Genomic DNA, 54,623 nt, shown 5'->3' with positions numbered 1-54,623 from the left:
GTGGAGATGTACAGACCCCATGCTTTGGCCACATCCAACGGCAGATCATAGGCCACGCGCAGGCCGGTGGCTTCAATCTTCTTGGCCATGTCAGCAGCGCGCTCTGCGCCATCGCTGCTGACTGCCACACAGGTTACGCCACGCTCGGTAAACGCGGCGACCAGCTTTTCCAGTTCTTTCAGGTAAGTGGCGCAGATCGGGCAGTGCAGGCCGCGATAGAAACACACCACAGTGCCGCGCTCAGAGCCTTCAGCGGAGAGATCAAAAGTGCCACCACCCACAAGTGGCAGAGTCAGGTTTGGCGTTCTTTGGCGGGGGATCAGCATAGGATTGTCCTCTTGAATTTGTGCTTGCTGGACTTATTGTCGGTTTCTGTGTCAATTAAATCCGATTGATCGTGCCAAAACTCCGAAAGCCTCAAATGGACCGCCTGACCACACTTGTTGAGAAATTTCACCTCACCGTGCATCCTGCCACGCTGCCTGAGGCCAATCTGATTGCCAAAGCCGGTGCCGATGGCACCCCGGCGCGGGTGGTGTTTTTCACGCGCGGTGCCTGCATGACCACTTGCGCAGGTGAAGTGCTCTTTGCCGCACAAGTGGATTGGATGGGGCTGTCCAACCCTTTGATGGCGGCTTTGCCGGATGAGGTACGTTACGATCTCAGCGGTGAAGAGGACAGTCGCGCCTTGGTACGCTTGATGGCAGAGGAAACCAGCGCCAACCGCTGCGGAGCCCAATCGGTGATCAATCGTTTGGGCGAGGCGTTGATGGTGCGCTTGCTGCGCGAGCAGATTTCCCAAGGCACCACTGAAGTGGGTTTGCTGGCTGGTCTGGCTGATCCCCGCCTCAGCCGGGCAATTGTTGCGATGCACGACTTTCCAGGCCGGGTCTGGAGCAATGCAGATCTTGCCCAAGAAGCTGGACTGTCCTTGTCGCGCTTCTCCGAACTCTTTGCGCAAATAGTAGGCGAAACCCCCATGGGGTATTTGCGCCGCTGGCGGCTGATATTGGCGCATCAGGACATCACCCGTGGCGACCGCGTCGACGCCGTAGCCCGCCGCTATGCCTACGCCAGTCCGGAGAGTTTCACGCGCGCCTTCCGCAAGGCCCACGGAGTTGCGCCCACGGCCCTGCGCGCGGCCTAGCTTTATTCTTCCCCAAATACCTCGGGGTGAATTGCGCATAGGCGCAAGAGGGGCTGGCCCCTCCCATGTGTGCCTTTAGGGCGTCCATTTCAGGAAGTTGCCAATCATGCGCAAGCCAATGTCCTGGCTCTTTTCCGGGTGGAACTGCATGCCGACCATGGTGTCGCGCCCGATGATGGCGGTCACGTCTCCACCATAGTCCACATGCGCCAAACGTTCTTCCGGCTTGGTCACATGGAACTGATAGGAGTGCACAAAATAGGTGTGGTCACCGCTTTTGATGCCATCGAGCAGCGCGTGCGGGTGGTCAATCACCAGATTGTTCCAGCCCATGTGTGGCACTTTTAGGCTGGCGTCACTTGGCTCAATCTTCTCAACGTCACCTTCGATCCAGCCCAACCCTTGGGTCAGCTCATATTCATGGCCTCGGCTGGCCATCAGCTGCATGCCCACACAAATACCCAGGAACGGCCGGCCTTTGCCTTCCACCGCCTCGACCATCGCATCATAGATGCCTTTGTGACCGCGCAGTTCTGCTGCACAGGCTGGAAAGGCGCCGTCACCGGGCAGCACCAGTCGGTCCGCCTTGGCAACCACATCGGCATCTGAGGTCACAACAACCTCACCGCCGTGCACCTCTGCGGCCATCCGTTGAAAGGCTTTTTCGGCAGAGTGCAAGTTGCCGCTTTCATAGTCGATGATCGCTGTGAGCATGATCTTGGTCCCATTTTTAGTGTCGCTTCCAAGTGAAACGAAACGCCGCGCGGGTCAAGAGGCTGCGGGGCAGGGGCGGCGTTTAGCCAGTGGCTTGTGTGCCAATCCGGTCAATCAATGCCATGACCGCTTCAAATGGGCTGTCTTCGATCGGCGCGTCGGTACAACCAAACTCGCCACCAAGATACAGCAATGTGAACCCGTGAATCAGCGACCACACCTGCGCCTCCACGATGTGCGGGTCCTCACCTTCCGGTACAAACGGAGCACAGACGCTGCGCAGGATCAGGTACGCTTCCGCTTCTTCGCGGTTGTCGCTACGCGGCGCATGCACGCCCAACCCGTGTTCGCCAAACATCACTTTGAGCAACCCACTGTGACCGAGACCAAACTGCAAATAACCGCGGCATATGCTGCGCAGACGGGCGCGGTCAGTCTGCTCTCCAGCATCAATTGCCTCCGTCATGTATTTGGAAAATATGTCAAAACCTTCTTCAGCAATGGCCGTGATCAACCCCGGCAGCCCGGCAAAGTGATGCGCAGGAGCCGCATGAGACACGCCAGCGCGCGCGGCACATTTGCGTAAACTCAGCGCTTCCAGCCCACCTTCTTCCAACAAATCAATGCCCGCCCGGATCAGGGCGCGTTTGAGGTCTCCGTGGTGGTGGCGGGTTTTTGCTGTGGTCATAGGCGCACATTACCCCGGGACTTGACAGTGTCAAGCTGTTCTGATTTTTACAGTGTCAAGATTAACTTTACAGTGTCAAATTGATCGGAGTGTCCCATGTACCCCATCCCCAAACGCCCGCTGCTGCCGCGCAGCCTGCCAGTTTTGTGGTTCCTTGCCATTGCCATCGCCTTGGCGTCGATGCGGTTCCTGATTGCCGACATTGCTTTGGTGATGCCGTTTATGTTGCACCACGCGCTGGAGCGTCCGATCCTGCTTTATGGCCACATTGCATTGGCTCCTATCGCACTGGCGCTGTTGCCATTGCAGTTCAGCACAAAACTGCGCCTCCGCCGCCCAAGACTGCACCGTTGGCTGGGACGTCTCTACGGTGTGATGATCCTGCTCTCTGGTTTGTCGGGCTTCTTCCTCGCCTTCCAAACCGAGATGGGGCCGATTGCGGCCTCTGGATTGGCATCGCTAGCGGTGGCCTGGCTCAGCACCACCGCCGTGGCCATCTACCTGGCCACTCAACGCAACATTCCGGCGCACCGCCGCTGGATGATCCGATCCGCCGCCCTGACGCTCTCCGCCGTCACCCTGCGGCTCTACCTGCCCATAGGTGAACTCACCGTGGGCATGGACAGCGCATACCCGATAATCTGTTGGGCCTGCTGGGTGCCAAACATGTTTGTTGCGGAATGGCTGATCCGAAGAGAGCTTTCGCCAAGCTCCGCACAACCTGCGTAAAACAAAAAAGCCCGCGCAGTGCGGGCTTTTTAAACATCTTGGTAAATAAGGCGACTTAAAGCGCGCCTTTGGTGGAGGGGATGGCGTCTGCCTTGCGGGGATCCACTGCCACCGCGTCACGCAATGCACGCGCCACGGCTTTGAAGGTCGCCTCAGCAATGTGATGGCTGTTGAACCCGTGGATCTGGTCCACATGCAGGGTGATGCCGCCGTGGGTGGCCAAGCCCTGGAAGAACTCGCGCACCAATTCGGTGTCAAAAGTGCCAATCTTCTGGGTTGGCATCTCCAGGTTCCAAATCAGGAACGGACGCGCGGACAGATCAAGACTGGCCCGCACTTGCGCATCATCCATCGGCAGGTGGCAGGTTGCATAACGGCGAATGCCTTTTTTGTCACCGAGTGCTTGGGTTAGCGCCTGACCCAGCGAGATGCCCACATCCTCTACCGTGTGGTGGTCATCGATGTGATAATCACCTTCGGCGCGGATGGTCATGTCAATCAGGCTGTGGCGCGACAGCTGATCCAGCATGTGGTCAAAGAAGCCCACGCCGGTCTGGTTGTCATAAGTGCCGGTCCCGTCGAGATTGATCTCCACGGTGATCTTGGTTTCCGCAGTGGTGCGGCTCACGCTTGCCTGACGCATCTGGTCATCCTTCGCTGATAGTCGGCCACCTTATAGGCAGCGCATCTGCGCGGGCCAAGGGGGCGCAGTTTGCGATTGTGGTCAGGGTGGCATTTGTGCCAGCTTACCCCCAAACCGACATGAGGGCTTTTATGACCACCTGCGTCTTTATCCAGATCCGCTGCAAACCCGGCACCACTTACCGCGTCGCCGAAGAAATTGCGCTCAAGGAAATCCACTCCGAGCTACACTCCACCAGTGGTGAGTATGACTTGCTGATGAAGCTTTACATCCCAGAGGGTGAAGATGTGGGCAAGTTCATCAACCACCATATGCTGGATATCGCGGACGTCGAACGCACGCTGACGACGCTGACCTTCAAGGCGTTTTAGACCTTCGTAAACAGGAGACTGCCATAGCCGATTTGGACACAAACAAAGCCAACGCCATGACGTTCTACGATCTGATGTTCAATCAGAACAAGCCGCGTGAGGCGGTAGAGACCTACGTTGGCGCCGAGTACATCCAGCACAATCCACATGTTGGCGACGGCAAAGAGGCCTTTATCACTTATTTTGAACGGATGGCGGTGGAGTACCCCGGCAAGAAAGTCCACTTCAAACGCGCCATTGCAGAAGGCAATTTGGTGGTGCTGCACTGCCATCAGGAATGGCCCGGCGATGAAGACTACGCCGGTATTGACATCTTCCGTTTTGATGACGAAGGGAAGGTGGTGGAGCACTGGGATGTGTTGCAAACCATCCCAGCGACCTCAGCCAATGATAACGGGTTGTTCTAAACCGATTTCCCATTGATCCAGGTGGCCGCGATGGCGCGGTCATCGCCCATCATAATGGTGGGGAACAGCGCTTCCCAGAGATCATTGGCCCGCACGGACCTCTGCTCAATTTCCGGCGTGCTCGCCAAATCCAGTACCACCAGATCTGCCTCCATGCCCACGGCCAGATTGCCAATTTTGTCTTCCATATGCAGCGCCCGCGCAGAGCCTTGCGTGGCCAGCCACATAAGTTCTGCCGCGTGTAGGGGGCGATGGCGCAGTTGTCCAACTTCATATGCGCTCGCCATGGTGCGCAGCATCGAAAAGCTGGACCCGCCGCCGGTGTCACTGGCCAGGCCAACTCGTTGACCCGCGGCCATCAGACCTCCCATGTCAAACAGGCCCGACCCGATGAAGGTGTTAGAGGTGGGACAGTGGATCAATCCAGCCCCAACCTCGCGCAGCCGGTCCTTTTCACGCTCTTCCAGATGGATCGCGTGGCCATAGAGGCCTTTCTCGCCCAAGAGGCCAAATTGCTCATAGGTGTCTAAGTAGTCCCGCGCCTCAGGGAACAACTCTGCCACCCAGGCAATTTCATCGGTCTGTTCACTCAGATGGGTCTGCATCAGGCAATCCGGATGCTCTGCCCAGAGACTGCCAAGCGCCTCTAACTGCTCCGGTGTGGAAGTTGGCGAAAATCTCGGCGTGATGGCATAGCTGATCCGGTCAACTCCGGCCCAGCGTTCTATCAAAGCCTTACTGTCATCATAGGCGCTCTGCGGAGTATCACGCAGCCCGTCCGGCGCATTACGGTCCATACAGGTCTTGCCCGCAATCACGCGCTGGCCTCGGGCCTGCGCTGCTTCAAAGAAAGCGTCGACTGACTCGGTGTGAATTGTGCAGTAGCTCGCCATGGTGGTCACACCGTGTTTTGCGGTGAGGTCGAGGTAAGTGTTGGAAATCTGATCCGCATACGCCCGATCGCCAAACCGCATCTCTTCGGGAAAGGTGTAGCTGTTGAGCCAATCAATCAGCCGCTTGCCCCAGCTCGCGATGATGCCGGTCTGCGGGTAGTGCACATGTGCATCCACAAAGCCTGCGGAGATCAGCTTGTCGCCATAGTCGACCACGTCTGCCGCAGGGTAGGCGGCCCGCATGGCGTCGGATGTGCCAAGCGCCACAATGCGGCCAGCCTCAAGGACAACCCCACCTCGGGTTTCATGTCGCGCCGCGTCCACGCCTGTCTCAAACGGATTGGCGGCAAAGCTCAGTGTCTGCCCAAGCAGGAGGGTCTGTGCGCACATAAGTATCTCCAATCAGTTGGGGGCGGTCTTTTTTCCACATCAACGGGTCGTGTCCCATTGAGTCCATGCTTTGATTTAAACTAAGGTCCGCATCAAGTCCAAGACCGCACTTGGCGGTAGAGTGTCAAATGGGGAGCGCGTCATGCCCAACACAGAGTTGCAGACCGCCCCCGAAGCAGAGACCGAAGACTACAGGCTTTCCAAAAAACTGATTGCCGGTGTGCTCTACGCGCTGGAGGCACAAGACCGCCACACGCTTGTCGAGTTAACCGAGCCGCTGCACCCGGCTGACATCGCTGACCTTCTGGAACAGATCAATCCGTTTGACCGCCGTCGCCTTGTGCAGCTCTATGGCGAGGAGTTTGATGGGGATATCCTGTCGGAACTGGACGATGGTCTGCGCGAAGACGTTATGGCGGTTCTCCAACCGGACGTTCTTGCTGACGCGGTGCGTGATCTGGAAAGCGATGACATTGTCGACATCGTTGAAGACCTGGATGAACCGGCGCAGGAAGCCATTCTTGAAACGCTGGAAGATGCGGACCGGGTCGCGGTTGAGCAGGCGCTTAGTTACCCGGAGAACACCGCCGGTCGTTTGATGCAGCGCGAGACTGTGTATGCGCCGGAACACTGGACAGTGGGAGAAGCGAGCGACTACCTGCGCAACGCTGAAGAGCTGCCGGAACAGTTTTATCACGTGATCCTTGTGGACCCGCGTATGAAACCGGTCGGTAACGTCACACTGGGCAAGCTGATGTCGTCTCATCGCGATCTGCCACTGGCCAAAGTGGTGGAAGAGTTGTTTCAGGTGATCCCGGTCACGCAGGATGAAGAAGACGTGGCTTACGCCTTCAACCAATACCACCTGATCTCTGCCCCTGTGGTGGATGAGGATGAGCGCCTTGTTGGTGTGATCACCATTGATGACGCCATGGCAGTGCTGGATGAAGAGCACGAAGAAGATATCCTGCGCATGGCGGGTGTGAGTGACGAAGCCAGCCTGTCCGATACCATCCTTGATGCCGCCAAGGGCCGCGCCACCTGGCTGTTTGTGAACCTGCTGACCGCCATTCTGGCCTCCGGCGTGATCAATCTCTTTGCGGATACCGTGGATCAAATGGTGGCGCTGGCGGTGCTGATGCCGATTGTCGCCTCTATGGGGGGCAACGCGGGCACACAGACCATGACTGTGACCGTGCGTGCGCTGGCGACCAAAGACCTCACCGCGCAAAATGCCTGGCGGGTGATCCGGCGGGAGGTTTCCGTGGGGGCACTCAATGGCGCGCTGTTTGGCCTGATCATGGCGGGTGTGGCCGGTGTCTGGTTTGGCGTGCCAATGCTGGCACTGGTGATTGCCGTGGCGATGTTCCTCACCCAGATCGCGGCCGCGCTGGGCGGCATCCTGATCCCGATGACGCTGGAGCGTATGAACATCGACCCAGCCTTGGCCTCTGGTCCCTTTGTCACCACCGTGACCGATGTGGTGGGGTTTTTCCTGTTTCTGGGCCTGTCTGCCCATATGCTGCTCTAACCAAAGGATTGGGCTATGGATCTCACAGAGCAAAAAGCAGCAGCACGAAAGCTGGCCTTTGCCCGTCGCAAAGACGCCTTTGCCAACGCAGCCCCCGGCCGATCGGCGCATCTTTCCGCAGTGCTGGCAGGGTATCGTGGAGTTCCCCTAGCAGGGTACATGCCGATCCGCACCGAAATCTCTCCGCTGGCGGCAATGGCCGAAGCCTCGGCCCATGGCCCCGTGGGGGTTCCAGTCATCCAAGGCGAGGCCATGCCCTTGGAGTTCTCCCGCTGGGAACCGGACGGCGCACTCCGCGATGGCCCTTTTGGCGCGAAGGTACCCATTGAGGACAACTTCTTTGACCCAGAGATTGTGATTGTGCCGCTGGTGGCCTTTGACATCAGGGGCGGACGGCTTGGCTATGGCGGTGGCTTTTATGATCGCACACTAGAGCGCCTGCGGGCCCGCCGCGCCACTTTGGCCATTGGCCTGGCGTTTGACGCACAAGAGGCTGACGCTCTGCCTTTAGAAGACACCGATCAGCCTCTTGATATGATGATCACGGATACCCGGATTATCGAGTTTTAGGAGTCAAACTCCGGATTGGCTCCGGTGGCATTCACCCGGAAATACTCCCAGGCATCCTGCTCACCGCCACCTTTGAATTTACAGACGCCATATTGATTGCCGTCTGCGTCTTTGCGGATTTCATAAGCGTGACCTTGATTGATACAGAAAGTCGCGGCAGGGTTGGCCGCATCAGCAGCCTGGTTTGGGGCGGAGTATTCATCACAGCCCGCCAGAGCGGCCAAAGCGCCCGTTGCTGCCAGTGTCAAAATAGGTTTCATCAATAACATCCTGTGTTGTCTGTTCCTGCCTAAGATATCGCCTGATTGGTGTGGAGCAAGGGCGGAGTACACGCTGACTTGCGCCGTTACGCCACATTCCGCTGGTGACACTCTTGCCAAGCGCGAAACTCCCCCCTAGGACGATCCCCATGAAAATGCTTTTCCTTGGTGATGTGATGGGCCGCGCGGGACGTGCGGCTGTGGTGGAACGCCTGCCGAAGCTGCGCGACGCGTGGCGGCTGGATTTTGTTGTGGTCAACGGCGAAAATGCCTCCAACGGCATGGGCCTGTCTGGCGACCATGCCAAGACGCTGCTGGACGCGGGCGCAGACTGTATCACGCTGGGCGATCACGCCTTTGACCAAAAAGACATGTTGCAGTTCATCCAAAACGAGCCTCGTGTCATTCGTCCGCTGAACATTGCGCGTGGCGATGTACCTGGCAAAGGCTTTCGCGTGTTCACCGCCCGTGCTGGGCGCAAGGTGCTGGTGACACAGGCACTGGGCCAGGTTTTCATGAAGCAGCCTTACAGTGATCCGTTCTCAGCCGTAGACCAAGTGCTGCGCGCCCATCCACGTGGCGGCATGGTGCAGGCGGCAATTGTCGACATGCATTGCGAAGCCACGTCCGAGAAAATGGGCATGGGGCACTACTGCGACGGGCGTGTGAGCCTTGTGGTCGGTACCCACACGCATATCCCAACCGCAGACACACAGATCCTGCCTGGTGGCACCGCATTTCAAGCAGATGCGGGCATGTGTGGGGATTACAACTCGGTGATTGGCATGGAAAAGACCGAACCCATGCGCCGCTTTGTGACCGGCATGCCCAAATCACGGTTTACGCCTGCGCTGGGCGAAGCCACGCTCTCTGGGGTCTATGTGGAAACCGACGACCGCACCGGCGCCGCAACTCGTATCGAAATGGTCCGTCAGGGTGGGCGGTTGAGCCAATGTGGCCCCAGTTGACGCCAAAATGTTGGTTTGATCTGAGGCGAGCACCTGCCCAACAGGCATCTACCTAAAATCTGTTGCCCAACAGGGCCTTCATGCTAAACGTTGGCCGCTGGTAACAACGGGATTGGTATGGATCTTTTTGCATTTTCGCAAACCACACAGGCGGTTTTGGCGCTTCTCACCGTGTTGGGCATGTTTGTGCTGTTTCTGCGCGAAGCCTATCCCACTGAGGTGGTTGCCATCGGCGGCGTTGCAGTTCTCCTGTTTTTAGGGGTCTTGCCATATCAAGCCGCGCTTGGTGTCCTGTCCAACCCAGCCCCTTGGACCATCGCGGCGATGTTCATTGTCATGGGTGCTTTGGTGCGCACCGGCGCATTGTCGGTCTTCACCTCTTTGGCAGATGGTCAGGCTCAAGAACGTCCACAAGTCGCGATCTCGGTCTTGCTGTGCTTTGTGGTGATCGCCTCTGCGTTTGTGTCCAACACGCCCGTGGTGGTGGTGATGATCCCGGTGTTCACGCAACTGGCGCGTACCTTGGGAACTTCGGCCTCTAAGCTTCTGATCCCATTGAGTTATGCGGCGATCATGGGGGGCACATTGACCCTCATCGGCACGTCCACCAACCTTTTGGTGGACGGTGTGGCCCGCGACCAAGGCTTGGAGCCTTTCAGCATTTTTGAGGTCACGCCTTTGGGCCTGATCATTGTCGTTTGGGGCATGGCGTATCTCTACTTTTTTGGCCGTCGCCTTCTGCCGGAACGCGCCAGTATGGCGGACCTGCTGTCCAACCGCAGCCAGATGAAGTTTTTCACCGAGGCGGTGATCCCACCGGAGAGCAATTTGATTGGCCGGGAGGTCACTGGTGTTCAGTTGTTCAAACGGGATGGCGTGCGTTTGGTGGATGTGATCCGTGGCGACACATCTCTGCGCCGCAACCTTGCTGGCGTGACTCTGCAAGTGGGGGACCGCGTGGTACTGCGCACCAAGATGACAGAGCTGCTGAGCCTACAGCGCAACAAATCCCTCAAGCGTTTGGATCAGGTTGGCGCGGTGGAGACCACCACCGTCGAAGCGTTGATCACGCCCGGCTGTAAAATGGTTGGGCGCCGCCTTGGATCACTTCGCTTGCGGCGTCGCTTTGGTGTCTATCCGCTGGCGGTGCACCGCCGGAACCAGAATATCGGCCAGCAGTTGGATCAGCTGGTGGTCCGCGTGGGTGACACTTTGCTGCTCGAGGGCGCGCCAGAAGACATTCAACGTCTTGCCAGTGAAATGGACATGGTGGACGTGTCCCAGCCGTCGGAGCGGGAATACCGCCGCGGCCATGCGCCAATTGCCTTGGGCGCGATGATGGGCATTGTGATCCTCGCAGGCATGGGCGTGGCCCCAATCCTGTATCTCGCTATTCTGGCTGTGGCTGTGGTTCTGCTCACCCGCTGTATCGACGCGGATGAGGCGTTTTCATTTGTCGATGGCCGTCTGCTGTCTCTGATTTTTGCCATGCTTGCCATCGGGGCCGCCCTGTCGCATTCCGGCGCGGTGTCGCTGATCGTGAACGGTCTTGCGCCGGCGCTGCAAGGCCTGCCGCCATTCCTGTTGATTTGGGCGATCTATCTGCTGACATCTGTCCTGACCGAGCTGGTCTCCAACAACGCGGTCGCCGTGGTTGTCACCCCCATCGCTGTGGGGTTGGCACAGGCCATTGGTGTGGATCCGCGCCCCCTGGTTGTCGCCGTGATGATTGCTGCCTCGGCCAGCTTTGCGACACCCATCGGCTATCAGACCAATATGCTGGTCTTTGGGCCCGGCGGTTACAAGTTCACCGACTTTATGCGCGTCGGCATTCCGCTGAACCTGTCGATTGGCATTTTGGCCTCCGCGTTGATTCCGTTCTTTTGGCCGCTGTAAGGCCATTAAAACAGCGCGCAACGTGTGTTGCGTTTACCGTTGCGCGCCTTAGGCAGCTGAAAAAACGCACCTCCGCAATACAGTCGCGATACAGACATAATACCGACGTCAAAACAGCGTCAAATTTGCTGGTTAATAGGCCAACAAAAAACGCGCCGCAGAGGCCTGCGGCGCGTTGTCTTTGAATCAGATGAAGATCACTTCTTTTTGCGCGGTGGCATCAGGTCGGTGATCGTGCCTTCAAACATCTCAGCAGCAAAATTGATAGTCTCACTGAGCGTCGGGTGGGGGTGAATCGTGTGTCCCAGATCCACCGCATCTGCGCCCATTTCGATGGCCAGAGCCACCTCTGCAATCAGGTCACCGGCGTTGGGGCCAACAATCCCCGCGCCGATCACGCGCTCGGATTCTTCGTCGAAAATCAACTTGGTAAGCCCTTCAGAGCGGCCCAAAGATAGCGAGCGCCCGGAGGCGGCCCAAGGGAAAACACCCTTGCCAATTTTTAGCCCTTCGGCCTTGGCCTGTGTCTCCGTGACACCCACCCAAGAAACCTCGGGATCGGTGTAGGCCACCGATGGGATCACCCGCGCATCAAAGTGACGTTTGTGACCCGCAGCCACTTCAGCGGCCACTTTGCCTTCATGCACAGCCTTATGCGCCAGCATTGGCTGTCCAACAACATCGCCAATGGCAAAAATGTGAGGTGCACCAGTGCGTTGCTGACTGTCGACCGCAATGAACCCACGCTCATCCACAGCCACACCAGCCGCCGCTGCGTTGACCTTCGCCCCATTTGGACGACGCCCTACTGCAACAAGCACTTTGTCAAACGTATCAACGACTTCGCCCTTAGGGCCTTCCATGGTGACTTCGAGACCAGCGTCCGTTGCTTTAACTGCAGTGACTTTGGTTTTGGTTAGGATGGCCTCATACCGTCCCTCGATCCGCTTATGCAGCGGCTTCACAACGTCTTTGTCCGCACCAGGAATGATCTGATCCATGAACTCAACGATGGTCACTTTTGAGCCCAACGCGTCATACACAGTCGCCATTTCCAGGCCGATGATGCCGCCGCCAAGCACCAGCAGACGCTCTGGCACATCTTCCAATTCCAGCGCGCCGGTGCTGTCGATCACGCGTGGATCATGTTGTGGGATGAAGGGCAGGGTGACCGGCTCAGAACCGGCCGCAATGACACATTGGTCAAAGCTGACAGTGGACTTCTCGCCGTTATTGTCGACCTCAATCATATTGGGGCCAGTGAAGGTGCCGTAGCCGTTCACAACCTGCACCTTGCGCGCTTTCGCCAATCCGCCTAGGCCGCCAGTTAGTTGATTTACAACGCTTTCTTTCCAGCCGCGCAGCTTATCCAGATCAACCTCAGGCTTGGCAAAGCTGATGCCATGCTCCGCCATTTCCTCAGCCTCGGTGATCACCTTGGCAGAGTGCAACAGCGCCTTGGACGGGATACAACCGACGTTCAGGCAAACACCACCCAGCGAGCTGTCTTTCTCGATCAGCACAACCTTTTTTCCAAGGTCCGCAGCGCGGAAAGCCGCCGTGTAGCCACCTGGGCCAGAGCCCAGTACAACCACTTCGGCGTGCACATCGCCGGTGCCCGTGGCAGAGCCAGTGGCGGCTACTGCCTGCGGAGCAGAAGGTGCTTCTGCAGTTGCAGCCTTAGGCGCCTCAGCAGCACCTTCAGCTTCCAACACAAGGATCAAGCTGCCTTCCGACACAGCGTCGCCTTCGGCCACTTTGATGTCTTTCACCACGCCTGCGGCGGGCGATGGCACTTCCATAGTGGCTTTGTCGCTTTCGACCTCAATGAGCGGGTCTTCTGCGGCAACGGTGTCCCCAACAGAAACCAGAACGGAGACCACGGGAACTTCTGAAAAGTCCCCAATATCAGGTACTTTGACGTCCATCTTAGTTCTCCTTACCACATCAACTTGCGCATATCGCCAAGCAGGGTTTTCAACGTCACGGTGAACCGTGCCGCCAAAGCCCCATCAATGGCGCGGTGGTCATAGCTGAGCGACAGTGGCTGCATCAGGCGTGGCACAAACTCTTCGCCATTCCACACAGGCGCCATTTTGGAGCGGGTCAGACCAAGAATGGCCACTTCCGGCGCATTCACGATTGGCGTGAAAGACGTACCGCCAATGCCGCCGAGGCTGGAGATTGTGAAGGTTGCGCCTTGCATATCGCCGCTCTTCAACTCGCCTGCACGGGCTTTGCCGGACAACTCCATGAGATCTTTGGAGATGTCCACGATACCTTTGCGGTCCGCATCTTTGATCACAGGAACAACCAACCCGTTGGGCGTGTCTGCTGCAAAGCCGATGTTGTAGTAGTCTTTCTTGATCAGCTTGTCGCCATCCGGGTGGATCGAGGAGTTCACTTCCCAATGCTGCTTCAGCGCAGAGACAGAGGCTTTGATCACAAATGACAGCAGGGTCACGCGATAGCCTTCTTCCTTGGCCATCGTGTCCATTTCTTTGCGGTACTTGTCCAGATCGGTGATGTCCGCTTCGTCGTTGTGGGTGACATGCGGAATGTTGAGCCAGCTGCGGTGCAACGCAGGACCGGACAGTTTCTTGATCCGTGGCATGTCCACATCTTCGACAGGGCCAAATTTGGAGAAATCCACGGTTGGAATTGGTGGAATGCCCATGCCGCCCTGTGCTGCGCCACCAGCCACAGGGGCCGCTGTGGTGCTCTTCAGGAAGGCGGTTACGTCTTCACGCAGGATACGACCTTTGCGACCCGAGCCATTCACCTTGGCCAGATCCACGTCCAACTGGCGTGCAAAGGCGCGCACAGATGGGGAGGCGTGAGTCTTGCCAAATCCGGCATCGGTAACCGCTGCGGGAGCTGGCGCGGCTACCGGGGCTGGTGCTGCGGCAGCAGGCGCGGCGGCCTCTGCTTTAGGGGCAGGGGCCTCCGCCGCTTCACCTTCTGCGTCCAGCGTCAGGATAAGGGAGCCTTCGGACACCGCGTCGCCTTCCGCAACTTTGATTTCCACGATTTTGCCAGCCACGGGGGAGGGCACTTCCATGGTGGCCTTGTCGCTTTCCACTTCGATCAGCGGATCTTCTGCGGCGACCACGTCACCGGCACTCACAAGAACGGAAACCACTGGAACTTCAGTGAAATCGCCGATGTCGGGAACTTTGACTTCGATTGTCATTTTCAAATCTCCTCTCTTCCCGATCACACCAGGCGCGGGTTCGGCTTGCCGCCGTCGATGTCATATTTGGCCAAGGCGGCCTCAAGGTCTTTCTTGGTTACAGCGCCCTCTTTGTAGAGGTCGACCATAGCCGCAGCTGCAATGTGGTTTGCGTCCACCTCAAAGAAGCGGCGCAGGTTCACCCGGCTGTCGGAGCGGCCAAAGCCATCTGTGCCCAACACGGTGTAAGTGCCCGGCACACAGGTCCGGATTTGCTCCGCGTAGTTCTTCATGTAGTCGGTTGCTGCAATCACAGGGCCTGTGGCTTTGGCAAGTTGCTCTGCCACAAAAGACGTCTTTGGCTCTGCCAATGGGTTCAAACGGTTGTGGCGTGCCACATCCTGACAATCCCGAGCCAATTCGTTGAAGCTGGTGGCGGACCAAATTTCGCTGGAAACACCAAAGTCAGCTTCGAGCATTTCGGCGGCCTTCATGGCCTGCACCAAAATTGTACCAGAACCCATCAGCGTGACGTGCTTCTTGGACGGTTGTTTGATCTCTTTGAAACGATAGAGACCTTTGATGATCTCATCTTCTACACCCATTGGCATATCCGGGTGGGCGTAGTTTTCGTTCATGAGCGTGAGGTAGAAGAACACATCTTCCTGATCTTCATACATCCGTTTCATGCCGTGCTGCACAATCACCGCCACTTCATGTTGGAAGGTCGGATCATAGGTGATGCAGTTCGGAATGGTGCTGGCAAGAATATGGCTGTGACCGTCTTCGTGTTGTAGGCCTTCACCGTTCAGAGTGGTCCGGCCAGCGGTCCCGCCCAGCATGAAGCCGCGTGCACGGCTGTCGCCTGCGGCCCAAGCCAGATCGCCGATCCGCTGGAAGCCAAACATGGAGTAGTAGATGAAGAACGGGATCATCGGCACGCCATGGTTGGAATATGCGGTGGCCGCCGCAATCCAATCTGACATTGCGCCCGCTTCGTTGATGCCTTCCTGAAGAACCTGACCGTCAGTTGTTTCTTTGTAATACATCATCTGATCGGCGTCTTGCGGCGTATACTTCTGTCCCTCTGGATTATAAATCCCGACGGAACGGAACAGGCCTTCCATACCAAAGGTGCGGCTTTCATCCGGCACGATAGGCACAATGTTCTGACCGATCTTCTTGTCTCGCAGAAGCGTGGTCAAAATACGCACAAAGGCCATGGTGGTGGAAATTTCGCGATCTCCGGTGCCTTTGAGTTGCGCTGCAAATTTGTCCAATGCCGGGATTTCCAGCTTGGGCGATTGGCTTTCGCGTTTGGGAAACTCCCCACCAAGTGATTTACGACGATCCGCCAGATAGGCTTTTTGCGCGTTATTCAGCTTCACAAACGGTGCGTCACCGACATCTTCGTCGCTGACCGGAATCTCGAAGCGGTCACGGAAGGCGCGCAGCTGATCCTCGTTCATTTTCTTTTGCTGGTGGGTGGTGTTCTGGCCTTCGCCAGCGGTGCCCATGCCGTGCCCCTTAACAGTCTTCACCAACAAGCAATTCGGCTGACCTTTGGTGTCGGACGCGCGTCTGAAGGCGGTGTAGACTTTCTGCGGATCATGACCCCCACGGCGTAGCGCCCAGATTTGCTCGTCGGTCCAGTCTTTCACCAGCTCGGATGTCTCGGGGTATTTGCCAAAGAAGTGCTCGCGGATGTAAGCGCCGTCTTTGGATTTGAAGGTTTGGTAGTCGCCGTCGACGGTTTCGTCCATCAGCTGACGCAGCTTTCCAGAGGTGTCTTTCTCCAAAAGCTCGTCCCAGCCTTTGCCCCAGAGCAGCTTGATCACATTCCAACCTGCGCCTCGGAAATCTCCTTCGAGCTCCTGCACAATCTTGTGGTTGCCACGCACTGGTCCGTCCAGGCGCTGCAGGTTGCAGTTCACCACAAAGATCAGGTTGTCGAGGCCTTCGCGTGCAGCGAGGTCAATGGCGCCACGGCTTTCCGGTTCGTCCATCTCGCCATCACCAAGGAAGCACCAGACTTTCCGGTCAGCCATGTTGATGAGGCCTCGGTTGTGCATGTATTTCATGAACCGTGCTTGATAGATCGCCATCAGAGGGCCGAGGCCCATGGAGACGGTTGGGAACTGCCAGTAATCCGGCATCAACCACGGATGTGGGTAAGAGGAGAGACCGCCGCCGTCCACTTCGGAACGGAAGTTTTCCAGTTGCTCTTCAGTCAGGCGGCCTTCCATGAAGGAGCGTGCATAAATGCCGGGGATGACGTGGCCTTGGAAGAAAACAAGGTCGCCGCCGTGGATCGCAGATTTGCTGCGCCAGAAGTGGTTCAAACCTATATCATACATGACGGCCGAGGAGGCAAAGGACGCGATGTGCCCGCCATACTCGCTACTCACCTTGTTGCGGCGCACAACGGTGGCCATGGCGTTCCAGCGGTTTATGGTGCGAATGCGCCATTCCATGTCCAGGTCACCAGGGAATTCTTCCTGATCGTCGGTTGGAATGGTGTTCTGGTATGGAGTGGTCGCCGAGAATGGCAGCGTGGCCCCTGCGGCTCGGGCTTGTTGGACCGCCTTGTCGAGCAAGTAATGGGCTCTGTCCGGTCCATCCCGTGCGATGACATCCTCAATGGCATCCTGCCATTCTTGGGATTCTACCGGGTCGATGTCTGGAAATTCATTTGCCATGCGGCGTCTCCTCCACTGCAATCCGCGTTTTTACTCTTATAGTTTAATATTAAACAATAGCGCTAGTGCGCCACGCGCATGGGTCCCATGCGTGTGGCGCAAAGCTACTCAAAAGGAATGTTTGGCCAGTGTAGCGCAGTTTGTGGGCAAAAAAACAGGGACCCGAGGATCCCTGTAAGTCATTTGAATTTCAGAACTGCTCAGTCTTCGTGAGGAAGAACCAAGTTCAGAACAATTGCACACAAGGCGGTTGGGGCAACTGCAGACGTCATCAGCGTTTTTACAACGCCTGGCAGATATTGCACAGCCGTTGGCACCAGGTTCAGGCCTAGACCCACAGCCAGAGACACCGCGATGATTACCATGTTGCGGCGGTTCATTGGAATTTCCGACAACATGTTCAAACCTGCGGAAGCTACCATGCCAAACATCACGATCACGCCGCCACCAAGAACTGGCAAAGGCATGGATGCAATAACGGCGCCAACTTTAGGCATCAGACCACAAAGGATCAGAATGATGCCGCCAATGGTAACAACGTGACGGCTCATCACGCCGGTCATGCCGACGATGCCGACGTTCTGCGAGAAAGAGGTGTTTGGCAGGCCGCCAAATACACCCGCAATTGCAGTGCCAAGTCCGTCCGCATAAGTGGCGCCTTGGATTTCCGCATCCGTCGCGTCACGTCCTGCACCAGCTTTGGCGGTTGCTGAGGCGTCACCAACAGTTTCAATGGCCGACACGATGGATACCAGAGTTACAGCAATAACCGCGCCGAGGCTGAATTCAAAGCCGTAAGGCAGCGGCGAAATACCTGTCACCCAGGAAGCTTTGGCCACGGCACCGAAGTTCACCATGCCGGACAAGTAAGCTACGATGTAACCTGCCACCATACCAACAAGAATGGCCGCACTAGAGAGCGTACCTTTGGTGAAAAACTTTAGGATCAGTGCGACAATGACAACAGTCAAAGCAACGGTCCAGTGTTTCAGGGAACCAAAGCTTTCCGCTTCCATTTGGAACGGCGCGGCACCACCTGCAGCGTATTTGATGGCCACTGGGATGAGATAGAGGCCGATTGCCAGGATCACCAAGCCGGTGACCAATGGTGGGAACAGCCAGCGCAATTTTCCAATCACGGACCCCAATGCAAAATGGATCACGCCACCAATGATACAGGCGGTCAAAGCGACGCTTAGGCCTTGGGTTGCAGCCACGCCGGCGAGAACGCCAACAAAGGCAAAGCTGGTGCCTTGCATAATGGGCAGCCGCGCACCAATGGGGCCAATGCCGACGGTTTGGAACAGTGTAGCGATGCCCGCAAACAGCATGGCCATCTGGATGAGATAAACTTGCTCAGCGCTGCCAAAAGCAAGGCCCGCCGCACCAGCCACAATGATGGATGGGGTGACGTTTGAGGCAAACATTGCCAGAACGTGTTGGAATCCCAGTGGGATTGCTTGCCCCAATGGGGGCGTTACATTTGGATCCGAGTACTGTCCGGTCCCTTGCGTTTCCTGAGCTGTCATAGTGTCAGCCATGTCCTTCTCCTGTTGGTCAGTAAGCCCCACCGCTTCATTTTTCGAGCGGCTTAAGGGCGGTTTGGTCAGGGGATGCCTGACCGTTGGTTTTGACTCGCCACCACCTGATGCGGCGTGTCGAACCAAAATTCTTCGAGATTTTTGTCGTCTCCGATACGGTCAACCACAGCAAATAGGCCGGGAGCCGCAAGCGGAGTCAAAACGCCGTGCCACGTGTTGCGATGAAAGTTGATCGCTTGTCCCGCCTGCGTTTGGAATGCGAGCGGGGTATCCGGCTTGCCGCCTAAATCTTTGGCAACAATCACAAGGAATGCGTGTTCTGTCATTGGAATGAAAGCTTGGCTTCCTTCTGGATGACGTTCCACCATCTCAAGTGTATAGGGCAGGCTTCTTGGTTGCGCGTTGAACAAGCTGATCCCAGCGCGCCCCTCTGAGAAATCCATAGCGGCCAGGTCGTGATGACGACCACACATACCCTGATTGATGATTTTGTCGGCTTCGGGCTTGAGTGCGATCACATCACCAAAAGGAGAAAAAGCCTCAGATGTGAGGGGCTGAATGGCTATCTTGGTCACGGCAGCAAATCCATCAAACGGAATTCGGCAATGCGTTCCACTTGTTTGCAGGCTTCGGAAAATTCGGTTGTGCTGTCATTGCTGATGCGTCGGTCAAAGGCCGCCATGATCGAGGTCTTGTTGTGGTCGCGCACGGCAATAATGAATGGGAACCCGTGTTTGGCAACGTAGTCAGTGTTGAGCTGCGTGAAGTGCGCTCGTTCCTCATCGGTGAGCAAATCGAGGCCAGCGCCAGCTTGTTCGGATGTGCTTTCTGCGGTTAAACGGCCGGCAGCTGCCAGTTTTCCCGCAAGATCCGGGTGGGCATTGAGAACACCAAGCCGCTCCTCGTCGCTGGCCGTTCGGAAGGCGCGACAAAGCACGTTGTGAACCCCTGCGGCACAATCATGTGCTGGACCAAGTTCCAACGCGTGTGCCCTCTCTGCAATCCAGGCAGAGTGTTCAAAAATGCCGCCGTATAGTTCCACAAAACGCGCTTGGTCCATTTGGCTTGGACGCTCGAACCGTTTGTGCGGGTGAGCGATGGCCCAATGCTCCGCAATCTCGACCCGGCGTGGGGTCCACACCCCTTCAAAGCTTTGAATGTAGTCCAAAAATTGGGCCAGACCTGCAAGTTTGCCAGGACGGCCGATCAGGCGGCAATGCAATCCAATTGACATCATTTTTGGAACGCCTTCGCTACCCTCGGCATAAAGCACGTCAAAGGCGTCTTTAAGGTAGGTGAAGAAATCCTGTCCTGTCACCCACCCTGGGGCCGTGGCAAAGCGCATGTCATTGGCTTCCAGGGTGTATGGAATGATCAGTTGATCACGGTCTCCATATTCGCGCCAGTAAGGGAGGTCATCGTCATAAGTGTCTGAGATGTAGTCAAACCCACCTTCTTCAGCGACAAGGCGCACGGTGTTCTCAGAGCAACGTCCTGTGTACCAACCGCGTGGCGGTGCCCCAACCACTTCGGTGTGTAGACGAACCGCTTCGGCTATTGAGGCGCGTTCTTCATCTTCCGGCATGTCTTTATGCTCGACCCACTTGAGGCCGTGGCTGGCGACTTCCCAATTCGCAGCTTTCATGGCGGCAACCTGTTCCGGGTTGCGTGCCAATGCGCTGGCGACGCCATAAATGGTTACGGGAATGTCTTTACCGGTAAAGAGGCGATGCAACCGCCAAAAGCCTGCGCGCGCGCCGTACTCGTAGATCGACTCCATATTCCAATGGCGTTTACCTTGCCATTGCGCAGCGCCAGGAATGTCCGAGAGAAACGCTTCTGAGGCGGCGTCTCCGTGCAGTACACAGTTTTCGCCACCTTCTTCGTAATTCAGTACAAACTGAACCGCAACTTTGGCGTCGTTGGGCCATTGTGCGTGTGGTGGATTAGGGCCATAGCCCCGCATGTCCCGTGCATACCGCATCACGCCAAATCTCCCCTGTTTCGCGATTGCTTTGTTTTAGCTTAAAAAACGCACCGTGACTTTCCAATTTTTTTTGAAAGAGTTGTTGCTACGAACGCCGCTTACAAAAAAACAACTGGCCAGATGCATTGGGAGCTAGGTATCTGCTACGGCTTCCTTTTTCTGAAGAGCAGCTTGCACACGTGGTGTCATAAACTCAATCAGGAGCCGTGTTTTGGGATCTTGGTGGCGTCGGTGGGTGTACAGAAGGGCCATTTGGATTGGCATTGGCGGCGTGTCTGATAGCACGGGAACCAATGCACCAGACATTAGGTGCTCCGCGATCTCAAATTCGGGTTTGAGTGTGATGCCGTGGCCTTCAAGAGCCCAATCAGTGAGCACGTCGCCATCATCTGACTCAAACGGTCCTTTGACAGCAAACCGTCGAGTGCCATCTGACGTCTCCAAGGGCCACTGGAACTCTGGTGCGCCCGGGTACCGTAAATTGAGGCAGTCATGTGTGCCATTGGTCAGTTCTTCGGGCGCGGTTGGCTCTCCCCGGTCTGACAGGTATTTGGGGGACGCACATAAGACACGTGGGCAGTCTGCAATTTTGCGAATGCGCAAGGTGCTGTCCTCAGGAACGCCTAAAAAGAAAGCCACATCAAGGCCTTCCGCCGTCAGATCTAATTTGCGATCAGACAATCGTAAGCGCAGATCGATAAGAGGGTATTCCTTTTTAAACTCGGGGATCAGTGGGGCAATCAGGCGACGACCGACGCCCAGGGGTGCCGCAATATGGATCAAGCCGCGCGGGCTTTGTGTGATCGAGTTTACAGCCGCCTCGGCTTCGTCAATGGTGGCCAGAATCTTACAGGCGCCTTCATAGAAGGTGTTGCCTTGCTCCGTGGGGTTGAGTTGCCGTGTGGTGCGGTGAAACAAGCGAACGCTAAGATAGTCTTCCAATTGCGAAATCCGGGAAGACGCCACGGCTGCGGAGATACGTTGGTCCCGTGCGGCGGCGGACATGCTGCCAAGCTCGTAGACACGTACAAAAGTGCGGATGTTGTCGATGTAGGACATGGTTATCTTCAGGCATTTCTTGAAGCTGGCGTTGTATTCCACGGTATCCCAGAAAGATGTCGCGCGCCAGAGGGACCTAAAGACAAACGATTTCGCGCTTTTCATTGTTGGCAGAGCATGGTTGAAACCCCGCAACAGCTTAGGCTTTGGAGGCGTGCGTGATGCAGACTGTGATCTTTGACTTGGACGGTACCCTAGTGGACAGTGCACCAGATATTCGCGCCTCGGTGAACATCATGCTGGCAGAGGAAGGCTTTGAGGAACTAGACCTACCAACAGTTATTTCCTTTGTTGGCAACGGACTACCGACGTTGGTCCGTCGTGTCATGGCGCATTTTGACATTGAGGACACACAGTTTTCGCGTCTCAATGCGCGGGTGTTGGCGATCTACAATGCCTCAACTTATGAGCACACGGTGCTGTACAATGGTTTGCGAGACGTGCTGGAGAGCCTCCAAGCCAAAGGTGTGCGGATGGGGGTGTGTACCAACAAGCCGGAAGAGCCCGCGCGGCATGTCTTGAAGGCTTTGAACCTGACGCAGTACTTTGACATTGTGGTTGGCGGTGACACGTATGAAAAACGGAAACCGGATCCGATGCCGCTTTTGAAAGCGATTGGTAAAACTGCTTTGGCGGACGTGATTTATGTTGGAGACAGCGAAGTAGACGCAGAAACTGCGCAGCGGGCTGGCGTGACTTTTGCTTTGTTTACAGAGGGCTACCGAAAAACACCCGTTGCGGACATTCACCATGACAAGTGTTTTTCAAGCTGGAGTGATTTTTTGGCAGTGGTTGAGGGAACGCAACCGGCATAGGCCAAAATACGCAGCTTCTCTCCGATCTGCATAACTGTGACTTGCTCATTGGGGGCAGTTGGTTTTAGGCTATCCCCAAACGCCATGACGCGAGGAGTTTGGTTGTGAAATCTTTTATTGTCAGTGCTTTGGCCGCTGTTTCCATTTTGATCGGGGGGGCTGTCTCTGCACAGGCGATTGACATAACCCCGGCCAATCCTCAGCCAACGGGCGTGAAGCGGGGGCTCAAGGTCAACTACTTTACTGGCGAACGGAATGTGCGGAACCTGTCGCAAGCGAAGTCGAAGATCAAGTGGTCCAAGCCCGGTAAGCCTTTGCCAGGGTTAAACTTTCCGGACAAAGGGCAGGGCGCGCCGGTGCTGACATCGGGCAAGGCGACTTTAGTGGTTGCGGACATTAACGGGTATATCAAGTTTGATAAGCCTGGGGTCTATGACCTTGAATTCTTTAGCAATGATGGCTCTCAGATCTGGATTGGCGGCAAGTCGGTTGCGAAGCTCAATAAGATCACAGCCTGTGCCAGTGTGGGGCGGCCGAAGGTCAATGTACCCTCGGCAGGATGGTATGATTTCAAGGTGTTATACTGGCAGAAAGAGGGAACGGCCTGTCTTGAAAGCGAATGGAAAGCGCCCGGTGGCAAGCGCCAGCTGATCCCAAACAGTGCGTTTGGCTATAAGTAAACTTCTGTTCAGAGTGATTAATTGGGGGGCTTCGGCCCCCTTTTTTGTAGCCGGAATCCACGTCGGTAAACTGTCTGTATCGCGACTGTTTCGCAACTGTGGCGATTTTTGCACCAATCAGCGGCAGATATTCTTAACCTGTGCGTCTTTCCACGGCAGCACCAACGCATCTGGACGCGGCAATTCATCCACCGGGAAGTGTGGTGAGAGCAGGGATTTGAGCCGAGCCGTACGCGGGGCCTCGGGATCGAGCAGGGAACAGCACAGGTATTCTTCGACCACGGCGGCCTGCTGCTCATAACCGTAATCCAGGAATGTCTCGGCTGAGGCGCTTTCAAACTGATAGGGGTCGGCGCCGTTGTTGTGTTCTCGCGCCGCCCGGAAAGGCGTGTAGCCGGTGATCTCGCGATTTTGCCATTGCCAGATGTGCACCATTTCATGGGCAAAGAACATTGCCGCAGTGAGATGAAGCTCGTCGGGGTAGCTGGGCACGTAGTTGGGCGCAGACCAGTCTTTGGACGTGTAAAGCTGCTCATACAGCACCACACCGGCGGCGGAAGCCGTGATGGTGTCGCCTTTGGGTTCTGGATGGATGCGTTCGCGGCAGGCCAGGCGGGGCCGTTTTTCATACTCAAAGGTCTGAATGCCCAGCGGCGCGTCTTTGGTGATGCGGATTGGTTTGGTGTTGATGGTTTCGCCCAGAACATCGTTGGTAAACGCCTGCTCACTTTCGGTCAGCGACCGGCCACAGGAGATCAAAGCGAGACAAAGAAAAACGGGCCAGGTGCGCATGAAGGGGAGACTAGCAAAGCGCCTTGTGGTGGCAAGGTGGGAAATCACAGAAGGCTGTCGATTGTGCGGCCCAAGCGGAAAGGTGCCGCAAAGGCGACAAGGCAGAGGGCGATGATTTGCAGGATCAACAAGGCGCGGCCGGATTGCAGGCGCTGCCACGCGTCGCGCAAGGCGGTGATGTCTTCGATCAGCGTGTCATAGGTGAGCGCGAGCACGCGGTAGTCGGCAGCGATTTCCGGGCGGGTGGGCGCGATGTTTTCCACCGCCATGATGGTGGGCACGTCGCGGGTCTCAAAGGCGAGGAACTCGACCATCTCCAGCTCGGCGGCGGCTTGGCTCATTTGTGCGTGGTCCCGTGGGCTGCCAAACAGCAAGGAGATGCCTTCAAGTGGGGCGGCGCGTTCCGTGATGGTCAGGAACAGGGGCAGGGCGGTGTTTTCGGCGCTTGAGGCAGAGAGGAATTCGACCTTTTCGCAGAGCGTGGTCAGGTCCGCGTCACTGGTTTGCGCGCAGTAACGCAGGCGGAAGCGGGCGGCGTCGGTGTCAAAGGCGCGCGACGCGGTGTAGGCGACGGTGATCTGGCGGTTCAGCGCGGTGCTGTCCTCTTGATAGATGCCCGCCGCGATGGCGACCACTGCGCCAACCCCGCCTAAGGCGACCCAGATCAAGTCGGCGATCTGCCAGGCGCGGGTGGTGTTGGCGCGTTTGAACAACAAGAGCGCGCCGATGCATCCCAGAAGAAAGCAAGCGAGGATGAGCGGCAGTTGGTAGGTTTGTAAAAACGCGGCCATGAGGGCAGCTTAGCGTGTTGCGGCTGAAATGGAGTTCACGTGTCGGTCAGGCGTGGTTTTGGTGCGCAGTGAATGCGCACCCTACCGGGGTGTTGTGACCAAGCGGCCGCCGTTCATGCATTCATGGAAGTGAAACTGATAGAATTGCTGGTCTTGTGCTTCGCCTGCTGCCGAGCCAATGGCACCGCCGATCATGCCAAAGGCTTCGGCTTGTTTGCGATCCCGCGTGCCGATATAGCCCGCGCCCTGACCAAGATTGGTGCCGGTGCGGCTGCCTTGTTCGGTACCGCGCATGCCGGTGGCAGCGCGGGCGTATTGGTCACAGAAGAGTTCGGTGCGCGGTTGCTTTTGCGGCCATTGGTGCAGGTCTGGCGTCTGACGTTTTTGCGGGCGGGCCTGTTGGCTTTGGGGGGACATGAAGTTGTTTTGATGCCGCGCGGAGTCCTTGCGGGCCTGGGCCGTAGCGTCGGGGACGGGCAGCAGGAGGGTGAGGATCAGGGCAAGGGCAGGGCGCATGGTGGGAGTTTGGCAGGGTGGCCGATGGCGGGCAAGATATAGGGTGTGCATTTATGCGCACCGTTTTGGGGTGCTGGGGATGGTGGATGGTGCGCAGTGAATGCGCACCCTACGGGGAATTGTCGCAGGTGGGCGGGTGTGTCTTGCGTGGACCATTGGTGGGCTGCTTAGAATGGGTCATTCTTAATTTAAGGAAGTTTAACGTGAAGACTTTGACCATCGTCGTCGCAGCGATCCTTGCGACAACTGCCCCAAGCTTTGCCTTGGCTCCAAATGCAATCACTTCCATCACAGCCGACGGGACTGTGCATCACGGCGGGGGATGCCGCAAAAGCTCACCTCCAGGCCAGTGTTGTCATGCGGGGTCCAAGCCGCTGCATTGCCATTAAACGAGAGGTTTTCAGCCTGAGAGCCTGTGCGGAATGCTTTGCATTCCGCCGCGCCTGACCCTCCCCCATGGGAGGGCGCGTTCCGCACCCCCCCTCGGGTCAGTCGCTGAATTACCAAGATAAGTGGGGTTTCGAAAGTTAACAGACTTAGGAAAACAGGCCGATGCAAGGCTCCAACTGTTCCTTTACCTCGAGCGGAACTTCGGTTGGCTCGCTGTCGTAAATCAGATTGTCGATTGCGAATCCTGTCGGCGTTCTGGCTGAAATCCAAACTCCGGCAATGTCTCTGATGCCGACGCACCTTTGAAAGGCAACATATTGGTTTGGCTCAATCGGCATCCGAAAGTCGCCCAGCAAGCTGCCGTCGCGACGAAATAGACGTATATAGTAGGTGCTTCCCACCTGTTTCTCTGTGTCCGTGGATTGAGCAGGAAGTGCAGTCTCAAACTCTGTTAGTTGAAACCCGACCAAGAACTGTTCCGCCTCAAACGTGAAGACGATATCACTGCCTCGTCCAATCCAGTCATAGGAACGGTCTTCTAACCCGGAAGATACAAGTTTCCTTTTGCCATCGATAACTTCAAAGTTTTCAACGTGAACTTTTCGAGCAGAGGTTTTTCGCGTCGTCAGCACCTGGCTTTGATTTTGTGAAACTCCGTAAAGTCCCTCTAGGGCTTTTACTTTACCGCCAGATTGTCGTGATTTACTTGCGACGATCTTTAGGTCCGGGGCCACCGTTAACGGGCCTTGGTATTTCTCCTGAGTATGCTCGAACGAAATACCAAATTGGACACCCCCAGCCCGATAACCGGATGTGGAGGTGCTTTGCAGAAGCGGCGAAAACACGGGTCCCTCGAAATCCACAATTGCTTGTAAGTGTTTTCTGGCTTCGGAGTACTTGAACGGGACGACGTCCTGTGCCGCCGCGCTGTTTGGCAACACCGAAACCGCCCCAAATAGACCTAAAGACACCATCGCAAGCAAGCGTTTCATTTGGAACAAAGACACCATGAAAATTACAGTTGAGCCAGCGTTTGCAACCTAAGTACAGCATCGATGTTTTTGTTGCCTAAACATCCAACTCCTCCACAAACCGCGCATTCTCTTGAATGTACTGGAACCGCTTCTCTGGCTTTTTGCCCATCAGGTCATTGACCAAGCCATCGGTCTCGCCGGGCTCGTCTTCGTCAATGGTGATCCGGATCAGCTTGCGGCTGTTGGGATCCATGGTGGTCTCTTTCAGGTCTTTGGCGTCCATTTCCCCAAGCCCCTTAAAGCGGGACACGTCGATGCGCCCCTTGCCGCCGATGCCTTTTTCAAGGTGGGCGTCTTTTTCCGCCTCATCGACACAGTAGACGCGCTTGGCCCCCTGCGTGATGCGGAACAGCGGCGGGCAGGCCATGTAGAGGTGGCCGGCGTCGATCATCGGGCGCATTTGGGTGTAGAAGAAGGTCATCAACAGCGCTGCGATGTGGGCGCCGTCGACGTCCGCGTCGGTCATGATGATGATCTTGTCATAGCGCAAATCGTCAACGTTGAATTTGGTCCCAAGGCCAACGCCAAGCGCCTGGGTCAGGTCGTTGATTTCCTGGTTGGTGCCAATCTTGGAGCCAGCAGCGCCAAGTACGTTGAGGATTTTACCACGTAGCGGCAAAAGGGCCTGGGTCTTGCGGTTGCGCGCCATTTTGGCAGAGCCACCCGCAGAGTCCCCCTCCACGATGAACAGCTCGGTGCCGTCGCGGTTGGTGGCGGAACAGTCCACCAGCTTGCCGGGCAGGCGGAGTTTCTTGGTGGCGGTTTTGCGTGCGGTCTCTTTTTCCTGACGACGACGCAGGCGTTCCTCTGCGCGCAGGATTAGGAAGTCGAGGATGGCGCCGGCGGATTTGTTGTTGGAGGCCAGCCAGTTGTCAAAGTGGTCGCGTACAGCGTTTTCCACCAGTCGCTGGGCCTCAACTGTCGCAAGGCGGTCTTTGGTCTGGCCAACAAACTCCGGCTCACGGATAAAACAGGACACAAGCGCACAGCCGCCGGTGATCAGGTCGTCCCGGGTGATTTGCGCGGCCTTTTTGTTGTTGACCAATTCACCGTAGGCTTTGATGCCTTTCAGAACCGCCGACCAGAAGCCAGCGACATGGGTGCCGCCTTCGGGGGTGGGGACGGTGTTACAATACGACTGGATAAAACCGTCGCGCGAGGGCGTCCAGTTGATCGCCCATTCGACCTTGCCAGGCACGCCAAACCGCTCTTGGAAGTCCACGGTGCCGCCAAACGGCTGCTCGGCGTAGGTGGTTGCCTTGTCCATGGTTTCTTTGAGGTAGTCGGACAGCCCGCCGGGGAAGTGGAATGTGGCCTCAGTCGGGGTTTCACCGTCGTCGATGGCGGTTTTCCAGCGGATTTCAACACCGGAGAAGAGATACGCCTTGGAGCGGATCGATTTGAACAGGCGGGCCGGTTTGAAGCGGTGGTGGCCAAAAATCTGTTCGTCGGCGTGGAAGGTCACCGTGGTGCCACGGCGGTTGGGGGCGGCGCCAATTTGGGCGATTGGACCCTGGGGGATGCCACGGGAGAAACTTTGTTCGTATAGCTTTTTGTCGCGCGCGACCTGGACAACCATCAGATCAGACAGAGCGTTAACAACCGAAGCCCCCACGCCGTGCAGACCGCCCGAGGTCTGATAGGCTTTGCCCGAGAACTTACCACCTGCGTGCAGGGTGCAGAGGATGACTTCCAGTGCGGATTTGTCAGGGAATTTGGGATGGGGATCCACCGGAATGCCGCGGCCATTGTCGCGGATGGTCATGGAATAATCCGCGTGCAACTCCACCTCGATGCGGTTGGCAAAGCCTGCGACCGCTTCGTCCATGGAGTTGTCGAGCACTTCGGCCACAAGATGGTGCAGGGCGCGTTCGTCCGTGCCACCAATATACATGCCCGGTCGTTTTCGGACAGGTTCCAGCCCCTCAAGGACTTCAATGGAGGAGGCATCATAGTCAGACGGCTGTGTATCGGCCAGAAGGTCGTTGGGCATTCGCGGGCTGCTCTTGTTGGTGTTGTTTGGCGGGCAGTATGGCAGGGAGGCGCGGCGGGGGGAAGAGGCAGGACGCAAGAACCATAAAGCCGCCTGCGATAAAACAGGCGGCGTCTTGGAGAGAGGGAATGTGCGGTGCCCGGATGGAGGGACAAATGAATCCCCGGACACCGCGTGATCACATGGGGATGTGATGTCGTAAGTTGGCGGTCACATGGACAGGTAGTTGTCCGCCAGTGAGTCTCGGTATTTGTCGATCCACTTTGTGTTGATCGCCGCAATGGCGCCGTCTGCTTCCAGTTCAGAGAAGCAGCGGTCAAAGTCCGCAGACATGTCCGGATTGCGGAAGTTCATGGCGTAGTTGGATGGTTCAAAGATGGCGCGAAACTCCAACGCTTGGCTGGCGTCAACACCGGCGGAGGCGCCGGCGTCCCGCAAGCTGGCGGCGTAAGCGGCAAACAGCATACCGTCACCCAAGATGCCATCTACACGCCCGCCAAACAGCAGTTTGGATTGGGTTTCTTGGTCAGCCATCTCGCGATAAGAGCCAAATGAACCCTGAGCGTCAGACAGGCCCGGCAGAATGCCAGATGCGCCCTCAAAGGCTGCGATGCTCAGGCCGGAAAGATCCGCGAGAGCGCCATAGTCACTGCCCGAGGACGCCAGAAAAGACACGCCATTTTGGTAGGCGATGTAAGGCGCGCTTTGGGCGCCGTCCATGGGCATGCCAACGGGCACGGTCATCACAGCGTCGCCGGTGCCACCTTCGTAGGTTGCCCAGTGACGGGTGAAAGGTTGCACCACGTAGTTCACGTCGTGGCCGCAATGCTCCATCACGCGGGTGACAATTTCGGCTTCGCGACCGGAGCCGTCAGAATAGACCATCGGTGGCAGATCAGCGGCCAGAATGGTGACGGTGTCAGCGACGGCTGCACCTGTTGAAACGGTCAGCGCAATGGCAGACACCGTGGCGGTTAAAAATTTCATAGGGAGAGCCTCCTCGCAATTCCTGCCGCAGCCTAGGCACTCAAGTCTTAATGATGCCTTAGCGGGAAATTGGAATTACTTCGGGTAGGAAATTAAATAACTGACTATAAATAAAAGAGAATGTTGGTTTGCATTTAGGTGACGAAATTTTCGGAATTACGAGAATTTTACAAGTTCCGTAACGTAAGACGTGGCGCCCTGCGACGCCACGTCTGTTCAATGATGGACTAGTTGCCCTGAGTTTCGGTTTCAAATATCAGGCCAACCGCAGTCCGGGCAGGGAAGCCTTTCCAATAGGTGTGATCGGGCTTGAAGCTGCCGTCTTCTTCAGCAGAAAACACGCCATCTTTGGCATTGGGCACCAAATCCAGATAAGCGGCTTTGTCCTCGTCGCCCTTGAGGTGCAGATCGAGGAAGGCCGTTGTGAAGTGCTGAGTGATATTGTTCATACGCGTGGTGTCCCAGACCGCGTCAGCGTAGTGGTCAAACGGCGGGAAGCCGAGGCTCTCGGAGGGCTGCCAGCTGGCCATTGGCGCAGGGATTGGCGCGGCGGCGTTGTGGTTGGCGTTCTCAAAAGTGAGCAAGTGGCGGTCTGTGCCTGTGGCCTGTTCGAAGATTTCTCGCATGGCCGCGTAGACGGACACGTCATCCACTTCGCCCGCCATCAGAAGGGTTGGTTTGCGCAGACCCGCCAGCCCGGCGTCATCCCACAGGCCGTAGTTTTTGCCCCAGGGGCCGATGGAGATGATGGCTTTCACGCGATCATCCACCAGCGCCTCATGGGTGTCGGTGCCGGCGACGTTGTGGATTAATGTACCTTGTGGGGGTGCAAAGGTGGACGCCTCGACGCCAGGGGCCAGGCCTGCACCGCCAAAAATCAGCGCACCGTAGCCGCCCATGGAATAGCCAATGACGGCGGTGTTGTTGGCGTCAGTGATGCTACCGATGGAGTCGTCGAGATTCGCGATGCTGTCTACAACAAATTTCTGGTCGATGGGGCGGTTGAGCAGCGTGGAGCCAAAGGCGGCTTGATCCGGGTAGGTGCTGTCGGTGTGATCGATGGATGCAACCACATAACCTTTGGAGGCGAGGTTCTCACCCAGATGAGACAGAAGCACGCGGTTGCCGGGATAGCCATGCGAGATCACCACAAGCGGGTAGGCACCATCTGACTTAGGGGGAGCATCCCGCGCCGCACGTCCGGTGAGAGTGACGGTAATGGAGGGGTCGCGAAGCTCGGTTTCATAGGTGCCGCCTTGTGGCGTTCCTGCGGCAGCGGGATACCAAATTTCAACTGTCAGCGGACGGTCGTAGCGCACCAGTGTGTCTTCGGTCGCGTTCAGCACGTCGACTTGATCTTGGTGTTCAAAGTGGCGTGTGGTGACCCCAATCGGCAGCGCGCCGTAAGGGGCAAGCTCGGGGGCATCGGGCCGGATTAAGTCAATGCGGTCTTGTGCGACAAGCGGTGTGGCAGCGAGGGTCAGTGACACAGCAATCTTCCAAAAACAGGATCTGGGCTTAACAAACATGAAGGTCCTCCAATGACTGCGGGAAGTCTAGGGGTGACATTCGCTGCAATCTACTCTGAAGGGAAAACGAGACGCGGGGTCATTGTGTGCCGTTGTGTACGGGGAGCAGCTCTGAAAGGGCTGAAAAGGTGAAGGAAATATGGGGTATTTGTGGGTTTTGTTGACGTGCATCAAGGCGTTTTTGCCAACAAAATGCTAGCTGACTTGTGATCTTAAAAGAAACGTATGGAGACGCTTATGGATGATCAGTTGGATGGTGTGGTTCAGGTGGAAAATGGCGTGGACAAGGATGCGGCGGCGGTGTCCGACGATGTGACATCTACCGAGGAAGCAACGCTTGATGTGCGGTCACACAGTGAGCCTTCTGCGGATGAGTTGCGCCGCGCATTTGAGCGGGGGGAATATCCTTACGCCACCAAACTGTCCCGCCGGTCGTACGAAAAGCAGAAAGCGCAGTTGCAGGCGGAGTTGCTGAAAGTACAGCTGTGGGCGCAGGACACCGGCCAGAAGTTTGTGATGCTGTTTGAGGGACGCGATGCAGCCGGGAAGGGCGGTACAATCAAGCGCTTTACCGAGCACCTGAACCCACGCTCCGCGCGCGTGGTGGCGCTGAACAAACCCACCGACGAAGAGCGCGGGCAGTGGTATTTCCAGCGCTACATCGACCATCTGCCAACCTCCGGCGAAATGGTGCTTTATGATCGCAGCTGGTACAACCGTGCCGGTGTGGAGCGGGTGATGGGGTTCTGTGAGCCGGGGGAATATCTCGAATTCATGCGCCAGACCCCCGATTTGGAACGCATGTTGGTGCGTTCAGGTATTCGGCTTTACAAATACTGGTTCTCGGTCACGCAGGACGAGCAGAAACGCCGGTTTGAGAGCCGGGAGACCGATCCATTGAAGCAGTGGAAGCTGAGTCCAATTGACAAAGCCTCTCTGTCCAAATGGAGCGACTACACTGAGGCTAAAGAAGCAATGTTCTTCTATACCGACACAGCCGACGCGCCGTGGACAGTGGTGAAATCAAACGACAAGAAACGTGCGCGCTTGAACTGTATGCGCCACTTTCTGAGCTCGCTGGAGTATCCCGGCAAGGATCACAGCATTGTGGAGCAGGCGGACCCGCTGATTGTGAACACCGCCAGCCATGTGATTCACCAGTCTGATCACATTCTGGGCGCGGCGTTGCACCCGGACACACGTAAGCCGCGCTAAAGCGTGGATAGCAGCTGATTGAGTGGCTGTAATTTTTGGAAGGCGGTCTCGATTTGCGACACGAGGCTGCCTTTTGTGATCTCACTTTCGTCAAAGTCAAACCAGACCGTGCAGCTTTTGCGTTTGAGCAAGGCCGCCTGCGGGTGGTCCTTGTCAAACGGCGCGGGCACGCGTTTGAGTTCAGCGTCATCCATGCGGGCGCCGCTGGCTTGCAGATCATCCAAGGCACTGGCGATTTTTGTGCCGCTCGCGCCATCAACAAGTGTGCGCCACCGCGTGAGCTTGTCTTTGTCCAACCCCATGATGCCGCCGCCCACAGAAAGATAGTCGCGGCCAATGCCGAAGAAAAAGCCGGTCGGCGGGGTAGACCACAACATGTGCAAATGCAGGTGATAGGGCGTTTTGTCTTTGGAAAACCGCACGTCACGGTGGGGGCGGAAGAGTTTGGTGGACGGCACCTGTCCGGTTTGTCGTTCCAAAGAAGCGCTCACCGTGTCGAGAAGCGCCAGTGCTGGCGATTTGAGCTGGCTTTCATAAGTGGTTTTGTGCCCTGCAAACCAGTCCTTGGAGTTGTTGTCAGCCAAGGTGTTCAAAAATGCGCGGCTGTCGGAAATCAATGTGGCAAAGGGATCGGTGGACATGGTGGAACCTTGAGTTGGAAACAGGACCATGGTGGCAGAGTGCGGATTTTTGATCAACGCAAAGCCGGGCCTTGCCCTGTCTAATTAACAAGCTTACTGCTTGGGCATGACAACATCACCAGCGACCTCCCCAATGCGGACGTCTGATCACGTTCGCGCCCTTATGCGTATTGGCCTGCCACTCATTGGCGGGCATGTGGCGCAGTTTGGAATCGGTTTGACCGACACCGTCATGTTGGGCTGGTACTCTGTGGAGGCGCTGGCCTCTGTGGTGCTGGGCAGCATGTTTTTCTTTGTCATTTTTATTCTGGGGTCAGGTTTTGCCATTGCGGTGATGCCGCTGGTTGCAGAGGCGGATGCGGAAGGGGATGAGCAGGCCTTGCGACGTGTCACCCGCATGGGGCTGTGGCTCTCGGTGATCTTTGGCGTTGTGGTGCAACCGCTGTTCCTGATGTCGGGCCCACTTCTGCTGGCGCTGAAGCAAGCGCCCGATGTGGCCGAATTGGCGCAGGCGTATTTGCGGATTGCCGGGCTTGGACTGGTTCCCGCATTGTTGGTGATGGTGCTCAAATCTTACCTCGCAGCTTTGGAGCACACTCGCGTGGTGTTCTGGGTCACAGTGGCCGCCGTGCCAGTGAACGCGGTGGTGAACTACGGGTTGATTTTTGGCAATTGGGGCCTGCCCGAGATGGGTGTGCGCGGGGCGGCAATTGCCTCGATCATTGTGCAGTTTGTGTCTTTGATTGGCGTGGTCCTCTACGCGGTGAAGGCGCTGCCGCAGCACACGCTGTTTGCCCGTATCTGGCGGCCAGACTGGGAAGTGTTTGCCAAAGTGTTCCGGCTGGGCCTGCCCATTGGCGTGACCAACCTGGCCGAGGTTGGATTGTTCTCCGCCTCGTCCATCATGATGGGGTGGTTGGGCACGGTGACGCTGGCGGCACATGGTATTGCGCTGCAATTGGCCAGCCTGGCCTTTATGATCCATTTGGGCTTGTCTAATGCCGCCACGGTGCGAGCGGGCAACGCCATGGGGCGCAAAGATGCGGAGCACATGGCGCGTGGGGCTTGGGTGGCGATTGTCGCCTCGCTGATGCTGGCCTTTGTTGCGGTGGCGATCTTCTTGATCTTCCCGGAGCAACTGCTTGGTGCCTTTATTGATCCGCAAGAGCCTCAACGCGAGGTGATCATCGCAACAGGTGTTAGCTTGCTCTACGTGGCGGCGCTGTTTCAGGTGATGGATGGTGCGCAGGTGATGGCGCTGGGGCTGTTGCGTGGGGTGCAAGACACCCGTGGGCCGATGGTGATTGCCGCGATCAGCTATTGGGGCATTGGCGTGCCAAGTGCCTATGTGTTGGGCTTTACCTTTGGTCTGGGGGGCGAAGGTGTCTGGCTTGGGCTGGTTTGCGGTCTGACGGCAGCGGGCATCTTGCTGATGTATCGTTTCTGGGTCACGGATCTAAAACGCCTGCGTAAGCGGTTCTCCGAGAAAAAGGCGTCGGCTTAACACCGACGCCCGACTTTCTCTTTCCTCAAATACCTTGGGGAGTCCTATCTGGGGATGGGACGGGGCAAAGCCCCTCTACTTCTTGCCTTTCAGCAATCGATCCGCCTTTTTGCGCACCAGAACTGACCGCAGATCATGCATCGCCAACAACAAAGTGTCGGTGATTTGCTCCAACTGATCCGGCGTGGCCTTGGATTGCGCCCATTGAGAAGTCAGGTTGAGGTGGTCCACGGAACGTAAGATGTCGTCGATGTCTCGTTCCGCGAGCAAAGCGCGGCGTTCCTCCATCCAAGCATCAATCTCTGCCTTGTCCTCTTTGGTCAGCTTGGTGCTGCCATGGGGCTTAACCTCGCCATTCTTGATGTTGATGACCGCAATTTGGTCCATCTCAATCCGGCGTTGGCGGTTCTCCGTGTCGACACGGAAAACCATCGCGCCATTTTCGCGGACGCGGAAGTAGTAGTCTGGCAGGTCACTGCTCATGGGCCACCTTTTGATTTGGGTCCGCGATTAGGTCAGAGAGGCGCAGAAATCTTGAATGCGCGTACAGGCGGTTTTTAGAGCTTCATCAGACGTGGCGTAGCTGACCCGAAAATTGGGGGACAACCCAAAGGCGGCGCCAAAGACCACAGCCACATCCGCCTCGTTCAGAAGGGCGTTGGCAAAGGCTTCGTCATTCTCGATCACGGTACCTTTGGGCGTGGTTTTGCCAATCAACCCGGCGATGGATGGGTAGACATAAAACGCGCCTTCTGGTGTTGGGCAGGTGAGGCCGTCAATTTGGCTCAGCATCTCAATCACCAAGTCGCGGCGGCGTTTGAAGACCACGTTGTTTGGCGCCAGGAAGTCTTGTGTGCCGTTGAGCGCCTCAACAGCGGCCCACTGGCTCACAGAGCAGGGGTTGGAGGTGCTTTGCGACTGGATCTTGCGCATGGCGGCGATCAGTTCAACAGGGCCAGCCGCGTAGCCAATGCGCCAGCCGGTCATGGCGTAAGCCTTGGAGACTCCGTTGCAGGTCAGAGTGCGCTCATAGAGGCCGGGCTCAATTTCGGCAGGGGTGCAGAATTCAAAGCCGTCATAAGCGAGGTGCTCATACATGTCGTCGGTCATCACCCAGACATGGGGGTGGCGCATCAGCACGTCTGTCAGTGCCTTGAGCTCTTCACGGGAATAGCCTGCGCCGGTGGGGTTGGACGGTGAGTTGAAGATCAGCCATTTGGTGTTGGGCGTGATTGCGGCCTCTAGTTGATCTGCGGTCAGCTTGAACTTGGTGTCCAGCGAGGTTTCGACAACCACCGGTGCGCCACCGGCGAGCAGCACCATGTCGGGGTAGCTGACCCAGTAGGGTGCGGGGATGATGACCTCGTCGCCATCGTTCAAGGTGGCCATCAACGCATTATAGAGCGTCTGTTTGCCGCCGGTGCCGACGGAAACCTGCGCTGGGGTGTAGTCCAGCCCATGGTCGCGCTTCATCTTAGCACACACGGCTTCTTTCAGCTCGGGAATGCCATCCGGCGCGGTGTATTTGGTTTTGCCTGCCGCAATTGCTGCCACGGCGGCATCTTTGATGTTTTGCGGCGTGTCAAAGTCTGGTTCCCCTGCGGAGAGGCCAATCACATCGCGGCCTGCAGCTTTCAACTCGGCGGTCTTTGCTGTCATAGCGATGGTCGGGGAGGGTTTCACGCGGGACAGGGTGTTGGACAGGAAAGACATTTGGGCCTCGTTTGTAATCACTGTCTCCATGTCTTAGGGTGCGCAGGAATGCCGTTCAAGGCAGAAACCAAAGGAATGTATATGTCACAGGACCAAGTGGAACCGCTGACCGACGAGGGTTGGTATGGCGAGGACGTGGCTACCTTTGGCGATCGGTTGGCCGCAGCGCGAGAGGCGGCGGGTCTGAAACAAGGCGAGCTGGCCAAACGTTTGGGTATCAAACGCAGCACTCTGTCCAATTGGGAAGGTGACCTGAGCGAGCCACGTGCCAATAGGCTGTCGATGATGGCGGGCCTGTTGAATGTGTCTGTGGGCTGGTTGCTGACCGGCGACGGGGATGGCGTGGAGATGCCAGGCGACGAAGAGACTGCGGATACGGACCTATTGGCAATTGTGCAGGAGATCCGCGTGATCCGCAGCCGCATGAAAAATGACCTAGAAAAGCTCGCGCGTTTGGAAAAAGCGCTGCGCAATAAGGTGTGACGATGATCGACGTGCCCACAAGGACCCCGAATCCGGCAAATGAAACCCATGAGAATCGCCTGAAGCGCATGCAAATGCGCTCGATGCGGCGTGGGATCAAAGAGATGGACATTATTCTGGAGCGCTATGCGGCGGACAATTTGTCCTCGATGGATGCGGCGACGCTGGACCTGTACGATTCTCTGCTGAACGAGAATGATCAGGACTTATATCAATGGGTTACGGGGCAAAAACCAGCTCCGGCGCCATTTGCAGCGATGATTTCAGACATTTCGACAGCGATCAGTGGCCGTAATTGACGCGAATTTGTGACGTCTTTTGGACGGTTTAACCACTTGTTGGGCTTTATCCGTCAGTCTTGTTGTCAGACAAAGCTGACGGAGAACTAGAATGAGCTTTCATTCATCAATGGAAAGCGGGCCAGAGCAGTCGTTTATGACTGACTATTTGGACTCGCTGGCGCTTGTTGAGCGCCTGCACCGGCTGTTGCTGGATGTGATCAAAGACGAGTTTGAACGTGTTGGGGTTATCGAAATTAACGCGGTACAAGCGCTGTTGCTGTTCAATATTGGCGACAACGAAGTGACTGCGGGCGAACTCAAGACACGCGGCTACTACCAAGGCTCCAATGTGAGCTACAACCTGAAGAAACTGGTCGATGCGGGTTATATGCACCATCAGCGCTGCGAGATTGATCGCCGCTCTGTGCGGGTGCGTCTGACCGACAAAGGCCGTGAAATCCGCGACGTGATTTCCAAGCTGTTTGCGCGTCATGCCGAAGGCCTACAGGCCAAAGGTGTGCTGGGCGAAGATGGAATCGAGCAGATCACCCACGCGCTGCGTCGTGTGGAGCGGTATTGGACCGACCAGATCCGCTACATCTATTAAATTCCCGGACACCCTAGAACGGGGAATCCGCGGCTTTTGCGCGTCAGCCTAGAAAGGCACGGCGCGCTTTTCCTATTTCCGGTGTCCAACTAAGGCTGATTTTGTGCTCGGCCTCTGTGCCTCAGCGGTGTGTCGATAAGCGCAAGAGATAGACCTTCCATTTCGCGCAGAAGTTTGCGGGTCATTGCGGCCTCGTAATCTGCAAACCCATGTGCAACCTCGACAAAGGCATTTGGGCCGCGCGTGACCCACGCGTCAAAATAGGCCACCAAACTGGCGGTTTCCTCACGAGATTCGCCGCTGGGACGGGATGCACCGGGACCAATCACCAGCGCATTCACGGTGATTTGCTCCGGCAGCGGGATATCGCGGGGCAGGGGGCCTGTGTTGGCTTTTCCATCACCGGAGATGTCCAAGGTCCAACGCCAGCAGGTCGGCTGCGTTTGCAGCAGTGCAGCGCCAAATGCGATGGCAGGGCCTAAGCCGGTGGAGACATCCATTTTGGGGCGCCGTGTGCCACGCAATGTGTTGGTGATATCGGACAAAACGCTAGGCGACGTGATGTCTGTCCATGGAACTATTAAGTTCTGGTGGTCTGGCCCGCTCCATTCAAAAACTGCCAACGCAACAGGTGGAGTGCCGGGTTGCAGCAGTGCCTTCTTCACACTGATATTCTCAAAAGCGGCGGCCAAGCCATTGAGTTGCATGTGGTATTCGGCATTGTCCACGGAACCGGATACATCCAGTCCAAGCGCAAGGGCCTGCCGGCATTGGGCATGAACGGCTGATGCCAAACACAGAGAAAACACGGTAACGGTGGTGGTGAAAGCAGTCTGAAGGTTCAAGGGTGCAAGTCCAACTGACCCAATACTGTTACGGAAAGTTCGCGAGACAACTTGCGCCGCATGGCATTCTCAAAATCGTTAAATCCGGCCGCCACTTCCACAAAAGCGGCGGGGCCACGGATCAGCTCGCGTTTGTAATAGTTCACCATATCGCCGGGTTGCGCGCCAAGGTCGGCGGCTTTTTCACCAAAAGTTTCAATCGCCAATGCGTTGACCGTGACACCGTCAAGTGGGAAGGCGTTGTATGCTTGTTTTGGGGTGAAGCCGTCGTTGTTTTCGCCATCTCCACTCACATCCAAGACCTGAACGTCACAAGGGGGCGCCTCCCGAAACAGCCGGGCTGCGTGGCCAACGGCATGACCCAAGGCTGTCGGGAATTCAGTGGTGGAGCGCTTGGAGAGGGCCAATTGGGCCGCGCTTTCCAAAAGGGTCTGGCGGCTGTCGATGACGGTCCAGTCCAGCAAAGTGTGGTGTTGTGTGCGGCCGCTCCATTCATAGACAGAAAAGGCCACCGAATGAGGGGCGTTTAGGAAGGCAGCTTGTACTTCTGGCGCGATGAGCGCCGCGGCCAATCCACGACGTTGCAGCATGTCCTCATGGGCATCCACGGAAGAGCTGACATCCAGCGCAAGCAGCAGCGCGATGCGACAAACAGGCAAGGTGTTGGCCGCAGAGGGAACAGGGGAGGCCGCGAGGGCCATCCCCAAAAGCGCGACATATGCCGCGCGGCGGATCACCAGTGACCGGTGCTCTCCATGCTGGCCCAAGGCTCAGCCGGAGGCAGGGCATCACCCTGCTGTAGCAGCTCAATTGAAATGTTGTCGGGGGACCGCACAAAAGCCATGCGCCCGTCACGCGGCGGACGATTGATCACAACACCGTTGTCAGCAAGGTGCTGGCACATCTCGTAGATGTTGCCAACTTCGTATGCGAGATGACCAAAGTGACGGCTGTCAGACGGCAGGCCGTCATCACCGTCCCAATTGTGAGTTAATTCTAGTGGTGCGTCGTGGTCGCCATCCGCGGCAAGATAGACCAGCGAGAAGCGACCTTCCTCGCTGTCATATCGTTTTATTTCTTTGAGGCCAAACAGCGCGTAAAACGCCATAGAAGCTTCCAGATCCGAGACGCGGACCATTGTGTGCAGGTATTTCACGTGCATCTAATATTTCCTTGGTTGGTGTTGGCGCTATCAAAGCACGGAGTGGGGCGGTGAATCCAGCGCGAAGTTTGGGCTTTCTCGACGGCGAGCGTTGAGCTTTGGTTGTTTGGAGGGGGCGCAGTGTCAGGACAGGGCGCAATCAGATTGAACTTGGCCCGCGGTTGCGGCACGATGGACGGACAACAGGCAGAATAAGGTAGAGCAGACCTTGCAGCAGTATCACGACGCACTTCGCACCATTTTGGATCATGGCGAAGAGTCCACCGACCGGACCGGCACGGGCACCATTTCCTATTTCGGCATGCAAACGCGCTATCGCTTGTCTGATGGGTTTCCTTTGGTGACCACCAAGAAGTTGCACCTGCGCTCGATCATTCATGAGCTGCTGTGGTTTTTGTCCGGTGACACCAACATCAAGTACCTGAAAGACAACGGGGTGCGGATCTGGGATGAATGGGCGGATGAAAACGGCGACCTTGGCCCAGTTTATGGCTATCAGTGGCGGGCATTTCCGACATTGCAGGCCTCTGGCATTGCCCATGAGGGCGAACCGTTGTTTGTGAAAAAGGGTGTGGATCAGATTGCCAACATGGTGGAGATGATCAAAACCTCACCGGACAGCCGACGCTTGATTGTGTCGGCGTGGAACCCCGGAGATGTGCCGCAGATGGCGCTGCCGCCATGTCACACGATGTGGCAGGTGCGGATCATCAACGGAAAATTACACCTGCAGCTGTATCAACGCAGCGCAGATATGTTCCTTGGCGTGCCGTTTAACATCGCGTCATATGCTTTGCTTCAGGTGATGCTGGCACATGTGACTGGCTATGAGGTCGGTGATTTTGTGCATTCGATTGGCGATGCGCATATTTATTCCAATCATCTTGATCAGGTGAACCTGCAGCTGTCTCGCACGCCAAAAACCTTGCCGCAGCTGCGGTTGAAGCGGGATGTCGGCTCGATTTTTGACTTTGAATACGACGATTTTGAGTTTGTCGGGTATGAGCCCGATCCAGGCATCAAAGCGCCGGTGGCGGTGTAATCATGATTTCATTGGTTGTTGGACGCGCGCGCAACGGGGCAATTGGTCGGGATGGCGATATACCCTGGGCCATTCCTGAAGATATGAAGACGTTTCAGCGCGAAACGCTTGGTGGCGCCATCATCATGGGGCGGGCGACCTGGGTCAGCCTGCCAAAGAAACCGTTGCCGCGGCGGCTTAATATTGTTGTGTCTTCTCAACCAGATGCGGCAGATGTGGTGGTGCCGTCTGTGGCGGAGGCGGTAAAGCTGGCCTATGCAGAAGGCTATCATCGGGTCTATGGCATTGGCGGAGCCGGGATTTATGCGGAAATGCTGCCCCTGGCGGATCGGTTGCTGATTTCCGAAGTGGATATCGACGTGCCGGATGCGGACACGTTTTTCCCGGAGGTGGATCTTGCGACGTGGCGGCTGGGGTCTTCCCGGGTGTTGCCCGGGGACGGACCAAAGTGTGAAGTTTGTGAGTATCTGCGGCGTTGAATGTGCCAGCTTTGCTGTGAAACACATTGTTTTTCAGGACCAAATTGACAGTTTCCCCGGCTAGGCAGTAGGTTAGCATGAGTTAACCACATTGTTTCAGCCATTGGAGCCTGGGCCCTATGAAGCGTTTTTCCCTTATTATTGCCGCATTGACATTGACCGTAGCCGCGCCTGTTTCGGCGCAAACCTGGAGCAGCAATGCACCGGTGATTGGTCCCGTGAACCAACCTGAGGGCATGTTGATGCACCCGTACCCTGCGTCTACAAATTTTTGCCCCAGCGGACTGCAGCCGGTGACCATGGGTGGCGTGATTTGCTGCGGCAACCCAAACACCGGTGAAGTGTATTACAACGCGGGTGGTTCCCGTAAGCGCAGCTACAGCATGAGCTGTCCTCCAGGATCAAAGGGCTGCTCTTAAATCTGCGTCGCAAAACAAAACGCGCGCCAATGGGGCGCGCGTCTGTTGCAGAAAGGGGCGCGAAATGGCGCCCCAATCTTATTATAGAACTTTGAGCTCACCCGCCATATCGCGGCCGTCTCGGCCTTGGGTCATTTCAAATTCAACTTTTTGATTGTCAGTCAGGCCTTTGAGACCCGACCGTTCAACAACGGAAATATGGACAAAAACGTCCTTTCCGCCTTCTTCCGGTTCAATGAACCCAAAGCCTTTTGTGGTGTTAAACCACTTTACGGTACCGCGTGGCATACCGTTCTCCTCCATATTCACTTTTAGTCAATCCGGGCTGGGGCCCGGTGGTGCAAAAATAACTAAATCTGAAAGCACGCTTTCAGAGGCACGAAAAACTGCACCACCTAGAGGATTGCACGGCTCCCGCAAAAATCAAGAAAAACCGCAGTGAATTTTGAAATCAGTTGCATTAAGTCTTTTGGGGAACTGAAGAAAGGGCCAGGAATGACCACGCTATATGGGCTTAAGAATTGTGATACGTGCCGTAAGGTTTTGAAATTATTGGACGGTGCGGATTTTGTTGATGTGCGGATTGATGGCGTGCCTGGAGAGACACTGAAGGCGGCTTTTGAACAGTTTGGAGCCGTCTTGGCCAACACACGCTCAACTACATGGCGAAATCTGAGTGAAGAAGAGCGGGCAAAACCAGTGTTGGCGCTTTTGGTTGAGCACCCCACGTTGATGAAACGTCCGCTGATTGAGCAGAGTGGTGTGCTTTATCTGGGGTGGGGCAAAGACACTCAAGCCGCGCTTCTGTAAACACAAAAGCCCGCGCCAATTGCGCGGGCTTTCTCATTTGTTGGCCGAAACGCTATGCGGTGTCGCGGCGCCTAAACAGTGCGTCCAGTGAAAGCGGGCCAGCGCCTTTGAAGACCAGCACGACAAACAAGAAGGCCCACATCATACGTTGGTCAATCAAGGCCTGAGCGCTGTCAAACAGAGAGCCAAGCGCCACGCCGTGGCCGGTGACATCGACTATGGTTTGCACGGCAACAAAGCCAATCATGCCTAATGCGGCAAGCCGAGTGAGCAGGCCAAGGATGATCAGAATTGGCAGTACAAACTCCGCTACGGTACCAGCCAAGATCACAATGCGCTGGAAAATCGTCATCTGGGAGACGTCCCACACCACGGCTTCAGCGGCTTTTGGGAAGATTTGACCAAAGGCACCGGCGGAAGGTGAGAAAATTGACCCGTCGATTTTTAACATGGCGGAGTTCCAGAAGTAGAAGAACAGCACCATCAGGAAGGTCAAGCGAGCCAGAGTGGGAACAAGCCAGTCGAGACGATTTAGGCGGTCAATGAGGTCTTGGTAAAGGGTGATGATATTGGACATAGAGACCTCCGGTTATGTCGAAATAGTTATGGAAGTCAGGGCATTGCCCGACAAAAGTAAAGTAAGGGCTGCGCCCAGATCAAAGGCGTTGTCAGCCTCAGTTGCTTTGGCGGCAGCAATGCCCAGCGTGTCGCCAGACATCAAACTTTTCAGGCAAGTGTAGCCGCCGGGTGGCAAAGCATGGGGCTCTGGATCAAACTCCGGCCGCATGATGACCACATCTTGTGCAACGGCTTCAGGTTTGGGGCCGTCTTGCATGTTAAAGGACCAGATGGCGTGCAGCGGCCATGGGGACTGCTGGACCAAAACCGCGGGCGCAAAGGAAAAAGTCACTTCGCCAAGCTGTTCCGGCGGCACAGTTTCCAACGCATCAGGTGTAATCGGAGTGGCGTCGGCGGCGTGGTAGCTTTGGCGCAGGGCGAGCTCGAGGTCGGCCACGTCACCGAGGTAACCGAGGTGCGCGAGCGGTTCAAAATCACGTAAGAATTCCGGGAAACCAGCACCGTAGTGCATCATCAAAGGAGACGCAGGCGGGGATTGGCGCAGAAAGATGGCAGCTACAGCGTTGAAGTTTTCGTGGCCAATGAGTTTCGCAATTGTGGGGAACCCAGTGGCCAAGGCTTCTGTCAGAGAGATAGCGACGTTGTTGCGATAGACGTCAAAGCGGCGTCCAGCTGGTTGGCCTTTTGCGTCAGACAGCCCAATGGGACGGTCTTGTTGGCTGTCCAAAATGGCGCTGCGGAAGGTGGTTTGGGTGACGGTCATGCGGTCACCTTCGAAAGAGCGATATCTGCCCGTTCCGCCTCGGCGTGCAGGATTGGCCACTCGGGCACATCCGTGTCCCATTCAATCAGAATGGGGCGAGGACCGGACAGGGACAGCGTGTGGTCGAGCAAAGCCCAAACTGGGTCCACCACGGGCGCGCCGTGGCTGTCGATCAGCAGCGGTTTGCCGTGATCATCTTCGTCTTCATCGTGTCCACCGAGGTGAATTTCACCAACATGTTCAAGCGGATAATCCGCGATGTATTGTTTGGGGTCATAATTCAGGTTGGTGGCGGAGACAAAAACGTTGTTCACGTCCAAGAGCAGGCCGCAACCAGTGCGCTTGGCCACCTCACGCAGGAAGTCTGGCTCCGACAGGGTGCTTTCGTCAAAGGCCAGGTAGCTGGATGGATTTTCCAGCATCATCTGACGGCCAATGGTGGTTTGTAACTGGTCGATGTGATCGCAGACGCGGGTCAGCGTGTCGTCGGTGTAAGGCAGGGGCAGCAGGTCGTTGAGGAAGGCCCCATCGTGGGTGCTCCAGGCCAGGTGTTCGGAGAACACAGTGGGATTGAGCCAATCGACCAAGTGTTTCAGACGCGCCAGATGCTCTGAATCCAAGTGGCCTTCGCCGCCAATCGAGAGCCCGACACCATGCACCGAGATCGGGAAGCGTTTGGTGAGTTCCCGCAGTTGCGCAATGGGGCGACCACCGTCGCCCATGTAGTTTTCCGCATGGACTTCGAGCCAACCGACTGTGCCAGAATTGGCGAGCAAGTCATTATAATGCTGCGGTTTATAGCCGACACCGGGCAAGTTGGGCAGGCCTTTGGGAGGCTGTGGCGCATCATACATCAGGTTGATCCTTAGGAAGGCAGGTCACGAGGCAGGGCCTCAAGCGACGGCGTGCGAGGGGCGCCGTCAGCCATGTCTGGCAGTGCGATGTCGAGGCAGCTTCCTGCCTCCACGAGGGTCCAAGCATTGCCTTGGTAATCGAGAGTTGAGGTGCCTGCGCAGGTGGTACCGGGGCCGGCGGCACATCCATTTTCACCAGCTTTGGCAACGCCGTAGCACTTCTCCTTTTTGGCGGCCTCAGCGGGGCCAACTTGAAGGGCAAGGGCCGCAGCAACGGCAGAAAGGAGGGGCAGTGTTTTGGAAAACTGGGTCATATCTTTGGATCCTGAAACGGGGCGTTGGCGGGAGCGAACGTGTGTTCAGGTGAAGTATTTCATTTTTCTGTGGAAAACGCGAAGGTTTGCGGTGAAGCCCCGGCGTCCCGGGGCTTCGAAAGTCTGACTTAGGACTTTGGCAGGTCACGCTCCAGCGCTTCCAAAGAGCCCATGCGGGCTTTGCCGTCTGCCATGGCTGGCAGTTCCATGGAGGCACAGGTGCCAGCGTCAACGAGTTTCCAAGCGTTGCCTTGGTAATCGGAAGTGGAAGTGCCGGCGCATGTTGTGCCTGGGCCAGCGGCGCAGTCGTTCTGGCCTGCGAGCGAAACGCCGTAGCACTTCTCTTTTTCAGCGGCCACTGCGGTGGTGGCGTGTGCGGACAGGGCTGCGGCTACGGCGCTTGCAACTGCGAGTGTTTTTACTGTGTTGGACATTGGTTCTCTTCCCTTGTGAATGTCTAAAACTCGGCCGCCTTGCTGATCTGTGTGTGATCGTTTGCTCGGTGGCATGAGTAGAGATTAGGTCGGGGGGCGCTTCAAAGGCCAATCACGGGGCTGTGTGTCACAGACGCGTTAGATGGCGTGACGGTTTCGTGAAGATTCCAGCGCTGGAAGGTTGGTTTTCCTTCAAAATTGAAACAGGCGCGTCCGGTTTCCCGTAACGCGCCTGTTGAAATGTTGCAAAAGCTCTTAGGCCAAATCGGGCGGGGTTGCCTCTTGTGACAACTGGCTCACGATTTCGTCCAAAGACTGGACTTTGCTTTGCTTTTCGCCAAGGCGGCGGGTGGACACGGTACGTTCCTCGATCTCTTTCTTACCAATCGCCAAGATCACCGGCACTTTGCCCACGGAGTGTTCGCGGACTTTGTAGTTGATCTTTTCATTGCGCAAATCGGCTTCGGCACGCACGCCAACGGCTTTGAGCGCTTCGACAACCTCGAGGCAGTAGTCGTCTGCGTCAGACACAATGGCTGCCACAACCACCTGACGTGGAGCCAACCAGAACGGCAATTTCCCAGCGTGTTCTTCGATCAAGATACCGATGAAGCGCTCAAAGGAGCCCAATGTGGCGCGGTGCAGCATGATTGGGCGGTGTTTGTCCCCATCCGCACCAATATATGTGGCGTCCAGACGCTCCGGCAGGTTTGGATCGACCTGAAGCGTGCCACACTGCCAGTTCCGGCCAATGGCGTCGGTCAGGGTGAACTCAAGCTTGGGACCATAAAACGCGCCTTCGCCTTCGAGCAGTTCAAATTCGTAGCCAGCCGCGTTACAGGCGTCACCAAGAGCTTTTTCAGCGTAGTCCCAGCTTTCGTCTGAGCCAATACGCTTTTCCGGGCGGGTGGAGAGCTTGATGGTCCAGTCGTCGAAACCGAGGTCAGAATAGATCTCGGACAGGAAGTCGATGAACTTCTTGGTTTCCGAAGTGATCTGATCTTCAGCACAGAAGATGTGCCCATCATCTTGGGTGAAGCCACGCACGCGCATGATGCCGTGCAGCGCACCGGAGGGCTCATAACGGGCGCAGGAGCCAAATTCGGCCATGCGCAGCGGCAGGTCGCGGTAAGACTTCAGGCCTTGGTTGAACACCTGCACGTGACACGGGCAGTTCATTGGCTTGAGTGCGTTTACAGCCTTTTCGCGGGCGTGGTCTTCGTCCACTTCCACGATGAACATATTTTCCTGGTACTTGTCCCAGTGCCCGGAGGCTTCCCAAAGCTTGCGGTCGACCACTTGAGGTGTGTTCACCTCAACATAGCCGCCGACCTCTTGCTTGCGACGCATGTAGTCTTGCAACGTGGTGTAGATGCGCCAGCCGTTGGGGTGCCAGAAGATTTGACCAGGGGCCTCTTCTTGCATGTGGAACAGGTTCATTTCGCGGCCCAGTTTGCGGTGGTCGCGTTTCTCGGCCTCTTCCAGCATGTGCAGGTGGGCTTTGAGGTCTTCTTTGTTCTTGAAGGCCACGCCGTAGATACGCTGCAACATTGCGCGGTCGCTGTCGCCGCGCCAGTAGGCTCCAGCCACGGACATCAGCTTAAAGGCATCGGCTGGCACCTGACCGGTATGTTGCAGGTGTGGGCCGCGGCAGAGATCTTGCCAATGGCCGTGCCAATACATGCGCAGCGGCTCGTCACCCGGAATGGACTCGATCAGTTCCACTTTATAAGGCTCGTTGTTGGCTTCGTAGAACTTTACGGCGCGATCCCGGTCCCAGATTTCGGTGGTCACAGGCTCGCGCTTGTTGATGATCTCTTTCATCTTCTTTTCGATGCGGCTGAGATCTTCAGGGGTAAACGGTTCTTTGCGGTCAAAGTCGTAGTACCAGCCGTTTTGAATAACGGGACCAATGGTGACTTTCACATCAGGCCAAAGCTCTTGCACGGCACGGGCCATGATATGGGCGCAGTCGTGCCGGATCAATTCCAGCGCTTCGGCGTCGCTGTCTTTGAGGGTGTTGATCGCGATCGACGCGTCCGCGTCAATCGGCCATTGCAGGTCCCAATGTTGGCCATCCACAGTTGCGGAAATGGCCTTTTTGCCAAGGGAGGTCGAGATCGACGATGCGACCTCAAGAGGGGTTGTGCCGCTCTCGTAAGAACGTGCGTTACCATCAGGAAAAGTAAGGGAAATATCGGCCATCAGCCTCAAGCTCCTCGTCAGTTTGGCGCCCACGGAACGCCCGGTTGCAAGTATATGGTTCGGCGCTTTCATGAACCTAAGAAGGGGGCAAGTCAAGCGGGGTTTATCCCTTGTGCGCAGAGGGTTAAGGTCAGGTCAAATCAAGGAGAGAATTCGGGCCATGAGCGTCACGCAGTTTTTTGACACGCCGCAGGGACGGCGTATTGCTTATCACAAGAGCGGCACCAATGGGCCAACAGTTGTGTTCCTGGGTGGGCTGAAGTCTGACATGGAGGGCACCAAAGCGGTGCACCTTGAGGCCTGGGCGCAGGCGCGTCGACAGAAGTTTTTGCGGTTTGATTATTCCGGGCACGGTGAGAGTGATGGCGCGTTTGAAGACGGCTGTATTGGCGATTGGCATGAGGACACGGTTGCGGCTATCCACGCTTTGACCGATGGGCCGCTGATTGTGGTTGGCTCTTCGATGGGCGGTTGGCAGGCATTGCTTTTGGCCACAGCCATGCCGGAACGCATTCAAGGCATGGTGACCATCGCTGCCGCGCCGGATTTCACCGAGGACAGCTATTGGGCGGGCTTCACGCCGGAGCAGAAAGCGCAGCTTGAAGCGGAGGGGCAGGTGGCTTTGCCGTCAGATTACATGGAGCCCTACATCATCACCAAGCGCATGATCGAAGATGGGCGCGACCGTCTTGTGCTGCGCAGCCCGTTGCCGCTGCCATTCCCGGTGCGGTTCCTGCAGGGTACAGAAGATACGGCTGTGAACAGTTCGGTAGCCTATCGTTTGCTTGATCACGTCGAAGGTGAGGACATTCAGCTGCAAATGGTGAAGGGAAAAGACCATCGCTTCTCAGATCCAATTTGTCTAAAATTGATTGAAAGTAAGGTTGAGGAGGTAATTTCTGCTCCTCGAATTTCACAATGAGAACATTTTTGGTTTTGTAGGTCATTTTCTGTCGGCGTTCTGAAAGTGGTTGTCTATGAAGTATAAAGAAGGGATTGGCAGATGAATTCATCTGATTTGACCATGCAGCAGCGGGTCAGCCTGATCACATTGGCGGTGAAAGACGTGCAGGCGGCAGCGCGGTTTTACGACGCCTTGGGCTGGCAACGGGCAACGGGTCCGGACGATCCTGAGGAGGTGGTAGCGTACAACCTGATTGGTCAGACAATGGGTCTGTATTCGAAGACGAAGTTGGCGGAAGATTTGGGCATTCCCGAGGAGGCCATTGGTGGGTTTTCAGGCATGACCCTGTCTTACAATGTTGCAACAAAGGAAGAGGTTGCGCCGATTTTGGATCTGGTCGTGCAGGCGGGTGGGCGTGTTCTAAAGCCAGCTGGCGACATCTTTTGGGGAGGCTACATAGGATACTTCTGTGATCCGGACGGCCATGTATGGGAAGTTGCTCATAACCCGTTCTCACCGTTGGACAAAAATGGCGCGTTTCGTTGGGGCGGATATTGACCGTTTGTACCAGGATGGCTTGACCTAGAGGGTGTCTCTGTCACAGTTACGCACAACAAAAAGAGTATATAAGGGGTAGAGCATGCAGGAGCCTATCGTTCTGCTGCCGGGCATGATGTGTGACGCGCGATTGTTTGCGCATCAGGTCGCGGATTTGTCGCGAGATCACTTGGTGACGGTCGCGCCGATAACGCAGGGAGAGCGGATCAGCGAGATTGCCTCGTCTTTGATCCCGCATTTGCCGCCAAAGTTTGCCCTTGCTGGCCTGAGCATGGGCGGCATCGTTGCAATGGAATTGTTGCGCAAAATACCGGACCGCATCACCCGTATCGCCTTTATGGATACCAACCCGTTGGCGGAAACCCCAGCCAGTGCGGCGAGTTATGAGCCGTTGATTGTTGGCGCGCGGGCAGGGCGCTTGGATGAGGTTCTGGCCGAGTTTATGCGGCCGGAGTATCTGGCGCCAACGGCTCAGCGCAATGAGGTTTTGACACAGGTGCTGAACATGGGTCGCAGTTTGGGGGCGGAAACGCTTGTGCGGCAAGCGCGGGCCTTGCAGCGAAGACCGGATCAACAGGGCGCATTGCGGCGGTGCAAGTGCCCGGCTTTGGTGTTGTGTGGTGAACACGATGGGCTGACGCCCGTGAAACGGCACAGTTTTATGGCGGAACTGATCCCTTATGCGGAGCTCGAAATCATTGCGGATGCAGGGCATCTGCCAACTTTGGAGCAGCCGGAAGCCACTACATTGGCCTTACGTAAGTGGATGGAGCAACCGTTGATCCTCAGATGAGGTTGGTGTCTGATCAATCAAAGCAAAAAATCCACCGCGCCAAAGCTTGGGTGCGCCTGAAAGTGCCGCCAGGTATGCGCTTAGTGCTTGGGATTGCGCTGATGATCTTTGGTGTGTTTGGGTTCCTGCCGGTGTTGGGGTTCTGAATGCTGCCGTTGGGCGTGGCGATTGCCGCGTTGGACATCAGGAGGATAAAGAGCAAGCTGGCCAGAATTTTAGGCCGCTGGTGGTTAGGCCCCCAATTCCTGCATGATCTCAGCCGCCATCTCAAAAGACTTGAGCCGCGCCGTGTGGTCATGGATCATGCCGGTGAGCATAACTTCATCAGGTTGGTGGGTATCGATCAAAGCGCACATTTGCTCTTTGATCATGGCTTTGGTGCCAACCGCTGTGACCCGCAAGGCATGGTTGACCAAACGGGCTTCAGCGTCCGTGGCCACATCTTCAAAACGGTCGACGGGTTTGGGCAATGGTCCGGGTGTGCCTTTGCGCAAGTTCAAAAACCCTTGTTGCGGAGACGTGCGCAAGCGGCGTGCCTCTGCTTCAGTGTCAGCCCCAAACACATTCACGGCCATCATGAAATGCGGCTTGGGCGTTTTGCCGGAGGTAAACCGGTGCCTGTAGAGGTCTGCGGCTTCTTCCAGCGAATCTGGGGCAAAGTGAGAGGCAAAGGCATATGGGAGACCAAGTTGAGCGGCGAGTTGTGCGCCAAACAGGCTGGAACCCAAGATCCAAATCGGCACGTTGGTGCCCTCGCCGGGAATTGCGCGAATAGCTTGCCCTCTTTCTGATGCTTGAAATAGCCCGATGAGATCAACAACATCCTGTGGAAAGTGGTCTGCTCCAGCCAAGCCCCGCCGGAGCGCGGAGGCTGTTTTCATGTCCGTGCCAGGTGCACGTCCCAAGCCAAGGTCAACGCGGTCAGGATAAAGGGACGCGAGTGTGCCAAATTGTTCTGCGACGATCAGAGGCGGGTGGTTGGGCAACATGATGCCACCAGCCCCGACACGCATCGTTTGCGTTGCCGCAAGGACTTGGCCGGCCAATACTGCTGTGGCGGACGAAGCGATGCCTGGCATGTTGTGATGCTCGGCGATCCAATAACGTGTGTATCCCCAGCGCTCCGCCTTTCGTGCCAAATCGAGTGTATTGCGCAACGCGTCTGCGGCCGTGCCGCCTTGTGGAATGGGCGACAGGTCGAGCAGTGAGTAGGGGATCATGGCGCGCTCCAGACTTAGACAAGGAGTCCACCATATAAAGGGCTTCTCGTGCAAAGCTAGAGCTGTGCTGCTGATAAAAATGAAAAGCGGGCCATTGTGGCCCGCTTCTCTGTAAAATTGTTAGTAGCCGTTAAGTGCCGTATGCTTTGGCTGCGCCCATGACATCTTCGGCGGCGGCGGTCAAAGCCCCTGCAATCAGGTCTAGCTCTTCGGTTTTCAATCGGGCTGGCAAACGCACGTCACAGGCGAACATCAGCATGGCGCGGGTTTTGGGAAGCTCTTGTTTTTCTGGCACAAACTGCCAGTTCCAGAAGGCGCGGGCATTGTCAGTGGATTGGCCAAAAACTTGAACTTTTACGCCACGGGCATTGGCGGCGTCTTGGAATGCAAGGATTTGCGTGTTGTCCAAACCCTCGAGGTTGAACTGGATCGAATCCGGCGCGCGCGCTTCAGGGGCCAGCTTCTCAGGCACCTGCAACCAAGGGGAAGCGTTCAACTTGTCCGCAACGTAGTCGTGGTTGGCGCGGCCATCGCGCACCCGGCGTGGGACCTCGGCCAATTGCGGGCGGATAATTGCTGCTGACAGGTTTGACAGACGAAGATTGTAAAGCGGCAGGAGGTTTTGCCAGCGGGCAAAGGCCGCCTCCAGTTCGCCGGTGTTGTCGCCTTCGGGGGCTTTGTGCTTTTTCCAGTTGTGCTCATAGGCGCCGGACATGATCACTGCGCGGGCAATCAGATTGGCGTCGTCAGACACCATGATGCCACCTTCGCCCGCGTTGATCAGTTTGTAGGACTGGAAAGAAAAGCAGCCAATTTTGCCAATGGTGCCGATGTTACGGCCATGCCATGTGGTGCCAAGGCTGTGTGCAGCGTCTTCAATCACAGGGATGTCGCGGGCCTCACACAGCGCCATAATGGCATCCATGTCAGAGGTGTGGCCGCGCATGTGGCTGATGATCACGGCGGAGATATTGTCATCCAGCCGCGCTTCAAAATCCACCAGGTCGATGCGGTAGTTGTCCCCAACTTCACAAAGCACCGGAACCAAGTCGGCGTGCACCACAGAAGAAGGCACCGCAGCAAAGGTGAAGCCGGGCAACAGCACGCGGGCATCGCGCGGTAGGTCCAGAGCTTTTAGAGACAGGAACAACGCGGCGGAACAGGACGACACAGCCAGTGCATATTTGCTGCCCAGCATGGCGGCGAATTCTGCTTCAAGCAGGGTCACTGGTGCATTCTCGGCCGCTGTGTAGCGGAACAGGTCGCCGGATTGCAGCAGGCGATCGATCTCTTCGCGGGCGGAGGCGGGAATGGGTTCCGCGTCATACACATTGGGAGGCAACGTCATAGTTTTCAACTTTCTTAAGTTGTGTTTTCGAAAACATAAAACAATGCATCACCACAGGGAAGCGCAAACACGTGTTTGCGTGTAAAACGTCGCGGAAAAAGTGTCGCGGTTAGCTTAAACGCCAAGCCGGTCGCGCAGGGCGAACCAGGTCATGGCCAGGGCCAGCAGCGGGCTGCGCATGCGGGCGCCGCCGGGGAAGGGCGATGCTGGCACGCGCGACATTGTACCAAAGCCTTCGGCCTCGCCAGCCAGTGCCATTGCAATCAACTGGCCCGCATGGGTTGCGGTGCCGACGCCGTGGCCAGAGTAACCAGAAGCGGAGATCACATTGGGGGCGAGGCGGCGCAAATATGGCATGCGCTTCATGGTGATCGCCAAGGTGCCGCCCCAAGCGTAGTCGATACTAATGTCCTGAAGGTGCGGGAAAATATCCACCATCGGCTTGCGCACCGTAGCGGCAATATCGGCCGGGAAGGTGTAACCATAGCTTTCACCACCGCCAAACAGCAGGCGATTGTCATGGCTAAGCCGGAAGTAGTTGATGACAAATTTGGAGTCTGCCACAGCCACATCGCGTGCAAGGACTTTGGCGACATCGTCGCCTAGTGGTTCGGTTGCGGCGATGAAGTTGTTGATCGGCATGACCCGGCTGGCCACTTTCGGCTCCAAATCGCCAAGATAGCCATTGCAAGCCAGCACCAGGTGATCGGCAGTGACCTGTCCGCCGTCTGTTTTTACGGTGACATTGGTCCCACGCTCAATTTGAGTCACGCGCGAGGTTTCGTGGATGGTTGCACCTGCTGCTGCGGCCGCTTCAGCCAACCCCAAAGCAAATGCCAGTGGGTGCAGATGGCCGGCGCCCATGTCCAAGCTGCCCCCCACGTATTTTGGAGAAGGGCAGATCACCTGCAGTGCGTCCTGGTCCAGCGTCTCGATCTGGTCGTATCCGTAGCGGGTTTGCAGGTGGTGCGTATAGTCGTGTTCTTCGCGGACTTCTTTGGCGGAGAAGCAGGCATGCGCGATGCCAGGTTTGTAATGACAGTTGATGTTGTGATTGGAGATCAAACCTTTGACGAGGTCTTTGGAGTCTTCGGCCAGTTTCCAAAGCTTGGCGGCATCGTCCTGCCCAACCAGTTTCTCAAGCCCATCTTGCTCCATGCGCTGACCAGAGCCGAGCTGTCCGCCGTTGCGCCCGGAGGCGCCAAAGCCCACGCGATGTGCCTCTAGCAAGACCACATCAAAGCCGCGTTCCGCCAGATGCAACGCGGTGGACAGGCCTGTGAAGCCGCCGCCAATCACACAGACGTCTGCCTTGCGCGTGCCTTCTAACGGGGCAAATGGTGCCAGCGGTTGCGCCGTCGCCGCATACCAACTGTCTGGGTAGTGACCTTTGCGATCATTGGCATCGAGCAGGTTCATGGCGCCTCTCGCTTTCTCTTTCTGAAAATACCTCCGCTGGAGGCAGCGGATTGGCCCGGAAGGCCAATCGCTTGGCAGTTACACGTTGAGCAGTAGGTGCTCGCGTTCCCATGGGGAAATGACGGAGAGGAACTCTTCGTATTCGGCCCGCTTCACAATGGAGTAAACGCGGGCAAATTCCGGCCCAAGCACCTCGTGCAGGTCTTTGGCTTCATCAAACAGATCCAGTGCGCCGCCCAAAATACGGGGGATGGCTTCTTCGCCGTCATAGGCGTCGCCTTTGAATTGCTTGTCCGGGCGTTCTTGCTCCAAAAGCCCGAGATAGCCGCAGGCCAAAGACGCCGCGATGCCGAGGTAGGGGTTACAGTCCATGCCCCCGATGCGGTTTTCCACGCGACGGGCTTGTGGGGACGAGATTGGAATGCGGATGCCGGTGGTGCGGTTGTCGCGTGCCCATTCCAGATTGATCGGGGCTGCGTGGTCGCGCACGTAGCGCCGGTAGGAGTTCACGTAAGGTGCCATCACCGCAATTGCGGCGGGCAGGTGGTTTTGCAGGCCGGCAATAAAGTGGAAAAACGCATCTGTTTCGCCCCCTTGCGGGCCAGAGAATATGTTTTGTCCGGTTTCGATGTCGAGGATCGAGTGGTGGATGTGCATGGCAGAGCCTGGCTCGTCCTCGATTGGTTTGGCCATGAAGGTGGCATAACAATCGTGGCGCAGCGCGGCCTCGCGGATAAAGCGTTTGAAGTAGAAAACCTCGTCCGCAAGTTTGAGCGGATCGCCGTGCACCATGTTGATTTCAAGTTGGCCAGCGCCACCCTCTTGGGTGATGCCGTCGA

Annotated in this window: 59 protein-coding genes and 1 pseudogene (1 of these 60 running past the window's edge); 23 read left to right on the top strand and 37 right to left on the bottom strand. The window is 56.6% G+C overall.

The window, feature by feature from the left end; genetic code table 11:
- Positions 1–326 carry the 5' portion of a peroxiredoxin-like family protein gene (locus QZ517_RS04925; protein WP_294223075.1) on the bottom strand. 211 nt of this gene lie to the left of the window's left edge, so only the first 326 of its 537 coding nucleotides appear in the window; its start codon is at positions 324–326; its stop codon lies off the left edge, out of view.
- Between the two features lie 95 nt (positions 327–421).
- Between QZ517_RS04925 and QZ517_RS04920 the strand changes: the two genes are divergently transcribed.
- On the top strand, positions 422–1,147 hold the full coding sequence (locus tag QZ517_RS04920) for an AraC family transcriptional regulator (protein WP_294223072.1): 726 nt from the start codon (positions 422–424) through the stop codon (positions 1,145–1,147).
- Between the two features lie 75 nt (positions 1,148–1,222).
- Here the strand turns inward: QZ517_RS04920 and hisH are convergent, their stop codons facing one another.
- Both hisH and QZ517_RS04910 read right to left on the bottom strand, forming a co-directional pair.
- The gene (gene hisH / locus QZ517_RS04915; protein ID WP_294223069.1) at positions 1,223–1,861 is read right to left on the bottom strand and encodes an imidazole glycerol phosphate synthase subunit HisH; all 639 of its coding nucleotides are present in this window, start codon (positions 1,859–1,861) and stop codon (positions 1,223–1,225) included.
- Between the two features lie 82 nt (positions 1,862–1,943).
- Positions 1,944–2,549 carry a TetR/AcrR family transcriptional regulator gene (locus tag QZ517_RS04910; RefSeq protein WP_294223066.1) on the bottom strand — a complete coding sequence of 202 codons (606 nt, stop codon included), beginning with the start codon at positions 2,547–2,549 and terminating at the stop codon, positions 1,944–1,946.
- A 96-nt stretch (positions 2,550–2,645) separates the two neighbouring features.
- Here QZ517_RS04910 and QZ517_RS04905 point away from each other — a divergent pair, with 96 nt between their 5' ends.
- Positions 2,646–3,278, top strand: coding sequence for a DUF2306 domain-containing protein (locus tag QZ517_RS04905; RefSeq protein WP_294223064.1), 633 nt, complete (start codon positions 2,646–2,648; stop codon positions 3,276–3,278).
- Positions 3,279–3,333: 55 nt separating this feature from the next.
- Here QZ517_RS04905 and hisB read toward each other — a convergent pair whose 3' ends face one another.
- Entirely contained in the window at positions 3,334–3,921 is a 588-nt protein-coding gene (gene hisB / locus QZ517_RS04900; RefSeq protein ID WP_294223062.1) for an imidazoleglycerol-phosphate dehydratase HisB, read from the bottom strand.
- Positions 3,922–4,052: 131 nt separating this feature from the next.
- Between hisB and QZ517_RS04895 the strand changes: the two genes are divergently transcribed.
- Both QZ517_RS04895 and QZ517_RS04890 read left to right on the top strand, forming a co-directional pair.
- Positions 4,053–4,292, top strand: coding sequence for an Lrp/AsnC ligand binding domain-containing protein (locus QZ517_RS04895; protein WP_164641951.1), 240 nt, complete (start codon positions 4,053–4,055; stop codon positions 4,290–4,292).
- 56 nt (positions 4,293–4,348) lie between these two features.
- The gene (locus QZ517_RS04890; protein ID WP_294223057.1) at positions 4,349–4,699 is read left to right on the top strand and encodes a nuclear transport factor 2 family protein; all 351 of its coding nucleotides are present in this window, start codon (positions 4,349–4,351) and stop codon (positions 4,697–4,699) included.
- Here QZ517_RS04890 and guaD read toward each other — a convergent pair.
- Positions 4,696–5,982, bottom strand: coding sequence for a guanine deaminase (guaD, locus tag QZ517_RS04885; protein ID WP_294223054.1), 1,287 nt, complete (start codon positions 5,980–5,982; stop codon positions 4,696–4,698). The genes QZ517_RS04890 and guaD overlap by 4 nt on opposite strands.
- A gap of 142 nt (positions 5,983–6,124) precedes the next feature.
- Here guaD and mgtE point away from each other — a divergent pair, with 142 nt between their 5' ends.
- Entirely contained in the window at positions 6,125–7,513 is a 1,389-nt protein-coding gene (gene mgtE, locus QZ517_RS04880; protein WP_294223052.1) for a magnesium transporter, read from the top strand.
- Positions 7,514–7,528: 15 nt separating this feature from the next.
- Positions 7,529–8,083, top strand: a complete 555-nt coding sequence (locus QZ517_RS04875; protein ID WP_294223048.1) for a 5-formyltetrahydrofolate cyclo-ligase — start codon at positions 7,529–7,531, stop codon at positions 8,081–8,083.
- On the opposite strand, the gene QZ517_RS04870 is transcribed toward QZ517_RS04875, so the two are convergent.
- Positions 8,080–8,343, bottom strand: coding sequence for a DUF333 domain-containing protein (locus QZ517_RS04870; RefSeq protein ID WP_294223045.1), 264 nt, complete (start codon positions 8,341–8,343; stop codon positions 8,080–8,082). The genes QZ517_RS04875 and QZ517_RS04870 overlap by 4 nt on opposite strands.
- Before the next feature lie 149 nt (positions 8,344–8,492).
- Here QZ517_RS04870 and QZ517_RS04865 point away from each other — a divergent pair, with 149 nt between their 5' ends.
- Both QZ517_RS04865 and QZ517_RS04860 read left to right on the top strand, forming a co-directional pair.
- On the top strand, positions 8,493–9,311 hold the full coding sequence (locus QZ517_RS04865; protein ID WP_294223042.1) for a TIGR00282 family metallophosphoesterase: 819 nt from the start codon (positions 8,493–8,495) through the stop codon (positions 9,309–9,311).
- Between the two features lie 117 nt (positions 9,312–9,428).
- Positions 9,429–11,207, top strand: coding sequence for an SLC13 family permease (locus QZ517_RS04860; RefSeq protein ID WP_294223039.1), 1,779 nt, complete (start codon positions 9,429–9,431; stop codon positions 11,205–11,207).
- Positions 11,208–11,404: 197 nt separating this feature from the next.
- Here QZ517_RS04860 and lpdA read toward each other — a convergent pair whose 3' ends face one another.
- The 7 genes from lpdA to QZ517_RS04825 all read right to left on the bottom strand — a co-directional run bounded on the left by lpdA (position 11,405) and on the right by QZ517_RS04825 (position 21,665).
- Positions 11,405–13,135 carry a dihydrolipoyl dehydrogenase gene (gene lpdA, locus QZ517_RS04855; protein ID WP_294223037.1) on the bottom strand — a complete coding sequence of 577 codons (1,731 nt, stop codon included), beginning with the start codon at positions 13,133–13,135 and terminating at the stop codon, positions 11,405–11,407.
- Positions 13,136–13,146: 11 nt separating this feature from the next.
- Complete coding sequence (aceF, locus tag QZ517_RS04850) at positions 13,147–14,400, bottom strand: dihydrolipoyllysine-residue acetyltransferase (RefSeq protein ID WP_294223034.1); 1,254 nt, start codon at positions 14,398–14,400, stop codon at positions 13,147–13,149.
- Positions 14,401–14,423: 23 nt separating this feature from the next.
- Positions 14,424–17,078, bottom strand: coding sequence for a pyruvate dehydrogenase (acetyl-transferring), homodimeric type (gene aceE / locus QZ517_RS04845; RefSeq protein WP_294223030.1), 2,655 nt, complete (start codon positions 17,076–17,078; stop codon positions 14,424–14,426).
- 200 nt (positions 17,079–17,278) lie between these two features.
- Positions 17,279–18,619 carry a nucleobase:cation symporter-2 family protein gene (locus QZ517_RS04840; RefSeq protein WP_294223029.1) on the bottom strand — a complete coding sequence of 447 codons (1,341 nt, stop codon included), beginning with the start codon at positions 18,617–18,619 and terminating at the stop codon, positions 17,279–17,281.
- Between the two features lie 65 nt (positions 18,620–18,684).
- On the bottom strand, positions 18,685–19,194 hold the full coding sequence (locus QZ517_RS04835) for an ureidoglycolate lyase (RefSeq protein ID WP_294223027.1): 510 nt from the start codon (positions 19,192–19,194) through the stop codon (positions 18,685–18,687).
- Complete coding sequence (gene puuE / locus QZ517_RS04830) at positions 19,191–20,606, bottom strand: allantoinase PuuE (RefSeq protein ID WP_294223025.1); 1,416 nt, start codon at positions 20,604–20,606, stop codon at positions 19,191–19,193. Before puuE ends, QZ517_RS04835 begins: the two co-directional genes overlap by 4 nt.
- 132 nt (positions 20,607–20,738) lie before the next feature.
- The gene (locus QZ517_RS04825; RefSeq protein WP_294223021.1) at positions 20,739–21,665 is read right to left on the bottom strand and encodes a LysR family transcriptional regulator; all 927 of its coding nucleotides are present in this window, start codon (positions 21,663–21,665) and stop codon (positions 20,739–20,741) included.
- A gap of 161 nt (positions 21,666–21,826) precedes the next feature.
- Between QZ517_RS04825 and gph the strand changes: the two genes are divergently transcribed.
- Both gph and QZ517_RS04815 read left to right on the top strand, forming a co-directional pair.
- The gene (gene gph, locus QZ517_RS04820; protein ID WP_294223018.1) at positions 21,827–22,480 is read left to right on the top strand and encodes a phosphoglycolate phosphatase; all 654 of its coding nucleotides are present in this window, start codon (positions 21,827–21,829) and stop codon (positions 22,478–22,480) included.
- 104 nt (positions 22,481–22,584) lie between these two features.
- Positions 22,585–23,160, top strand: a complete 576-nt coding sequence (locus tag QZ517_RS04815) for a PA14 domain-containing protein (protein ID WP_294223015.1) — start codon at positions 22,585–22,587, stop codon at positions 23,158–23,160.
- A 117-nt stretch (positions 23,161–23,277) separates the two neighbouring features.
- Here the strand turns inward: QZ517_RS04815 and QZ517_RS04810 are convergent, their stop codons facing one another.
- From QZ517_RS04810 to QZ517_RS04780, 7 genes are all read right to left on the bottom strand, one after another.
- Positions 23,278–23,952, bottom strand: coding sequence for a hypothetical protein (locus QZ517_RS04810; protein ID WP_294223012.1), 675 nt, complete (start codon positions 23,950–23,952; stop codon positions 23,278–23,280).
- A gap of 44 nt (positions 23,953–23,996) precedes the next feature.
- On the bottom strand, positions 23,997–24,743 hold the full coding sequence (locus QZ517_RS04805) for a hypothetical protein (protein ID WP_294223009.1): 747 nt from the start codon (positions 24,741–24,743) through the stop codon (positions 23,997–23,999).
- Between the two features lie 81 nt (positions 24,744–24,824).
- A complete protein-coding gene (locus QZ517_RS04800) occupies positions 24,825–25,259 on the bottom strand; it encodes a hypothetical protein (RefSeq protein ID WP_294223002.1) in 435 nt (144 codons plus the stop codon).
- Positions 25,260–25,795: 536 nt separating this feature from the next.
- The gene (locus QZ517_RS04795) at positions 25,796–26,641 is read right to left on the bottom strand and encodes a hypothetical protein (protein ID WP_294223001.1); all 846 of its coding nucleotides are present in this window, start codon (positions 26,639–26,641) and stop codon (positions 25,796–25,798) included.
- A 76-nt stretch (positions 26,642–26,717) separates the two neighbouring features.
- A complete protein-coding gene (parE, locus tag QZ517_RS04790; protein ID WP_294222998.1) occupies positions 26,718–28,676 on the bottom strand; it encodes a DNA topoisomerase IV subunit B in 1,959 nt (652 codons plus the stop codon).
- A gap of 210 nt (positions 28,677–28,886) precedes the next feature.
- Positions 28,887–29,663 (bottom strand): transporter substrate-binding domain-containing protein, encoded by a 777-nt coding sequence (locus QZ517_RS04785; RefSeq protein WP_294222995.1) that lies wholly within the window; start codon positions 29,661–29,663, stop codon positions 28,887–28,889.
- Positions 29,664–29,890: 227 nt separating this feature from the next.
- Positions 29,891–31,192, bottom strand: a complete 1,302-nt coding sequence (locus tag QZ517_RS04780) for a dienelactone hydrolase (RefSeq protein ID WP_294222992.1) — start codon at positions 31,190–31,192, stop codon at positions 29,891–29,893.
- A 237-nt stretch (positions 31,193–31,429) separates the two neighbouring features.
- On the opposite strand from QZ517_RS04780, the gene ppk2 reads away from it, so the two are divergent.
- The gene (gene ppk2, locus QZ517_RS04775; protein WP_294222989.1) at positions 31,430–32,407 is read left to right on the top strand and encodes a polyphosphate kinase 2; all 978 of its coding nucleotides are present in this window, start codon (positions 31,430–31,432) and stop codon (positions 32,405–32,407) included.
- Here the strand turns inward: ppk2 and QZ517_RS04770 are convergent.
- Positions 32,404–33,048, bottom strand: coding sequence for a TIGR02453 family protein (locus QZ517_RS04770; protein ID WP_294222986.1), 645 nt, complete (start codon positions 33,046–33,048; stop codon positions 32,404–32,406). The two genes, ppk2 and QZ517_RS04770, sit on opposite strands and share 4 nt — an antisense overlap.
- A 133-nt stretch (positions 33,049–33,181) precedes the next feature.
- On the opposite strand from QZ517_RS04770, the gene QZ517_RS04765 reads away from it, so the two are divergent.
- On the top strand, positions 33,182–34,552 hold the full coding sequence (locus QZ517_RS04765) for an MATE family efflux transporter (protein ID WP_294222984.1): 1,371 nt from the start codon (positions 33,182–33,184) through the stop codon (positions 34,550–34,552).
- Between the two features lie 75 nt (positions 34,553–34,627).
- Here QZ517_RS04765 and QZ517_RS04760 read toward each other — a convergent pair whose 3' ends face one another.
- Complete coding sequence (locus tag QZ517_RS04760; RefSeq protein ID WP_294222983.1) at positions 34,628–35,035, bottom strand: hypothetical protein; 408 nt, start codon at positions 35,033–35,035, stop codon at positions 34,628–34,630.
- 27 nt (positions 35,036–35,062) lie between these two features.
- Complete coding sequence (locus QZ517_RS04755; protein WP_294222981.1) at positions 35,063–36,265, bottom strand: pyridoxal phosphate-dependent aminotransferase; 1,203 nt, start codon at positions 36,263–36,265, stop codon at positions 35,063–35,065.
- Between the two features lie 81 nt (positions 36,266–36,346).
- Between QZ517_RS04755 and QZ517_RS04750 the strand changes: the two genes are divergently transcribed.
- The 3 genes from QZ517_RS04750 (at position 36,347) to QZ517_RS04740 (ending at position 37,636) form a co-directional block, all read left to right on the top strand.
- Positions 36,347–36,748, top strand: coding sequence for a helix-turn-helix transcriptional regulator (locus QZ517_RS04750; protein ID WP_294222979.1), 402 nt, complete (start codon positions 36,347–36,349; stop codon positions 36,746–36,748).
- Between the two features lie 2 nt (positions 36,749–36,750).
- Complete coding sequence (locus QZ517_RS04745; RefSeq protein WP_294222977.1) at positions 36,751–37,047, top strand: succinate dehydrogenase assembly factor 2; 297 nt, start codon at positions 36,751–36,753, stop codon at positions 37,045–37,047.
- Between the two features lie 91 nt (positions 37,048–37,138).
- Entirely contained in the window at positions 37,139–37,636 is a 498-nt protein-coding gene (locus QZ517_RS04740; protein ID WP_283425152.1) for a winged helix DNA-binding protein, read from the top strand.
- 89 nt (positions 37,637–37,725) lie between these two features.
- Here the strand turns inward: QZ517_RS04740 and QZ517_RS04735 are convergent, their stop codons facing one another.
- From QZ517_RS04735 to QZ517_RS04725, 3 genes are read right to left on the bottom strand one after another with little or no spacing between them, the layout of a single operon-like run.
- Positions 37,726–38,481 carry a DUF1194 domain-containing protein gene (locus QZ517_RS04735; protein ID WP_294222972.1) on the bottom strand — a complete coding sequence of 252 codons (756 nt, stop codon included), beginning with the start codon at positions 38,479–38,481 and terminating at the stop codon, positions 37,726–37,728.
- The gene (locus QZ517_RS04730; RefSeq protein WP_294222969.1) at positions 38,478–39,218 is read right to left on the bottom strand and encodes a DUF1194 domain-containing protein; all 741 of its coding nucleotides are present in this window, start codon (positions 39,216–39,218) and stop codon (positions 38,478–38,480) included. The genes QZ517_RS04735 and QZ517_RS04730 overlap by 4 nt, the downstream gene beginning before the upstream one ends.
- Positions 39,215–39,643: a VOC family protein gene (locus QZ517_RS04725; protein WP_294222966.1), complete on the bottom strand. Its 429-nt coding sequence runs from the start codon at positions 39,641–39,643 to the stop codon at positions 39,215–39,217. The genes QZ517_RS04730 and QZ517_RS04725 overlap by 4 nt, the downstream gene beginning before the upstream one ends.
- 208 nt (positions 39,644–39,851) lie before the next feature.
- Between QZ517_RS04725 and QZ517_RS04720 the strand changes: the two genes are divergently transcribed.
- From QZ517_RS04720 to QZ517_RS04710, 3 genes are all read left to right on the top strand, one after another.
- On the top strand, positions 39,852–40,685 hold the full coding sequence (locus QZ517_RS04720) for a thymidylate synthase (RefSeq protein ID WP_294222963.1): 834 nt from the start codon (positions 39,852–39,854) through the stop codon (positions 40,683–40,685).
- 2 nt (positions 40,686–40,687) lie between these two features.
- Complete coding sequence (locus tag QZ517_RS04715; RefSeq protein ID WP_294222960.1) at positions 40,688–41,164, top strand: dihydrofolate reductase; 477 nt, start codon at positions 40,688–40,690, stop codon at positions 41,162–41,164.
- A 119-nt stretch (positions 41,165–41,283) separates the two neighbouring features.
- Positions 41,284–41,583 carry a hypothetical protein gene (locus tag QZ517_RS04710; protein WP_294222957.1) on the top strand — a complete coding sequence of 100 codons (300 nt, stop codon included), beginning with the start codon at positions 41,284–41,286 and terminating at the stop codon, positions 41,581–41,583.
- An 81-nt stretch (positions 41,584–41,664) separates the two neighbouring features.
- On the opposite strand, the gene QZ517_RS04705 is transcribed toward QZ517_RS04710, so the two are convergent.
- Positions 41,665–41,871 carry a cold-shock protein gene (locus QZ517_RS04705; RefSeq protein WP_283425143.1) on the bottom strand — a complete coding sequence of 69 codons (207 nt, stop codon included), beginning with the start codon at positions 41,869–41,871 and terminating at the stop codon, positions 41,665–41,667.
- Positions 41,872–42,078: 207 nt separating this feature from the next.
- Here QZ517_RS04705 and QZ517_RS04700 point away from each other — a divergent pair, with 207 nt between their 5' ends.
- The gene (locus QZ517_RS04700; protein ID WP_294222953.1) at positions 42,079–42,393 is read left to right on the top strand and encodes an ArsC/Spx/MgsR family protein; all 315 of its coding nucleotides are present in this window, start codon (positions 42,079–42,081) and stop codon (positions 42,391–42,393) included.
- 52 nt (positions 42,394–42,445) lie between these two features.
- Here the strand turns inward: QZ517_RS04700 and QZ517_RS04695 are convergent, their stop codons facing one another.
- The 6 genes from QZ517_RS04695 to thrS all read right to left on the bottom strand — a co-directional run bounded on the left by QZ517_RS04695 (position 42,446) and on the right by thrS (position 47,542).
- Positions 42,446–42,970, bottom strand: coding sequence for a DoxX family membrane protein (locus QZ517_RS04695; protein ID WP_294222950.1), 525 nt, complete (start codon positions 42,968–42,970; stop codon positions 42,446–42,448).
- A 12-nt stretch (positions 42,971–42,982) separates the two neighbouring features.
- On the bottom strand, positions 42,983–43,735 hold the full coding sequence (locus QZ517_RS04690) for a DNA-binding domain-containing protein (RefSeq protein WP_294222948.1): 753 nt from the start codon (positions 43,733–43,735) through the stop codon (positions 42,983–42,985).
- A complete protein-coding gene (locus QZ517_RS04685) occupies positions 43,732–44,589 on the bottom strand; it encodes a DUF692 domain-containing protein (protein WP_294222945.1) in 858 nt (285 codons plus the stop codon). Before QZ517_RS04685 ends, QZ517_RS04690 begins: the two co-directional genes overlap by 4 nt.
- Positions 44,590–44,600: 11 nt before the next feature.
- Entirely contained in the window at positions 44,601–44,903 is a 303-nt protein-coding gene (locus QZ517_RS04680; RefSeq protein WP_294222942.1) for a DUF2282 domain-containing protein, read from the bottom strand.
- 128 nt (positions 44,904–45,031) lie between these two features.
- On the bottom strand, positions 45,032–45,337 hold the full coding sequence (locus QZ517_RS04675) for a DUF2282 domain-containing protein (protein WP_283425138.1): 306 nt from the start codon (positions 45,335–45,337) through the stop codon (positions 45,032–45,034).
- Between the two features lie 255 nt (positions 45,338–45,592).
- On the bottom strand, positions 45,593–47,542 hold the full coding sequence (gene thrS, locus QZ517_RS04670) for a threonine--tRNA ligase (protein WP_294222935.1): 1,950 nt from the start codon (positions 47,540–47,542) through the stop codon (positions 45,593–45,595).
- Positions 47,543–47,702: 160 nt separating this feature from the next.
- Here thrS and QZ517_RS04665 point away from each other — a divergent pair, with 160 nt between their 5' ends.
- The 4 genes from QZ517_RS04665 (at position 47,703) to QZ517_RS04650 (ending at position 49,943) form a co-directional block, all read left to right on the top strand.
- Positions 47,703–48,464 carry an alpha/beta hydrolase gene (locus tag QZ517_RS04665; RefSeq protein ID WP_294222933.1) on the top strand — a complete coding sequence of 254 codons (762 nt, stop codon included), beginning with the start codon at positions 47,703–47,705 and terminating at the stop codon, positions 48,462–48,464.
- Positions 48,465–48,566: 102 nt separating this feature from the next.
- Positions 48,567–49,004, top strand: coding sequence for a VOC family protein (locus tag QZ517_RS04660; RefSeq protein WP_294223108.1), 438 nt, complete (start codon positions 48,567–48,569; stop codon positions 49,002–49,004).
- An 82-nt stretch (positions 49,005–49,086) separates the two neighbouring features.
- Positions 49,087–49,797: an alpha/beta fold hydrolase gene (locus tag QZ517_RS04655; RefSeq protein ID WP_294222889.1), complete on the top strand. Its 711-nt coding sequence runs from the start codon at positions 49,087–49,089 to the stop codon at positions 49,795–49,797.
- Positions 49,798–49,802: 5 nt separating this feature from the next.
- On the top strand, positions 49,803–49,943 hold the full coding sequence (locus QZ517_RS04650) for a hypothetical protein (RefSeq protein WP_294222886.1): 141 nt from the start codon (positions 49,803–49,805) through the stop codon (positions 49,941–49,943).
- A gap of 84 nt (positions 49,944–50,027) precedes the next feature.
- Here QZ517_RS04650 and QZ517_RS04645 read toward each other — a convergent pair whose 3' ends face one another.
- From QZ517_RS04645 to QZ517_RS04630, 4 genes and pseudogenes are all read right to left on the bottom strand, one after another.
- Positions 50,028–51,017 carry an LLM class flavin-dependent oxidoreductase gene (locus QZ517_RS04645; protein WP_294222884.1) on the bottom strand — a complete coding sequence of 330 codons (990 nt, stop codon included), beginning with the start codon at positions 51,015–51,017 and terminating at the stop codon, positions 50,028–50,030.
- 130 nt (positions 51,018–51,147) lie between these two features.
- Complete coding sequence (locus QZ517_RS04640; protein ID WP_294222883.1) at positions 51,148–52,365, bottom strand: aminotransferase class I/II-fold pyridoxal phosphate-dependent enzyme; 1,218 nt, start codon at positions 52,363–52,365, stop codon at positions 51,148–51,150.
- A 114-nt stretch (positions 52,366–52,479) separates the two neighbouring features.
- Complete coding sequence (locus QZ517_RS04635) at positions 52,480–53,784, bottom strand: FAD-binding oxidoreductase (protein ID WP_294222878.1); 1,305 nt, start codon at positions 53,782–53,784, stop codon at positions 52,480–52,482.
- A gap of 78 nt (positions 53,785–53,862) precedes the next feature.
- Positions 53,863–54,623: pseudogene (locus tag QZ517_RS04630) on the bottom strand (glutamine synthetase); the annotation flags it as partial.

It is taken from the genome of uncultured Shimia sp. (assembly GCF_913054185.1).
GTDB lineage: Bacteria > Pseudomonadota > Alphaproteobacteria > Rhodobacterales > Rhodobacteraceae > Shimia.
This window is presented reverse-complemented; position numbering and strand designations above follow the sequence as displayed.

Excerpts from the sequence above, each read along its gene's own strand:
- QZ517_RS04920 (WP_294223072.1), top strand. The coding sequence starts at position 422 with ATGGACCGCCTGACCACACTTGTTGAGAAATTTCACCTCACCGTGCAT.
- hisH (WP_294223069.1), bottom strand. The coding sequence starts at position 1,861 with ATGCTCACAGCGATCATCGACTATGAAAGCGGCAACTTGCACTCTGCC.
- QZ517_RS04910 (WP_294223066.1), bottom strand. The coding sequence starts at position 2,549 with ATGACCACAGCAAAAACCCGCCACCACCACGGAGACCTCAAACGCGCC.
- QZ517_RS04905 (WP_294223064.1), top strand. The coding sequence starts at position 2,646 with ATGTACCCCATCCCCAAACGCCCGCTGCTGCCGCGCAGCCTGCCAGTT.
- hisB (WP_294223062.1), bottom strand. The coding sequence starts at position 3,921 with ATGCGTCAGGCAAGCGTGAGCCGCACCACTGCGGAAACCAAGATCACC.
- QZ517_RS04895 (WP_164641951.1), top strand. The coding sequence starts at position 4,053 with ATGACCACCTGCGTCTTTATCCAGATCCGCTGCAAACCCGGCACCACT.
- QZ517_RS04890 (WP_294223057.1), top strand. The coding sequence starts at position 4,349 with ATGACGTTCTACGATCTGATGTTCAATCAGAACAAGCCGCGTGAGGCG.
- guaD (WP_294223054.1), bottom strand. The coding sequence starts at position 5,982 with ATGTGCGCACAGACCCTCCTGCTTGGGCAGACACTGAGCTTTGCCGCC.
- mgtE (WP_294223052.1), top strand. The coding sequence starts at position 6,125 with ATGCCCAACACAGAGTTGCAGACCGCCCCCGAAGCAGAGACCGAAGAC.
- QZ517_RS04875 (WP_294223048.1), top strand. The coding sequence starts at position 7,529 with ATGGATCTCACAGAGCAAAAAGCAGCAGCACGAAAGCTGGCCTTTGCC.
- QZ517_RS04870 (WP_294223045.1), bottom strand. The coding sequence starts at position 8,343 with ATGAAACCTATTTTGACACTGGCAGCAACGGGCGCTTTGGCCGCTCTG.
- QZ517_RS04865 (WP_294223042.1), top strand. The coding sequence starts at position 8,493 with ATGAAAATGCTTTTCCTTGGTGATGTGATGGGCCGCGCGGGACGTGCG.
- QZ517_RS04860 (WP_294223039.1), top strand. The coding sequence starts at position 9,429 with ATGGATCTTTTTGCATTTTCGCAAACCACACAGGCGGTTTTGGCGCTT.
- lpdA (WP_294223037.1), bottom strand. The coding sequence starts at position 13,135 with ATGGACGTCAAAGTACCTGATATTGGGGACTTTTCAGAAGTTCCCGTG.
- aceF (WP_294223034.1), bottom strand. The coding sequence starts at position 14,400 with ATGACAATCGAAGTCAAAGTTCCCGACATCGGCGATTTCACTGAAGTT.
- aceE (WP_294223030.1), bottom strand. The coding sequence starts at position 17,078 with ATGGCAAATGAATTTCCAGACATCGACCCGGTAGAATCCCAAGAATGG.
- QZ517_RS04840 (WP_294223029.1), bottom strand. The coding sequence starts at position 18,619 with ATGGCTGACACTATGACAGCTCAGGAAACGCAAGGGACCGGACAGTAC.
- QZ517_RS04825 (WP_294223021.1), bottom strand. The coding sequence starts at position 21,665 with ATGTCCTACATCGACAACATCCGCACTTTTGTACGTGTCTACGAGCTT.
- gph (WP_294223018.1), top strand. The coding sequence starts at position 21,827 with ATGCAGACTGTGATCTTTGACTTGGACGGTACCCTAGTGGACAGTGCA.
- QZ517_RS04810 (WP_294223012.1), bottom strand. The coding sequence starts at position 23,952 with ATGCGCACCTGGCCCGTTTTTCTTTGTCTCGCTTTGATCTCCTGTGGC.
- QZ517_RS04805 (WP_294223009.1), bottom strand. The coding sequence starts at position 24,743 with ATGGCCGCGTTTTTACAAACCTACCAACTGCCGCTCATCCTCGCTTGC.
- QZ517_RS04800 (WP_294223002.1), bottom strand. The coding sequence starts at position 25,259 with ATGCGCCCTGCCCTTGCCCTGATCCTCACCCTCCTGCTGCCCGTCCCC.
- QZ517_RS04795 (WP_294223001.1), bottom strand. The coding sequence starts at position 26,641 with ATGAAACGCTTGCTTGCGATGGTGTCTTTAGGTCTATTTGGGGCGGTT.
- parE (WP_294222998.1), bottom strand. The coding sequence starts at position 28,676 with ATGCCCAACGACCTTCTGGCCGATACACAGCCGTCTGACTATGATGCC.
- QZ517_RS04785 (WP_294222995.1), bottom strand. The coding sequence starts at position 29,663 with ATGAAATTTTTAACCGCCACGGTGTCTGCCATTGCGCTGACCGTTTCA.
- QZ517_RS04780 (WP_294222992.1), bottom strand. The coding sequence starts at position 31,192 with ATGTTTGTTAAGCCCAGATCCTGTTTTTGGAAGATTGCTGTGTCACTG.
- ppk2 (WP_294222989.1), top strand. The coding sequence starts at position 31,430 with ATGGATGATCAGTTGGATGGTGTGGTTCAGGTGGAAAATGGCGTGGAC.
- QZ517_RS04770 (WP_294222986.1), bottom strand. The coding sequence starts at position 33,048 with ATGTCCACCGATCCCTTTGCCACATTGATTTCCGACAGCCGCGCATTT.
- QZ517_RS04765 (WP_294222984.1), top strand. The coding sequence starts at position 33,182 with ATGCGGACGTCTGATCACGTTCGCGCCCTTATGCGTATTGGCCTGCCA.
- QZ517_RS04760 (WP_294222983.1), bottom strand. The coding sequence starts at position 35,035 with ATGAGCAGTGACCTGCCAGACTACTACTTCCGCGTCCGCGAAAATGGC.
- QZ517_RS04755 (WP_294222981.1), bottom strand. The coding sequence starts at position 36,265 with ATGTCTTTCCTGTCCAACACCCTGTCCCGCGTGAAACCCTCCCCGACC.
- QZ517_RS04750 (WP_294222979.1), top strand. The coding sequence starts at position 36,347 with ATGTCACAGGACCAAGTGGAACCGCTGACCGACGAGGGTTGGTATGGC.
- QZ517_RS04745 (WP_294222977.1), top strand. The coding sequence starts at position 36,751 with ATGATCGACGTGCCCACAAGGACCCCGAATCCGGCAAATGAAACCCAT.
- QZ517_RS04740 (WP_283425152.1), top strand. The coding sequence starts at position 37,139 with ATGAGCTTTCATTCATCAATGGAAAGCGGGCCAGAGCAGTCGTTTATG.
- QZ517_RS04725 (WP_294222966.1), bottom strand. The coding sequence starts at position 39,643 with ATGCACGTGAAATACCTGCACACAATGGTCCGCGTCTCGGATCTGGAA.
- QZ517_RS04715 (WP_294222960.1), top strand. The coding sequence starts at position 40,688 with ATGATTTCATTGGTTGTTGGACGCGCGCGCAACGGGGCAATTGGTCGG.
- QZ517_RS04710 (WP_294222957.1), top strand. The coding sequence starts at position 41,284 with ATGAAGCGTTTTTCCCTTATTATTGCCGCATTGACATTGACCGTAGCC.
- QZ517_RS04705 (WP_283425143.1), bottom strand. The coding sequence starts at position 41,871 with ATGCCACGCGGTACCGTAAAGTGGTTTAACACCACAAAAGGCTTTGGG.
- QZ517_RS04700 (WP_294222953.1), top strand. The coding sequence starts at position 42,079 with ATGACCACGCTATATGGGCTTAAGAATTGTGATACGTGCCGTAAGGTT.
- QZ517_RS04695 (WP_294222950.1), bottom strand. The coding sequence starts at position 42,970 with ATGTCCAATATCATCACCCTTTACCAAGACCTCATTGACCGCCTAAAT.
- QZ517_RS04690 (WP_294222948.1), bottom strand. The coding sequence starts at position 43,735 with ATGACCGTCACCCAAACCACCTTCCGCAGCGCCATTTTGGACAGCCAA.
- QZ517_RS04685 (WP_294222945.1), bottom strand. The coding sequence starts at position 44,589 with ATGTATGATGCGCCACAGCCTCCCAAAGGCCTGCCCAACTTGCCCGGT.
- QZ517_RS04680 (WP_294222942.1), bottom strand. The coding sequence starts at position 44,903 with ATGACCCAGTTTTCCAAAACACTGCCCCTCCTTTCTGCCGTTGCTGCG.
- QZ517_RS04675 (WP_283425138.1), bottom strand. The coding sequence starts at position 45,337 with ATGTCCAACACAGTAAAAACACTCGCAGTTGCAAGCGCCGTAGCCGCA.
- thrS (WP_294222935.1), bottom strand. The coding sequence starts at position 47,542 with ATGGCCGATATTTCCCTTACTTTTCCTGATGGTAACGCACGTTCTTAC.
- QZ517_RS04665 (WP_294222933.1), top strand. The coding sequence starts at position 47,703 with ATGAGCGTCACGCAGTTTTTTGACACGCCGCAGGGACGGCGTATTGCT.
- QZ517_RS04660 (WP_294223108.1), top strand. The coding sequence starts at position 48,567 with ATGCAGCAGCGGGTCAGCCTGATCACATTGGCGGTGAAAGACGTGCAG.
- QZ517_RS04655 (WP_294222889.1), top strand. The coding sequence starts at position 49,087 with ATGCAGGAGCCTATCGTTCTGCTGCCGGGCATGATGTGTGACGCGCGA.
- QZ517_RS04645 (WP_294222884.1), bottom strand. The coding sequence starts at position 51,017 with ATGATCCCCTACTCACTGCTCGACCTGTCGCCCATTCCACAAGGCGGC.
- QZ517_RS04640 (WP_294222883.1), bottom strand. The coding sequence starts at position 52,365 with ATGACGTTGCCTCCCAATGTGTATGACGCGGAACCCATTCCCGCCTCC.
- QZ517_RS04635 (WP_294222878.1), bottom strand. The coding sequence starts at position 53,784 with ATGAACCTGCTCGATGCCAATGATCGCAAAGGTCACTACCCAGACAGT.